Genomic DNA, 49,580 nt, shown 5'->3' on the forward strand with positions numbered 1-49,580 from the left:
ACAGCGATCTGAAAACACACAAATCTGCAGGACATCGCGCATTTATGACGTGTTCACGCCAAACCATTGCAGCACTCCACCACTGTATGGATCGGCATTGCGAGCATACATAGGGAGCAGGGCTGCCCATACGAGGTAAAGCACGCCGGCGCACGCGGCGAAGGACCATTGCGGCAGAACCTCCATGACCGTCAGGACAAAGGTGACTCCGGCAGTCACCGCCATGCACATGGTCCAGACGATCGTTTTCCGAGAGAGCAGTTCCCAACTCACGCCGAGTACGGGAATCAACGCGCCCATGCCGAATATCATTCCGGTGATAATCCCCTGGCTAGTCCAAACCACCAACTCCAGGATGGCGCCGGCGGCCGCACCGATGACGCTCGCCACTGTGACAGCGCGCACCCACTGCTGACGCGAGCCACCGAGCGTGACGAACTCCTTGAACGATGTGCGGTAGGAATCCATGAGTGCCCCGAGCGTCAATAGCGTCACCATGACATAGACGATGCTGAAGAGCTGTCCCTCAATGTTCCAAAAGACGATGGCCGCCCACATGACAAGTCCGACGGAGGCGTACCCGGCCACGACCCACATCCACGAGCGGACCAGCGGCCGGTAGATCAGCTGCGCCGTGGGAGTGATGGGGAAACGTCCAAAGTCGGAGTTGCCGTCCGAGGTTACTCGATACTGGAGTTCACGCACCTCCATGTCGGATTGGGCCGCGGACTGCGACGACTGACGCAGCGTCACAACGAGTCGGATAACCCACGCGACCAGGACGAGAGCGGCCAACCACCACCACTGGCGCGCCACCGAAACTGCAGCGCCGAGCACGACGTAGTACGTGGCGAGCCCTAGGTTGTAGCGCGTCTGCGCTTTCCGTGAGAGCCCCAGCGCCGTGGCTTTCGTCTTGTTCACCGTGGTCGATAGGACCACAACCACCGCGAGGAAGGCCAGCGAACCAGCCGTTACCGGACCCTTGACGGGCGCGAGGATGCCCCACAGCAGCAACATGATGCTGTAGACGACAAGCGTATGCGTCTCGACGACCGCAAAGAACAGTCGCATTACGCCTCCCCTAATGCCAGCACGGCTTCCTCAAGCGTCACTTCCTGCGCACGCAGTCCCAGGTCCTTGGCCTGGTCGAAGACGCACTGTGCAAACTTGGGACGCGCGTCGATAATCGCGCGGTCGGCCAGGGTTGAGGACTCTCGTGCAAGCACGGGCAGTTGAAGCCTGCCCAGCGCGCGGTCGAGCTGGGAAGCGTGCCCGGAGACGGCGACAATGGAATCGACGATCTCGTCGATGGGGCCAGAGAGCGGTTCATCGGAAAGTAAGAGAATGGTATCGAGGTAGCCCTCAATCTCCGAGAGATGATGGGTCGACACCACGATGGTGCGTGTCCCTTGCTCCTCGCGCATCACGTCGAAGAACACCTGGCGGCGCTGCACGTCGAGCCCCAGGTAGGGCTCATCGAGGAGCATGAGCTCGCAGCCAGAAGCCACGGCGAAGATGAAACCCATCGCGGATTTCTGGCCGCGCGAGAGCGAAGAGTAATTCTGCACCGGAAGCTCGAAGGCGTCGACAAGTTCATCGGCGCGGTCTTGGTTCCACGTCTTCCAACGAACCTGGCCGATCCGGAACAGCTTCTTCACGTTCCATCCATCGAAAAGTGGGTTGTCAATGCCCATGAGGATCGTCCGGTCCATGACGCGTTGGTTGTCGAAGGGTTCCTCGCCGAAGACGCGCAGGCCCATGGACGGGAACTGCCCTGCCATCATGCGCAAAAGTGTCGTCTTGCCCACGCCGTTCGCGCCCACGAGCCCGTGCGTAAGTCCCTGCGCGAGCTCAAAGTTCAACGCCGGTGTGTTCTTCATCCGCAGGTTGGTCGCAGTAATCATCGTCTAAGCTCCAATCGCTTCTGAGTATTGGCGTACTTCGGGTAAAGCCACAGCATGACCGCAGCTATCAGGAGCAAGACCCCACCCGAAAGCAGTAGATAGACAGCGCCCGGCTCAATTCCTCTAATAAACCCACCAAATGTCATGGGCACGATGACTGCAATGATGGCGCCCACAGTTGTATTCATCAGCGCGTAGGCAAACCAGAAAGTCCCGACATTGAGAGCTACGAGGGAGGGATCCAGCACTAGGGTGCATAGCGCAACGCCGAGCATGCCGATGCCCCCGTTCACCAGCGCCCGAGTGCGCCAAGCTCGGCGCGTCTTACCGAAGGCTTGCCAGGCGGCGAGGTGCGTGCCGGTCGCTAGATTAGAACCGAGTGCGCCAGCAATCACCGGCACAGTCACGACGAGAGACCCCCACAAGTCCGGAGCAATGGCTGGAAGCAGAGTCTTCCAACCCCACAGGAATACGCCGAATAGCGCGACGACCAAGAGCATCATGTGCCACTGCCCTTCCCCAGGATTCTTTTCCACTACAGGCTCGTGGTTGCGGGAACGATCCTCCTTGACCTCCTGGCGAAGAGTCAACGCCAAAGTAGCTGCGACGAGCGTAGTAAGCAGTACCGTCACAACCCACGGCAACTCGCCTACCGTAAAAGCGAAGGTCATTGCAGCGGCAATGAGCACAATAGGGACGTTGATTCGCACAAAGTCGGCCCGACGGTAGCCGAACGCTTTGAGCGTGCCGTAGGGCACGTGAAGGACAGAGCCCACCCCGATCGGCACGAGCGCAAAGAAAAGCATGGACACCCACGAGAGGTCACCAATGACAATCCTGAATCCGATCATCGAGGCACACATGCCCAGCGCTGATAGCAGCTGTCGCGTAGACCCTGTCCAGTGCCGGAAGACGACAGATACAAGTCCTTTAGACATCGCTGCCTCCCATCGCGAGTGCCACGGCGTCCTCGAGGGCGACCGGGGAGCCATCAGCGACGCCGCGGCGTACAACAACGCGGGTGCTGGAGCCGAGAGACTCGGTGGCGAGGGCTGCATCGGAAAGCTCGGGCGGAACGGGGTTGGCGACGGTGAGCGAGACGAGGGCATCATCAAGCCGCTCCGACTCGAGGGTGCGGATGACGCCGTCTCGCAGGACGAGGTAGCAGTCCACGAGCTTGGCAGAGGCCTCAAGATCGTGGGAGGCAATGACGATGGTGCGCGGGTTCGCCTCCTGCGCGGCGACGAGCTCCCGGTAGAACAGGTCGCGGTTCTGCACGTCGAGGCCGAGGTAGGGCTCGTCGAGGAGTGTAAGCGGCGCGCGAGCTGCCAGTGCGATGACGATGGCGAGCATGGAGCGCTGGCCGCGGGAGGCCTTGCTGTGGGACGTCTTCACATCGAGCGCGAAGGTCTCGAGCAGGTGGTCCGCTGTCGCCTGGTCCCAATGCGGGTAGCGCTTGGACGCGACGTCGAGGATGGCCTTGAAACTCCAGTTCGCAGGGTACGGAGTATCGACGCCGGTGAACACGATATCGTCCATGACGGCCTCGTTATCAAAGGGTTCGTGGCCGAAGACTTTGATGTCCCCGTCATAGCGCGCCTGGCCGGCGAGCAGTGAGAGCAGCGTGGACTTGCCTGTGCCGTTGCGGCCGACAAGACCGTAGATGCGGCTTTCTTCGAGCTGTAACTCGACGTCCCGGAGGACCTCCTTTTTCTTGAAGGACTTCGCGGCGTGGTGAGTAGTGACAATCATGAGTATTTAAACCTCGGATCTGCGCAGGCGTGGGGCGAAACGAACGGACGGAGCTGGGCTTTCGTCGCGCAAGGGACGGTAGAACACGACGTAGGAGGTGACGACGGCGAGGATGAGGAAGGTAATGAGCTGCCACTTCAGCGAGTCGCCGTCACGCAGGTGACCGGAGAACATGATCATGCCGAAGGTTGCGAAACCGGTGCCCAGGCCGGAGAGTGCGACCAAAAGCAGCACGCAGGTGGCGGCAAAGGGGTAGACCCAGCCGAACTGGAAGACCACGGCGATGCCCGCGAAGATGACAAGGCTCAGCGCGGCAAGAATGAGCTGGCGGCGCACCCACTCGGTGCGTGGATACCCGAACGCCTGAAGGCCGGAAGGCGTGAGCTCAGTCCACGGCATCTGCGCGATCATCCCCAAGATGAATGGGAGGAAGGCCCAGAAGGCCGGACCCCACGTGGGGCCGAGGAAGGGCTGCGCCACCGCAAGGAGCGGGATAGCAACCGCGGCGCTGGCTAGCAGGAGCCACCAGCCATGGAAATGCAGACTTCCCTTGGCGATACCGCGGGATTCACCACGGAGCCGAAAGAACAGCGACACCCAGAAGACACAGATGGCGAGTGCTTCACAAAGTAGCCATCGAGCGGGAAGGACGAAAGCCTGCGCGCCGAGCCCCAGGGCGAGGCAGACCACGAGCGGCGTGACGTTGGTGCGGATCCATTCGCCGGTTGTCATGCCGAAAGCATCGGCACTGCGGCGCGGGAGAAAGAAGTAGGCAAGTGGCAGCGCCACTGCGGTGGCGCCGAAGAAGGCGACCGGCCATACCGCGACAACGCTCCCTAAGAGCAATGCCAAGCCAAGGAACGCCACGCTAATGAGAGCCGCGACCCAGCCGCCATTGGTGAACTGATACTTGAAGATCATCGCTGGCCTCCCAGAATGCGGACCGCGTCGGCCAGCGGCAGCGGGGTGCCTTCAGCAACGCCACGAGGGACGATCATGCGCGACTGGCCGGCAATCTCCTCGGTGCGCACAGCATGTGGGGCGAGATCGGGAGAGCCGGGGGCAACCACGAAGGCATCGTCAAGCTCGGCGGCTGAGTAGTCCTGCATGCCCTCGCCCATGAGGAGGAAGCGGTCGAAGTGCTGAGCGGATTCTTCGAGAGCATGGGTCGCGACGACCATCGTGCGGTCATGCGGAAGGTTGTCGTAAAAGATCGTGCGGTTCGCATCGTCGAGACCCAAGTAGGGCTCATCGAGGAGAGTGAGCTCCGCATTGGCGGAAAGCGCCACGATGATGGCGAGCATGGAACGCTGACCGCGCGAGGCGGCGGCGTAACTCGTGTGAAGGTCGAGGTCGAACGCGTCCAGGAGGTCATCGCGCAGCGACCAGTACGGGTAGCGCTGTCCAGCAACGGTGAGGATGTCGTGAAGCCGCCAGTTGGGGTAGGCGGTGTCCACGCCAGTGAACACGATGGTGTCCATGACCGCGCGATTGTTATACGGGTTGTGCGAGAGCTCGCCTTCGTAGCGCTTCTGTCCGGCAAGGAGGGAGAGCAGCGTCGTCTTGCCGCAGCCGTTGCGGCCCACCAAGGCATGGAGCTGGCCGTCGTGGATATCGAAGTTGAGTCCTTCGAAGACCTTCTTGCTTCCGAAGGACTTGGAGAGATGGCGTGCAGTGATCATGAGTAGAGACCTCGGCTTTCAGCGACGCGGTGAACGAGTTCCTGGAGTTGGCCCCGCGTGTAGCCGAGGCGGGCAGCCTCGTCCACGAGTGGGGCGACGTATTCGGCGGCAAAGTCGCTGCGGCGGCGCTCGCGGATGCTCTCGGTCGCGCCGTCCGCGACGAACATGCCGACGCCGCGGTGCTTTTCGAGAATTCCGAGTTCGACAAGCAAGGTAATTCCTTTCCTGGCGGTCGCGGGGTTGATGTTGTGGAACGCGGCGAGCTCGTTCGTCGACGGGGCTTGCGCACCTTCCGCGAGTGCGCCATCGATGATGGAATCTTCGATGAGCGCGGCGATTTGCCGGAACAACGGTTGGGTGGAGTTGTCCATGGGCATCCTTAGTTGGTTAGTCACTTGTGTAACTAACCATATTGGCCACCTGGGAATTCGTCAAGGCCTATCGCAGTTTTTGCCTTTTTGGGGCACACTGGAGGGAAACGAGTTAGCAATAAAGATTTAGGACCGCAACAATGCTTGAGAGAACGTTAGTTTTCGTCGACACTTCTTACCTATTAGCCAGTTTTTATAATGCCTGGGAGACGGGTGCCCGCGCCCAGTTAGAGATTGACCTTCCCGAGGTCGTCAACACCATGGGCACCATGATCGAAAACCAACTGGACCAAAAAATTCAGCGTCAGTACTGGTACGACGGCATCCCGGATACCGGCCCACACCGCTACCAGCGCGCGCTGCGCACCTGTGACGGCGTGCAGCTGCGCACAGGCCAGCTCATCGAGTGGGGCGACCGCCGCACGCAGAAGGGCGTGGACACGCGTCTCGTCGCGGACATGATCGTCGCCGCCATGAAGCAACAAGTCACGGACTTCGTGCTCGTCTCCGGCGACGCGGACATGATTCCGGGCGTTGAGGAGGCCGTGCTCGCGGGCATTCGCGTGCACCTCTACGGCTTTGGCTGGGACTCCATGTCCTCCAACCTGCGCCACTCCTGCGATACGACCACGATTTTGGACCCGCGCGAGGACTTCGCGGACGCCATGGAAATCCAGGTCCTCGAAGGACCGCTGCCGCCGGTCATCCGTCACCAGCCAGACGAGGAGCAGGAGGAGAGCGCGGCTACCGCGCCGGAGGGCACCGAGGAGCCGGCAGTGCCCGGCCCCGACGTCTGTGGCGAGCCCTCCGAGGTCGAGGCCGCATTCTCCTCCACGCCGCATGGTATGGCGGCACACCAGCCGGAGCACCGCACGTCGGAGCAGGCCGCGCCCGTCGAGCCCACCACGTCTGCCGAGTCCGCCTCCGACTCCCCGAAGCCTGAGGCTCCCGCCGAAGAGACGCCTGCGAAGCCGGGCCCGTCCGGTCCGCCGAAGCCGTCCATGATGGCGCCGCGCCGCAAGCTGCGCTCCCGTTACGTGCCGCTGCCGGAGGAGGTCTGGACCTCCGCCGGCTTCCAGACGCCGTTCGACGTGGGCCAGCAGTACGCCAGCTGGTGGTTCGACAACGCCGCGACCGCCGAGCAGCGCGACCAGGCGCACCTTCTCTCCGGCGGCGGTCTGCCGCCCGAGATCGACCGCCCGCTCCTCCAATTCGCGTGCGACACGCTCCACGAGTACACGCTCACCGAGACCCAGCGCGTGAACCTGCGCGACGGCTTCCACTCCGGCATCCGCGGCGTGCTCCTCAACCGCGACAAGTAAAACAAACCCCCAGTTCACAGGGAACTGGGGGTAACGCGTACGTCACTACTTCTCGGCGTCAGCGTCCGGAGCAGCGTCGAGCTCTTTCTTCTTCGCCATGTCGGCACGGATCTCGGCGAGGCGGGAGCTGGCCTTGAGCTCGGTGTCCGCCTTGGAGAAGTCCTGGATATTGACGGTCCCGGTGCCCTGCATGAGCTCCTGGGCGCCGAGGGCGTCCGTGTAGCGCTTCTCGATCTTGGCGCGGACAGAGTCAAGCGTGGGCGTCGAATCATCCGGGGACAGCTCGTTCATGGAGTCGAGGACCTTCGCGTTGGACTCCTGCATGGCGGCCTGATCGGCCTGCGCCATGAGTTGGTCGACCTGGGCGAGCTGCTCGCGCAGACGCGCTTCTGATTCCTTCTGCTGCTGCTTCGCCTGCTCCGCAGCCTGCGTTGCCGCCTGGTACTGAGTCTTCATGCCCTCGAGCTCCTGCTCGGCGGCGACGAGCTGCGCGGCAACAACCTCTGCGGCCTGGTTATATTCGGTGGCTGCGGTGGAATCGCCCTTGGCCGAGGCGGCATCGGCAAGCTCGAGCGCACGCTGCGTCTGCTCCTGGTACTTCTGCACAGTCTCGATGAGGCGGTTCATCTGCATCTCGAGGCGCGACTGGTTGCCGATAATCTCGCTGGCGTGCTGGGTAATCTCCGCGTGCTGCTTCTTGGCCCCCTCGACCGCCTGCTGAATCTGGACCTTGGGGTCTGCGTTCTCATCGATCTTCTGATCGAAAGAAGCCATGAGGTACTTCCAGCCCTTGCTCATCGGGTTAGCCATTGTTTCGTACTCCTTATAGTTTCATTAAAAAAGGCGCTTTCCCACGATGATACGTGGGAAAGCGCCGTCGTGCGCAGGACTTAGGACTGCTGCGCCTGCTGGGCAGCCACCTGCTTGCGGACCTCGTCCATGTCGAGCCCCTCGACCTGACCGATAAGATCCTCGAGTGCGGCCGGCGGCAGGGCGCCTGCCTGACGGAAGACCATCACGCCATCGCGGAACGCCATGAGCGTGGGGATAGACTGGATCTGCAGGGCTGCGGACAGACCCTGGTTAGCCTCGGTATCGAGCTTCGCAAACGTGATGTTCTCGTGCTTCTCCGACGCTGCGTCGTAGACCGGAGCGAAGCGCTTGCACGGACCGCACCAATCGGCCCAGGCGTCAACGAGGACAATGCCCTCGGCGCTAACGGTGGACTCAAAGTCCTTTTCAGTGACGTCGACAGTCGCCATTGCGGTAACTCCTTTTATCAATCAGCTAATTTTGCTTCGTTCTTTCCTATCAACCGTACACGTTCGTGAGTTATTCCCACGGATATTTATCCTTGCCAGATACCCCCAGGGGGTATATTATCGACGGCGTAAGCACTAGATCCCCGTACGAAGGAGACACACCATGAACAACTACACCGTCAAGGGCATGACCTGCGGCCACTGCGAGATGTCCGTGAAGGAAGAGATCGGCGAGATCGCCGGCGTCACCGCTGTCACCGCTGACCACGCCACCGGTGCCGTCACCGTCGAGGGCGAGGGCTTCACCGACGAACAGGTCGCCGCCGCCGTCAAGGAAGCCGGCTACGAGCTGGCCTAGGCCTTCTCTCGCGAAAGGCCGCCCGGCGCGAGAGCGCGCATAGGTTTGTACAGGAAAGGAGTTCCACGGTGACCACTCCCACCGCGCTACACCACATTGATCTCGGGGTGACCGGCATGACGTGCACGTCGTGCTCGTCACGCGTGGAGCGCAAGCTCAACAAGGTCGACGGCGTGGAGGCCACCGTCAACTTCGCCACGGAAGAAGCCTCCGTGAGCTACGACCCCACCACCACGAGCGTCGAGGACCTCATCAAGGTCATCGAGAACGCTGGCTATGGGGCGTTTTCTATGAGCGGGGATGACGAGCCTGAGGGCGCTGAGGATGAGGACGAGTCCGCCCGCGACGCGCAGACGGACGACCTGCTCCGCCGCACGCTCATCTCCGGTGCACTCTCGCTGCCGGTCATGCTCGTGTCCATGATCCCGGCTCTCCAGTTCACCAACTGGCAGTGGGCCGCGACCATTCTTGCGACCATCGTCTACATCTTCGGCGGCGCACCCTTCCACAAGGCGACGTGGACGAACCTCAAGCACGGCTCGTTCACCATGGACACGCTTATCACCATGGGCACCACGGCCGCCTACTTCTGGTCGCTTTACGCACTCTTTTTTGGCAACGCCGGCATGCCCGGCATGAAGATGCACATGACGCTGTTGTCCAACGACGCGGAGATGGACCACATCTACCTCGAGTCCGTGGGCATGGTCATCTCCTTCTTGCTGCTCGGCCGCTGGTTCGAGTTCCGCGCCAAGGGCCGGTCTTCGGAGGCACTGCGCTCGCTGCTCACCATGGGCGCGAAGGACGCGTCGGTGCTGCGTGACGGCGTCGAGGTGCGTGTGCCCATCAAGGAACTCCAGGTCGGCGATACCTTCATCGTTCGCCCGGGCGAGAAGATCGCCACGGACGGCATCGTCTCCGCTGGCAACTCCGCCGTAGACGAGTCCATGCTCACCGGCGAATCCGTGCCGGTTGAGGTGTCCGAAGGCTCTCGCGTTACCGGCGCCACCGTCAACGCCTCGGGCCGACTCGAGGTCCGCGCCACGAAGGTCGGCTCGGACACCGTGCTTGCGCAGATGGCCACGATGGTCAAGGACGCCCAGGCCTCCAAGGCCCCCATCCAGCGCCTCGTGGACAAGATCGCACAGGTCTTCGTCCCCGTTGTCATCGGAATCGCTATCCTCACGCTCATCGTCCACCTCTTCTTTGGGGGCGTCGCCCCGGCCTTCATCGCGGCGGTCGCGGTCCTCATCATCGCCTGCCCGTGCGCCATGGGCCTGGCTACGCCGACCGCCATCCTCGTCGGTTCCGGCCGCGGCGCCCAGATGGGCATCCTCATCAAGGGCCCGGAGATTCTCGAGTCCACCCGCGAGGTCGACACCATCGTGCTCGATAAGACAGGCACCGTGACCGAGGGCACGATGGCCGTCTCCCACGTCGAGGGCGACGTCCTCGCTCTCGCCGCCGCCGTGGAGCGCGGCTCCGAGCACCCCATTGCCAAGGCCATCGTCGCCGCGGCCCCGGACGCACCGGAAGCCACTGACTTTGCCTCGGTTCCCGGCCACGGCGTCGAAGGCACCGTGAACGGCCAGTGCGTCCTCGTCGGCCGCCCGCCAGCGGGCACCGACTACGAGGGCACCGGCACGCTCGTCGCCGTCACCGTGGACGGCGCCGTCAAGGGCACCATTGAGGTCCGCGACACCGTCAAATCCAGCTCGGCCACTGCCATCGCCCACTTCAAGGAGCTGGGACTTACCCCGCACCTGCTCACGGGCGACAACGAGCACGCTGCGCAGGCGGTGGCACGCGAAGTCGGCATCGAGTCCGTCACCGCCGGCGTCATGCCAGAAGACAAGGTAGCGACCATCAAGCGCCTCCAGGAAGAGGGCAAGACCGTGGCCATGGTCGGCGACGGCGTCAACGACGCAGCCGCTCTCGCCCAGGCGGATCTCGGTATCGCCATGGGCACCGGCACGGACGTCGCCATTGAGGCCTCCGACATCACGCTCATGAACGACGACCTCCGCTCCGCCGTCGACGCCATCCGGCTGTCCCGCCGCACCCTGAAGATCATCAAGGGCAATCTCTTCTGGGCGTTCGCCTACAACGTGGTCCTCATTCCGGTCGCCGCCGTCGGCCTGCTCAACCCCCTGTTCGCGGGTATTGCCATGGCCTTCAGCTCGGTCTTCGTGGTGAGCAACTCCCTGCGACTGAAGAATTTCCGCTCTATCGATTAAGAATTTGCACAGAATCTAGCGCCCCCGATTCCGGGGGCCTAATCTTTGTGCATGCCAATCCTTCGACAGAATTCTCTTCCTTTATCTCGCAACGAACGCCTCGATCGCCTGCCGGTCACGGGCAAGCACAAGAAACTCCTCATCGGCTCCGGCATTGGCTGGGCGCTCGACGCCATGGACGTCGGCCTCATTTCCTTCATCATGGCCGCCCTCGCCGTCCACTGGGGCATCACGCCCACCGAGTCCTCGTGGCTCGCCTCCATCGGCTTCATTGGCATGGCCATCGGCGCGACCTTCGGCGGGCTGCTTGCCGATAAGTTCGGCCGCCGCCACGTCTTCGCCCTCACGCTGCTCGTCTACGGTCTCGCCACCGGCGCCTCCGCGCTGTCCACGGGCCTGGTCATGCTGCTCGTCCTCCGCTTCCTCATCGGCCTGGGCCTGGGCGCAGAGCTCCCCGTCGCCTCGACGCTCATCTCCGAGTTCTCTCCGGTCAAGGTCCGCGGCCGCATGGTCGTCCTCCTCGAGGCCTTCTGGGCCGTGGGCTGGATCCTTGCCGCCGTCATCGGCACCTTCGTGGTCGGCGCGCATGACTCCGGCTGGCGCTGGGCCCTCGCGCTGGGCATGGTGCCGGCGTTCTACGCCCTCTACGTGCGCCTCCACCTTCCGGAGTCCGTGCGCTTTCTCGAGTCCCGCGGCCGGCACGAGGAGGCCGAGGAAATCGTCGCCTCCTTCGAGGCCGCCGTCCCCACCGACGCAGAGCTTGCCGATGCCCCCTCCACTCCCACCTTCGCCGAAGACGACGTCACCTCCCGCTCCATTTGGTCACCGTCCCTGCGCGGGCGCACCGCAGCACTCTGGACGGTCTGGTTCTGCGTCAACCTCAGCTACTACGGCGCCTTCGTGTGGATTCCGTCGCTGCTCGTAGCGGACGGCTTCTCGCTCGTGAAATCCTTCTCGTTCACTCTCATCATCACGCTGGCGCAGCTGCCGGGCTACGCGATGGCCGCCTGGCTCATTGAGGTCTGGGGCCGACGCGTGACGCTCGCCGCTTTCCTCGTGGGCTCCGCCTGCGCCGCGGGTCTCTACGGATTCGCGCATACGGAATGGCTCATCCTCGTCGCCGGCTGCCTGCTCTCCTTCTTCAACCTCGGCGCGTGGGGCGCGCTCTACGCCGTGGGCCCGGAGCTCTACCCCACGCACCTGCGCGGCGCAGGCACGGGTGCCGCCGCTGGCTTTGGCCGCCTCGCCTCCATCATCGCGCCACTCCTCGTCCCGCTCATCCTCGCCGGCGCGGGCTCCGGCTGGCTCTTCGCGCTTTTCGCGGCCGCCTTCGCTCTCGCGGCGCTCGCTGCCTTCGCTCTCCCTGAGCAACGCGGCAAGGCGCTTTCCTAGATCTGCTCTACAATCGCGGGCATGCGCTCTTCCCGTCTGACCCCCACTCTGGTCCTCGCCCTCGGCGGCTACGTGGGGGTCATCGTTGCCCTCACCCTGCTCAAGGCCTTCTTCCAGATCGGCTACCTGTGGCTGCCCGAGAACCAGGTGGCCCGCGAGATTCGTCTCCGTCCCTTGGCGGAGCTCGACGGCACCTCGTGGTTCGGTCCCGTCTTCGGCTACGGCGGCAACTTCGCGCTCTTTGTCCCGCTGGGCGTCCTGCTCTTCATTCTCCTGCGCCGCATTGGGCCTGTTACCGCGTGTGGCTTCGGCCTCTCGCTCACGGTGGAGACCCTCCAATACGCCTTTGGTCTCGGCCGCAGCGACATCGACGACCTCATATTCAACACCCTCGGCGCATTCGCTGGCGCCGCCTTCGCCTCCTGGTGCGGGCCACGGTTTCACCGCCTGTGGATCTGGCTAGGCATCCTCACGACCGCGGTGTTCGTGGTCCTCGCCGCGCTCGGACCACGGCTCGGCGATCCGGACAAGGTGAAGGACGTTTCGGCGCCTTCAGTTACTTCCCAGGAATTGCCAGGTAACGCGTAGCCGCGTGTAGGGCTCCCGCCAGCCTCGTGTCCCATACTGAGTTCATGCGTTTGAGAGGCGCATACCTTTGAGAGAGATAGAGAGAGCCCCTGGTTCCGGGGTGGCGGCGTGAGACACCGCCTAAGGGACCCTTCCTAAGAGAGATAGAGTCGCCGTGAGCCCCAACCTTCGGGTTGGGGCTCACGGTGTTTTTCACTTCAAGCCAATGTGAGCCATAAACGCATCACGCGGCGACGCCACGTCAGCCTGAAAGGAAAACCGTAGCAGCGATGCGCCCCTAGCCGCGGGCCATATTGACGAACTTCGAGTAATGCAGCTGGTGCGCGACCGTCACGGTATCGATAGGGCCGCCGCGGTGCTTGGCCAGGATGATGTCGGCCTCGCCGGCACGCTCGTTATCGCGATCCTGAGAGTCCGGGCGGTAGAGCAGCATAACCATATCGGCGTCCTGCTCCAGCGAACCCGACTCACGCAGGTCAGCGAGCTGCGGCTTCTTGTCCGTACGGGCCTCAGGACCGCGGTTCAGCTGCGAGATGGCGATGAGCGGAACCTCGAGCTCCTTGGCGAGCAGCTTGAGGCTACGGGAGAACTCCGAGACCTCTTGCTGACGGGACTCGACCTTCTTGCCCGAGCTCATCAGCTGCATGTAGTCGAGGACGATCATGTCGAGGCCATGTTGCTGCTTGATCTTGCGGGCCTTGGTGCGGATCTCCATCATGGTGAGGTTCGGTGAGTCATCGATGAACATCGGCGCGTTGTCGATGCGCGTGATGGTCTCCTCGAGCTTGGACCAGTCTTCCGGCGAAATGCGGCCAGCACGCATATCCGCAAGCTTGACCTCAGACTCCGCGGAGAGCAAACGCATGAGGATTTCGTTCGCGGACATCTCGAGGGAGAAGATGACGGAGGTCTTGCCGTGGTGGAGGGAACACGAGCGCATGAAGTCCATGGCCAGCGTTGACTTACCCACACCCGGACGAGCGGCGACGATGACCATCTGGCCAGCATGGAGACCGTTGGTGAGCTTATCCAGATCGACAAAGCCGGTGGGAACGCCGAGTTCGACGCCGCCGTGTTCCTGCAGCTGCACAAGCTCATCGATGGTAGGCACGATGAGCTCGCTCAGCGGCTTGTAGTCTTCGGACTTCTTGCGCTGCGAGACGTTAAAGACGGCTTGCTGCGCGTCGTTAATGACGGATTCGAGCTCCGCGTCCTCCTGGGCCTCGTAGCCCAGCTGGACCACGCGCGTGCCGGCGTCGATGAGGCGACGGAGGACAGCCTTCTCCGCGACGATTTCTGCGTAATAGCGTGCGTTGGCTGCGGTAGGCACCGAGGCCAGCAGAGTGTGCAAATACGGGGCACCACCGGCGCGCTCGAGCTCGCCGTAGCGGTCAAGGCGGCCGCTGAGCACGACGGCATCGATTTCCTTGCCGTCAGCGAACAACGCCATGATGTGCTTGAAGATGATGGCGTGCGCCGGGTAGTAGAAGTCGTCCTCCGTGACGATCTCAGAGACCTCAGACGCCGTGGCCGGGCTAAGCAGCATGGCGCCCAGGACGCCCTGCTCCGCCTCGCGGTCAGCCGGCGGCTGGCGGAAGTTACCGTACGCGGCGTAATCGCCGTCGTTCGTGTGCTTGCCACGGCGGCCGGTGCCGCGGCCGAAGCGGCGCGGTTTCTCCTCCGGGGGCGCGGGCTCCATGGGCCCAAAATCCTCTTCCGGCGGCGCGTAATTGTCGTCATCAAAACTTGGCGTAGTCACCAGGTGTCCCCTCTTTCATCCGTCTGCGTCCCTACTCTAGTTCAGCGTCCTGACACGGCCAGAACGTCTAGTCTCGTCTACCCCCTGGGCACAAATTGCACCGTTATCCACAGCAACCTGTAGAAACCCCAGGTGGTTAACAGCGGAAGATACATTTCCCATGGTCAGGCCTGTGGATAACTTTCACCGGCTCTGACCTGCAACGATCGTTTGCGCAGGTCAGAGCTATTTATTGCGGGTGTGAAAATCCTCACCAGATCCGTGGATAAGTGCCTTTACCTGCGGGAAAGCAGCCATGGCCGGAATGTGAAGATTGGGTAAAGGACAATAAGTTATCCACAGGTTACGCGAGTTTTCCACAATTTCACCGGCGAGCGGCCACAGACAGGAAAAATGCCACAGCGCCCCGGGCGCAATGCGAGAAGCCATCACCTCACATGATGGCCAGCCCGCGGCGCGGGGCGCTGCGGCGTGCTGTTGTCTTTGGGTCTAGACGCTACACGAGCGTAGACCGTCGTGCGCCAAAATTAGGCAGCGACGACCGAGAAGTTCACCTTGCCGAGAACGTCAGCGTGCAGCTTGAGCTCGACCTGGTAGTTGCCAGTCTTCTTGACGAGGCCCTTAGGAAGCACAACAATGCGCTTATCCAGCTTGGGGCCACCGGCGGTTTCGACCGCGGCAACGATGTCCTCTGCGGACACGGAACCGAAGAGCTTGCCCTTCTCCGAGGTCTTCACCGGCACCTTGATGTCGGTGAGCTGCTCGAGCTGGGTGCGAATCTCGCGTGCGTGGTCCAGGTCGCGAATTGCGCGAGCTTCCTGGGCGCGCTTGATGCCCTCGATCTGCTTCTCAGCACCACGGGTGGCAACGATGGCCAGACCGCGCGGAAGCAGGTAGTTACGTCCGTAGCCGTCCTTAACCTCAACAATATCGCCTGCGGCGCCGAGGTTCTCAACGGCAGCGGTGAGGATCAGCTTCATGATCCCTGCCTTTCAATTGAGTCTTTAATAATTTAGATTGCGTGTAAAACAGCTTTAGAACGGGGGTTCATCAGCGGCGCCGCCAAAGCCGCCAGCCGGCGGGGCGGAGTTCCACGGATCGTTAGCGGGTGCCTGCTGCTGCGATTGCTGGCCAAAGTTCTGGTTGTTGTTACCACCAAAACCGCCCTGCGATTGCTGCTGCTGGCCGGCATTGTTATTGCCGCCGCCAAAGCCGCCACCGAAGTTGCCGCCGTCCTGGATATTGTCATTGCCGCCGCCGTAGTTGCCGTTGCCGCCCTCACGGGGGTTACGGGCAACCTGTGCGGTGGCATAACGCAGAGACGGACCGACTTCGTCAACGTCGATCTCGAAAACCGTGCGGTTTTCACCTTCGCGGGTCTGGTAAGAACGAGCCTTCAGGCGACCGGTCACGATAATGCGCATGCCTTTCGTGAGGGTCTCGGCCACGTTCTCCGCCGCTTGGCGCCACACGTTGCAGGTGAGGAACATTGCTTCGCCGTCTTCCCACTGGTTCGTCTGCGAGTTGTAGCGACGAGGGGTCGAGGCGACGCGGAAGTTAGCAACAGCTGCTCCCGCCGGGGTAAAACGCAGTTCCGGGTCAGCAACGATGTTGCCGACGACCGTGATGTTGGTGTCTCCCTGAGCCATGATGTCTCCTTACAAGCGTTGGTTACTGATGTACCCAGTATCCGCTATTTGCTGTCAGTGCGCAGAACCTTGGTACGCAGAACGTTGTCGTTCAGGTTCAGACGACGATCGAGCTCGAGCACAGATGCGGACTCGCACTCGAGGGTGACGACGGCGTAGATGCCTTCGTCCTTCTTGTTGATCGGGTAGGCCAGACGGCGCTTGCCCCAGATATCAACGTTTTCTACCTTGCCGTTCTCTTCACGCACGGTGGAGAGGAACTTGTCCAGGGACGGGGCAACGGTGCGTTCATCCTGGGTAGGATCCAGAATGATCATGACTTCGTAGTGACGCACGGACCTCATCACCTCCTATGGTCTAGTAATTGTTTTTCGGCCACATCACCTTTGCGGATGTGGCAGGAGGGTTCGTTGCGTCAAGCAACCCCACGAGAATACCCCACATGCAGGTAAAAACGGAAATCGCCGCCGGCCCCAGCGGGGCAGGCGGCGAATGACAAAAGTGTAATTCCGAAGTGTGGTTCTGGACCCAGAGTTACGGCAGCTGCTGGCCGCCGGGCGCGGCGAAGAAGACGGCCGTTCCCGCCGGAATGATGGTGAGGAACACCAAGGCGAGGAGCCCCAGCACGATGGGCACCGTGCGGTTGGAGCCCGGCTCGCCCTTCTGGAACGTGTAGTAGGCACCCATCACGCAGCAAAAGCCGATGACGATGGACACGATGCCCACGATGGTGAAGGTCATTTCGCGAAATCTCCTGCTAGTAGATCGGTGCCATTGTCCGCGAGCACCTTGTCGCGGCTCTTGCCCAGCATCTGACGGATGACGAGCACGGCAATGGCGAGGATGAAGCCGTCGCGCAGACAGATGGCGAGGTCGAGCATCTCTCCCGGCAGGCCCTTGTTCTCCACGCCATGCATGTGGAGCATGAGGATGGGCCAGACGAGGGCATCGAAGAAGCCCCACGTGAAAATGAGCCGCCAGTTGGGCAGCGCGAGGACGGCCGGCACGAGCAGCCACAGCGAATACTGCGGCGACCACACCTTGTTGAGCATGAGGAAGGCCACGAGGATGAGGAAGACGAGCTCCGCCACGCGCGGGGTGCGCTGGGTCCGCAAACCAAAGATGAGGATGCCCACGCACAGCGCGAGGAAGCCCACGAGCGAGAAGACGTTGACAAACTCGGCCGACATGGGCAAGTTGGGGACGTTGCGCGCAATCATCGCGTAGAGCGTCGTCCACTCCCAGCCACGCGTGGAGTTGAGGCGGAAGAACTCGTACCAGGCATCCGGGTAGAGCAGCGCGATCGGAATATTGACGACTGCCGCCGCGCACACGGCACCGCCAAGCAGCCTGAAGAAGGGCACGAAGCGACGGTGCCGGATGGCGAGCACGAGGAACGCGCCGAGCATGAACAGCGGCCACATCTTAAACGCGAAGCCCAGGCCGATGAGGATGCCGCCCAGCCAGTTTTTGCGCTTGCTCACGGCAAGCAGCGCGGCGACGGCCAACGTGATGGATGGGATGTCCCAGTTGGTGAAGCCATGCATGATGACGAGCGGGCTCGCGGCGACGAGCAAGCCGTCCCAGAGACGGTTGCCGAGGAGCTCGCCCACCATGCGCAGGGTCGCCACCCACATGATGGCCATCGTGAGCGCGGTAAGCGCGAAGTACCAACCAGCGTCGGCGACGGCCCACGAAACGAGCGGATACGTCGTACGCGCGAGCCAGCCCTCAAAGCCCTGGAAGAGACCAGCGAGGACCGGGTACTCCATGTAGCGAGTGAGATCGCCCTCCTGCCACGAGTACGCGTAGACGAAGCCCGGCTTGTCCAGACCGCGTCCGCCGTAGAGCGGAATGATGTCGTTATAGCAGAACGAGGTGTACTGGCGCGCGCCCGCCCAGTTGAGCGAGACCGTGCCGTCCTCATTCTTGATGCCACCCGCGCAGTTGGCCTTGGCCAGGTAAGCGAAGGCGAGGAAGACCCAGCCAACGGAGAGAACCCACCGCATGGCGTTGACGGGGCGCGAGGCATGCGTGCCGCGCGGGCCGCCGAAGAAATCGACAAGCCCGCGGGCGAGAGGCTCCCGGGAGAGAGCAGTGACGGTCATGCGCGCGGCCTACTGGTTGAGGAAGTCGTTGACGGCGTTGTTGAGGTCATTGCCCAGCTGCGTGAGCGCATCCTGATTTCCGCCGCCGGTGCCGCCGTTGCCATTCTCCGCCGGTGCAGCCGGGGCCGCGGGAGCGGCCGGCGCGGCGGGCGACTCTTGGCCGCCCGCGGGGGCATCGGCAGGATTTTCGTCATCCGGGGCATCGGAAGCAGCGGCGTCATCCGTCGAAGAATCCGACCATGTATTGGAGGAACCGGAGGACCAGGACGGGTCATAGTAGTAGCCAGAACCCGCCGTGCCCGTGCCGTAGCGGACCGGGACGGCGTCGGGGAAGTACTCGAAGTCCTGGTTCTCGAGCGAGGTGTCGAGGATGGACTTCCAAATCTGCGTCGCAGCGCCGGAGCCGTACATGATGCCGCCCCAGGCGTTGTAGATAGCAGACGTGTTGTCGGCGGTGCCGACCCACACGGCGGTAGCCAGCTGCGGGGTGGAACCAATCATCCACGTGTCGCGGTTCGCGCCAGTATCGCCCAGCTGCGAGGTACCGGTCTTCGCAGCGGACGGACGGCCGCCCGCCAGCGCGCCATTGGACCAAGCTGCGATGGGCTCCATGGCCTCGATGACGTTGCGGGCCACCTGCTTGGACACGCGACGCTCGCCAGTGTCCTCCGGGCGCTCATAGAGCACCTCGCCGGAGGAATCCGTCACGCGCTGCACGAAGTGAGTGTCGTGCCAGATGCCATCGTTGGTCAGGGTCGCGACGACGGTCGCCATGTCGATGGCGCGGGACGGGTACTGGCCCAGGATAATGCCGTCGTACGGACGCTGGCCTTCCTCGCTCAGCGTCTTATCGCCATTGGCGTAGGTCGGGGCGATGCCCAGGGCGTGGCCCATGTCCGCAGTGTCCTGCGACTTATTCGCAAGGTCCGCCTGGAGGCGCTGGAAGGACGTGTTGTAGGAGTTCTTCAGCGCTTCCTTGAGCGAACAGCTACCGCACGAGCCGCCCTCGTCGTTGTTCACAATGATGTTCGTGCCTTCAAGCTGGTACGGCGCGGAGGAGTAGTACGTGTCCGTGCTAATTCCCTGCTGGACAGCTGCGGCGAGCCCGATGATCTTGAAGATCGAGCCGGTCTGCATGGGAGCATTGGCGTAATCCCAGCCGTTGGCGTCGTGACCGCCGAAGTAGCCGCGCACAGCGCCCGTCTTCGGGTCGACGGTCACGGCTGCGGCGCGGGCATCCTCCTGGAGCGGGGCGAGGGCGGTATCGGCGGCATCGAGAGACGCGTTCTGGACGTTCATGTCGATGGTCGTCGTAATCTGCAGGCCACGGGTCTGCACGTCTTCCTCGGTGATGCCGATGGTGCCGAGCTCGGCGATGACCTGGTTCTTGATGTGGCCGTTGGCGCCGGTGGCCTCCGTGTACGCGGAGTACTCAGAGGGGTCGCGCGTCTGCGGGAACTGCATCCCGGCGCGCTCCGAGGCGTCGAGGACGCCCATCTCCACGAGTCCATCAAGCACGTAGTTCCAGCGGCCAGCGGAGGCCTCAGGGTCGACGGCCGGGTCGAGGGCAGACGGCGCCTGGATGACGCCGGCGAGCAGCGCGGACTCTTCCGTGGTGAGGTCCTCGACGTTCTTATTGAAGTAGGCGTTGGACGCCGCCTGGATACCGTAGGCGTTGCGACCGAAATAGACCGTGTTGAGGTACGCGTTGAGAATGGTCTCCTTGTCCCACTCGTTGGTCATCTTGACGGAGTAGATGAGCTCGCGAGCCTTGCGCACGTAGGACCGCTCGTTGCCCACGAGCGTGTTCTTCACGTACTGCTGGGTAATCGTCGAACCACCACCGGCGGTGGGGTTGCCGGTGAGCTGACCCACGACGGCGCGACCGAAGCCGGTGAAGGAAAAACCGGAGTTTGTCCAGAACTCGCGGTCCTCAGCGGCCAAGACCGCGTCCTGCATGTGTTGCGGAACCTGCTCGAGCTTGACCTGCGTGCGGTTGCCCTCCGGCGGGACGAGGCGGGCGAGCTGCGTCTGGCCGTCGTTCGCGTAGATGGTGGTAATCTGCTTATTCGCCAGTTCCTGGGGTTCAGGAACCTTGTACTGCGAGTACGCGAAAGCAAATAGTCCGAGCGGGATGAGGATCGCCGCGAGCAGGACGATCAGCACGATCCATGGCCAGCGGCGACGCTTCTTCTTCGTCGGCTGTGCGGCCTTGGCACGCGTCCTCGCAGCTGACGTGTTGTCGAGAGCGTGACGGCCCCGGGACTCGCCGGTGCTCTTCGGTTGTTCGGAATCGGTCACCTGTGCGCCTTTTCTTCAAGTGGTGGAGAGGTATCTCTTTAAACCTTAAAACTTAACACGCAATCCTGGGATTCCTAATAGACCGTGGCCGTTTCCAGCAGATGGTTCCAGTGACATGTAGGACACACTTCCACGGCATGGACGGTGAATTCCTCCCCGCGGGCGGCGAGCTCCGCGCCGATCTCCGCGACTTCGGCGGGCGGGCGGGCGCTCCCGGCGCGCCGTCCGAGGACGTCGCCGAAGATCCAATACGTCACGCGCATGGGACTCGCGCAGATCGGACACGGACGCGGGGAGTCCACGCCGTGATGGGTGGCGGCGGCGCGCAGCAAGAAGTCCGCGTCGCAGATCTCATCGCGCTGGAGCCTGCCGTCCCGAAAATCGCGCAGGTGCGCCGCCCGCTCCCACGCGTGGGAGACAGGGTGCTTGGTTCGAACTCCGGGAATCACGGCACCCAGCCTAACCCACGCCTCCCCGCACTGGGCTTCAACGATCCAGTCTCTCCAGGTCCCCACTTCTGGTAAATTCCCCGCTAGCTTGGCTCCCGGAAGCGCGATAGTCGCGCGGAAAGGAAATACATCAATGTCACAGAAGGTGCGCGTCGCCATTGCCGGCGTGGGCAACTGCGCCACGTCGCTCATCCAGGGCGTGGAGTTCTACCGCGACACCCCGGCGGAGCAGAAGATCCCGGGGCTCATGCACACCGTCTTCGGCGGCTACCACGTGGGCGACGTCGAATTCGTCGCTGCCTTTGATGTGGACGCGGCCAAGGTGGGCCACAACCTCGCAGACGCCACCCGCACGGAGACGTCCTGCACGATCACCATCGCGGACATCCCGGAGTTGGGCGTGACCGTCCAGCGCGGCCCGACGCTCGACGGCCTGGGCACGCACTACCGCGAGGTCATCGAGGAGTCCGAGGCCGAGCCGGTGAACGTGGCGCAGGCGCTGCGCGACGCCCAGGTGGACGTCCTCGTGTCCTACCTGCCAGTGGGCTCGGAGGAGGCGGATAAGTTCTACGCTCAGGCCGCGCTCGACGCAGGCTGCGCCTTCGTCAACGCCCTCCCCGTCTTCATCGCCTCGGATCCGGAGTGGGCCCAGAAGTTTACGGACGCGGGCGTGCCCATCGTGGGCGACGACATCAAGAGCCAGGTGGGTGCCACGATTACCCACCGCGTCCTGGCCAAGCTCTTCGAGGACCGCGGCGTGCGCCTTGACCGCACCATGCAGCTCAACGTGGGCGGCAACATGGACTTCAAGAACATGCTCGACCGCACGCGCCTGGAGTCGAAGAAGGTCTCCAAGACTCAGGCGGTGACCTCCAACCTCCACGAGTCCCCGCTCGCGGGCAAGGTCCATGACCACAACGTCCACATCGGCCCCTCGGACTACGTGCCGTGGCTGGACGACCGCAAGTGGGCCTACGTGCGCCTCGAGGGCTCGGCCTTCGGCGAGGTTCCGCTCAACCTCGAGTACAAGCTGGAGGTCTGGGACTCCCCCAACTCCGCTGGCGTCATCATCGACGCTGTGCGCGCCGCGAAGATTGCACTCGACCGCGGCCTGGGCGGCCCCATCCTGCCTGTCTCCTCCTACCTGATGAAGTCCCCGCCGGTGCAGCTGGGTGACGAGGAGGCCCGCGCACAGCTCGAGGCCTTTATTCGCGGGGAGTAGCCAGAATGCGACGGCTTCGATATATTTAGTTTCTATGAATGAACAAGATGCGGAGTCTCCCTCGAGCTTCGAGGTCGCGCTCGAGGTGAGTACGGAGCTGCAGCCGGCGCTTAACAAGCTCATGGTCATCTTCCAGCGCACGACGGAGGGCTCGCGGCTTACCACCTCGCAGGTTTCCATCATGAACCAGCTCAAGCGCCGCGGCCCGTCCCGGGTGTCCGCCATCGCGGAAGCCGAACTCATTCGCATGCCCACCGCTTCGAATGCCCTGTATCAGCTGGAGTCGCGCGGCTTCGTCGAGCGCATGCGGGATGAAAAGGATCGCCGCGGCGTCCTCGTCGCACTCACGGAATTGGGCGAGGCCGAACTCAACACCGTCTCCCGCCAACGTGCGGAAGCACTCGCGGAAATTCTTCGCTGGCTCGAGCCCGAGGATCTGGAGACGGCGAACGAGTTCACGGGTCTTATCAGCCGCCTGGCTACCGTTTATCAGCCGCCGCGATTTTCCCAAAACGGATAGGGGCCGCTAATAATAGAGGAAAGCACGCTCCTCATTGATTCGGTGACTATGGCTAAAAATTCCGCGGCATTCCCACCCGCTCTGGCAGACCCTTCGGTTCCCCTGCGTCTTCTCGTCTTGTGGAACCCGGCCACGCCTGGCGCGGAGCAGTCCACCGGCGCCATCGACGTCGCCGCGTGGCTCGGCCGCAGCACCCGCGTACGCGTGCGCGTCGCCTCCACCTTCGTGCAACCCTGGGCGTCGGCCCCACTCGCCAAGCTGGGCGGCAAGTATAAAAAGTGGCTCAAGGCAGAATCGTCCGCCTACGCAGATGCCGTACGCAAGCGGCTCGCAGACTCCACACTGGAGAAGAAGCACTGGGACAAAGAGCCCTCCGCCCTCCTCGTCGGCCCCAGCCAGCCACGTTTGCTTACCGATGCCGCCGCGGACTTCAAGGCGGACATTATCCTGCTCGGCCCCCATCAGGCCGCGCCCAAGCACCGCCTCCTCGCGGGGTCTACCGCAGATAGCCTCTTGCACTACTCCCCCGTCGCCGTAGGGCTTACTCCCGCTGACGCCAAGCTCGCCAAGGGCGGCGTGAAGCGCATCAACTTTGCGTTCAGCGAAGACCACCACGAGGGACAAGACCGCGCCCTGCGCCAGGCAGCCTCGCTCGCCGCACGCCTCGACGTCCCGCTGCGTCTCGTCGCGTTCTCACCCACCGGGCTCATCCACCCGCCGCTCAATGCGCAAGTCGACGTCACGAAGAAGCTCGCCACGGAGTGGCACGAGCACACGCTCTCCCTTCTCGATCGCGCGACGGATCTCGTCCAGGACGAGTTCCCGCAGCTCGAGGTCTCCTCCGTACTCGGCTCCGGCGCGGGCTGGCAAGGCGCCGTGGACGCGGTGAAGTGGAAGAAATCTGACCTCATGGTTTTCGGTTCCAACCCCATCTCGCCCTTTGCCCGCGTCTTCTTGGGCTCGCACGCCACGGAGCTCCTCCCCCACCTCATGGTCCCCGTCATCGTCATTCCGGCTGAGGTTTAGACTTCAACTATGACCAGGCCTGAGCATCCGGAAAACGACCTCGACTCGCTCCTTGATTCCATGAACAAGCAGCCGCCCGAGCCACATACGTTCGACGAGCTTGCCGATGCCCCCGATCCCCTCAAGCTCGCCCGCGCCTCCCGCCGCTCCACGCGGCAGGCCATCATCTTCCCGCTCCTCATCGTCGCTGTCTCGCTGCTCATCGGCCTCGGCTCGCTACCGATTATCCGCTCCTTCGGCGGGCCGCTCTGCGCAACCGGCGAGGCAGACTGGCTGTGCACCGACACCGCCCGCTGGCTCTGGATGCCGCTGGCCATGCTCACCCCCACCCTCGGCATGGTGGGCTCCGGCGTCATCATGATGCGCAAGCTCAACGGCTACGTCCGCTGGTTCGTCTGGATGGGCACCTTCTGGTTCTGCGCCCTGCACTTCATGCTCTGGGGCATCGACGTCCTCCAGGTGTTCCTCAACGCCCAGAACCTCTAAGCTCCCCAGTTCCTTGCGCAAGGAACGGACTTAGGACGCGAGCTGGGCTGCGACCTCCGCGCAGTCCGGACGGCCGCAGTGCTGCGTCTCGACATGCGAGGCGCAGTCATCGCAGATGAGCACCTGGCGGCGGCAAGTGTCCTCGTTGATGCAGTTGTGGAAGGTATTGGTCGCCGAACCGCAGTGGACGCAGTAACCGAGCTGGATAAAGCCGGGGTCTTCGAGGCCCTGGCCAAACTCGTGGTGCATGCGGCCGTCGAAGACGTAGAGCGAGCCCTCCCACAGCCCGTCATTGCCGAACTTCTCGCCGTAGCGGACGATACCGCCGTCGATTTGGTAGACCTCTTTGAAGCCGCGGTTCTTCATGAGCGAGGAAAGAATCTCGCAGCGAATGCCACCTGTGCAGTAGGACACGACCGGCTTGTCCTTCATCCAGTCGTACTTGCCGGACTCGAGTTCCTCGATAAAGTCGTGCGTCGTGGTGACATCCGGGACGACGGCGCCTTTGAACTTGCCGATCTCGGCTTCCATTGCGTTGCGGCCATCGAAGAAGACGACCTCGTCGCCGCGCTCTTCCACCAGCTTGTTGACTTCTTCTGGCTTGAGGTGGACGCCGCCGCCGATGACGCCGTTCTCGTCGACCTTAAGCTCGCCCGGCGCGCCGAAGGCCACGATCTCGTCGCGGACCTTGACGGACAAGCGCGGGAAGTCGTCTGCGCCGCCCTCGGACCACTTGAACTCCATGTTTTTGAAGCCCGGGTACTCCTTGGTCACGCGCACGTAGCGCTTACACGCCTCCATGTCGCCGCCCACGGTGCCGTTGATGCCATGCTCGGAGATGAGGATGCGCCCCTTGAGTCCCAGGGACTCGCACAGGGTGCGCTGCCACAACATGACGGCCGTGGGATCCGCGATGGGAGTAAAGGCGTAGTAGAGGAGAATTTTGCTGATGCTCACGCCTGCAATTCTAAGCGTGAGCACAGCAGATTCCAGAATTTAGCGCTTCTGGTAGAGCGCGGACTTACGCGCGAAGACCGGGTCCGAGGTGACGAGCACGCCGAGGTTGCGGAAGATGCCCTCGTCAACGGAACCCAGGATGGTCGTCGTGTGGACGTCACAGCCCTCGAGGTTCTTGAGCTGCTCGAGTGCCAGGCGCGCGTGCTCGTCCTTGGCGGCCGACACAGACAGGGCGATGAGCACCTCGTCCGTGTGCAGGCGCGGGTTGCGTGAGCCCAGGTGCTTCGTCTTCAGCGTCTGAATCGGCTCGATGGACTCCGGCGAGAGCAGGTGGATGTCATCATCGATGCCTGCAAGGTGCTTAAGCGCGTTAAGCAGCATGGACGAGGAACAGCCGAGCAGTTCGCTCGTGCGGCCGGTGATGATGGTGGCATCGGCAAGCTCGATGGTGGCAGCGGGCTCGCCGGTCTCCTCGGCCTTGGCGCGGGCCGGGGCCACGACGGGACGGTCGGTGGCCTTGATGCCAGCCTTCGCCATGACGACGGCGGCGCGATCCGACATCGTGGTGTCGAGGCCCAGGCGGGCTTCCTCGACGAGCGCCTTGAAGTAGCGGCGGATGATCTCCTGCTGCGAGGCGGCGCGGCAGACCTCGTCGTCCGTGATACAGAAGCCGGCCATATTGACGCCCATGTCCGTGGGCGACTGGTAGGGCGTGCCGCCGGTGAGCTTCTCCAGCATGGTCTTGAGCAGCGGGAAGGCCTCGACGTCGCGGTTGTAATTGACCGTGGACTCGCCATGGGCAGTGAGGTGGAAGTGGTCGATGATATTCGCGTCGTTGAGATCGACCGTTGCGGCCTCGTACGCGAGGTTGACGGGGTGCTCGAGCGGCAGGTTCCAGATGGGGAAGGTCTCAAACTTCGCGTAACCGGCCTTCACGCCGCCCCGGATCTCGTGATAGACCTGGCTCATCGCGGTAGCAAGCTTGCCGGAGCCGGGGCCCGGGGCGGTGACAACGACAAGATCGCGAGTGGTAGGCGCGAACTCGTTGCGGCCGAACCCCTCGTCCGAGACGACGAGGTCGAAGTCCGCCGGGTAGCCCGGGATGACGCGGTGGCGCGAGACCGTAAGCCCCAAGCGCTCGAGGCGATCGATGAACGCCTCCGCCATCTTGTTGCCGTCTTCGAGCTGCGTCATGACGACGTTCTGGACAAGGAAGCCGCGGCCGCGGAAGACGTCGATGAGGCGCAGAACGTCGTCCTCGTACAGGATGCCCAGATCCGCACGGACCTTCTGGCGCTGGATGTCCTTGGCGTTGATGCACACGAGGATTTCGACGTCGTCCTTGATGCGCTCCAACATCGCAATCTTGTTGTCCGGGGTGAAACCGGGCAGGACGCGGGAAGCGTGCATATCGTCGAAGAGTTTGCCACCCATCTCTAGGTAGAGCTTGCCGCCAATCTGTTCGCGGCGGGCGTTGATGTGTTCGGACTGGAGCTCGATGTATTTCTCGCGGTCAAAGCCGATAGCGTGCGTCATGTAGTGGTGCCTTCCGGGGCGCTCGAGGGGTCCATCAAACACCGCGTTGCCGCGGGTCTGGGACGTCTAACATTCCGCACGAAAAGCTTACACCCGTCCGCGTTTCCTTTTTGAAAGCCCAGTTCAACCGCATGATTTCGCCGCCAGACAAGAAAGGAGGAAGCGCCTCGGCGCTGCCAAAAAGTGTAGGGGTGGCAACGAGGGCGCTTCCTCTGGTTCTCTTACAGTGGTGAAGTTTAAAGCCATTCCCAGGCTGTCACTCAGGTGACTAATCATGATTATGCACGAGAAAAGCGAAATCTCCTCAGCATTTTGTTGATATGTCGCCATCTCATGTAAACGATAGAAACATACTCTCCGCGTGAACTGCGTTAACGGCGTCAACTTATGAACGAAACACCATATTATGAATTACATCACACCGCGTCGCGGGCGGCTTGTTGCCCGTATTTTTCACTCGCTTTGCTTCGGCCAAGAGATGGGAGCGCATGGTGATACCAGGAAAGTACGGTAAGCAAGTCTTGCTTTCCATCCCGTGACTACGATAAACATCATGCCCGAAGGTCACCTCATCCATCATCTCGCGAACCGCCTCAACGCAGAGCTGCGCACCGGCCCGCTGAGCGTCACGAGCCCGCAAGGACGCTTCGCCGCTGAGGCCGCACTTCTCGACGGCACGACCATCGACTTCGCAGAGGCCCGTGGCAAGCACCTCTTCATTCACTTCGACGCCCCCTCGCCGGAGCACACCGTCCATATCCACTTAGGCCTCATCGGCAAGCTCTACTTCGAAGCCCCCGAGGATGACTGGGGACACATCCGCCTGCATATCAGCAATGAGACGTTGGCCACGAACCTGCGCGGTCCGCAATGGTGCCGACTCATCACCGACGCTGAATACGACGCCGCGCTGAAGAAGATCGGCCAAGATCCCGTGCGCGAGGACGCCGACCCAGAGTTTCTCTGGACCAAGGTGCACCGCTCCGCACGTTCCGTAGGCTCGTTGCTCATGGACCAACACCTCTTTGCCGGGGTGGGCAATATCTACCGTGCGGAGGTCCTCTTCCGCCAGGGCATCTCACCGTTCACGCCGGGCAAGGAGCTCACGCGCGCAGAATTCGACGCCCTGTGGGACGACCTCGTGACACTCATGCGGATTGGCGTGCGCGACGCCCGTATCGACACGGTCCGTCCCGAGCACACGCCGGAGGCCATGGGCCGCCCGCCGCGCAAGGACGACCACGGCGGCGAGGTCTACGTCTACCGCCGCGAAGGCATGGCCTGCTACGTGTGCGGCTCCCCCATCCACGAACAGACCATGGAGGGGCGCAACCTTTTCTGGTGCCCCACGTGCCAGCCAAGGCAATCAGCGTAAACGACTCCACGCACGTTTGTCCGCGCCCAGCTGTTAAAAGTCGGGCCAGGCGAGGTAGGTGCTAGTCGACATGACTCCAGTCTCTCATCTTTTGGGAATAATGGGTCCCGTGTGTGGCCGTGATGTCCTTTTCAGCACGCCCGAATAGCTCGGGGCGCCATGCGACGCCGCACCGGGCAGCAGCGGGTCGCGGTGGCCGGGAAGGCGCCGCAGGAGAATTACAACATCGCGCCCACTCATACGATGCCGGTGCTGCGGCCGTTTCGTGGGGTTCCGACCCTCGGGCCGGCGGTGTGGGGCTAACCGCCGAAGACTGTCTTCAAAGCCCACGGTGAGACGGCTTTCGACAAGCCAACCTTCGCAGGGTCGGAGCCGTGTGTGTTCATCACGGAAGGTTGGTACGAGTGGACGGCCGATGATGACCCCGCGCCGGGGACCAGCGGAAGCAGCCCTGGTTCATGTACGCCGGTGGAGGCCGATTTTTATTGCTGGGCTGTGTAAGGCGGTAAATGGGGTGGTGTACGCGACGATGGTGACCACGGCGGCCGCCCCGGAAATGAAGTGGTTGCATCACCGGATGCCGCGGGTGCTGGTGTCGGGAGAAAGGGTTGGGGAGGCCGTGGTGCGGGGAGCGCTGATGGTTCGAGCCACGCGGTCGATTAGATGTGCCGCTGGCTTGAGGGTAATGAAGTGACTTTGCGGGAGATGGCAGTAGGGCCGCCCGGGCACAGGTTGGGTGGCCTGGTGAGCGAGAAGGCGGATAAGGTGGGCGGCAACGTGGCTAACAACGGTCCGCATTTGATGGGGCGGTAGTCCGATGCACTGGGGTTGAGGGTGGGGCGAAGCCGGGGTTCGTATGCCCGGAAGCCGCGGCGGGGAGCTGGGGAATAGTGCGTTTCTTGTGGGGTGGGAATGCGGAAGCGGCGGGGCGCGGGGTGGTCCCCGCGGCTCCCGCCGCTTCTATGTTGGGTCAGTGTTGAGGTCGGGTGGCCTCAGCGCTGGCCCTGGGTGCGCTGTTTAGTCCTGGCGCTTGCGCAGAGTCATCAATGCCGTTCCGACGAGGATCAGCAGTGCTGCGATCCCTACCGGAATAGCGACGTTTGCGCCGGTGCGTGCCAGTGCGGACTGGCTGCTGGACTCCGCCTGCTCCGGCTGGCTGCCCTGTTGGCCGGAGCCGCCGGAGCTGCCACCCGAGTTGCCCGGAGCGGCTGGCTGCTCGCTCGGCTTCTCGGACTCGCCTGGCTTGCCCGGCTCACCTGGCTCACCCGGCTTGCCCGGCTTGCCCGGCTCACCTGGCTTACCCGGCTTACCCGGCTCACCTGGCTTACCCGGCTTACCCGGCTCACCCGGCTTACCCGGCTTACCCGGCTCACCCGGCTTGCCCGGCTTACCTGGCTCGCTCGGCTTCTCACTCGGGGTAGACGGCTCACTCGGCTTCTCACTCGGAGTGGACGGCTCACTCGGCTTCTCACCCGGAGTAGACGGCTCACTCGGCTTCTCACCCGGAGTAGACGGCTCACTCGGCTTCTCACCCGGCGTGGACGGCTCGCTTGGGTCCGTCGGCTTGTCGCAGTTGCACTTGGTGCCCACACGGATCTTACGATCCTGCTTTCCCTGCGTGATGGTCTCGGAGGTTTCCGGATCGCCGACCGGTACGCCGTTCTCCAGCTTCCAGGTCTTGGTGATCTCCTTCGAGCCCTTCTTCCCCGCTTGATCCTCGACGACCTCGCCCGCTTCGAGGTTCGGGTCGTATTCAATCAGCGTGTCGTACGGAATTTCTTCCGTGTGCGTATCCGTCAACTCAGTCTTGCTTTCGGCAGGACCGACCTCGATGATTCGTGGCGACGGCGTGCTGATCTCGGACGTGGACTCGTCCTTCTTGACCTCGCCGTTGTTAACGGTCACCGTGACGGTGTGCTCGATCTCGCCCGGGGTGCCCTCCTGGATGACCTTTTGCTCGCCCGGCTGCAAATTCGGGTTGACGCGGATCTCGGTCTCAAATGGGGTCTTCTCAGTCCACTTGACCTCGGTAGAGGCAGGGTCGACCTTGGTGCCCACGCGGATGACCGCGTTGGTCGGCTCCTTGGTGCGCTCAGTAGTCACGGACGGCTCGCCGGACGGCTTGCCATCCACGATCTTCTGGGTGGAGGTGACAACCTCGGTACCCAACTCGCCCTGCTGGTCGACGACCTGCTCGCCGGCCTTCAGGTTCGGGTCGAAGACGATCTTCGTCTCGAACGGAACCGGCTTCTCAATCTTGGTGATGACCTCAGAATCCTCGGCGCCCGGGCCGTACTCGATGATCTCGTTGACCGGGTCCTTGGTCTGCTTCTCCTCAGGGGTCACAGTTGCCTGGTCGCCCTTAGCGGTGAAGTCCGCGGTGTAGGTCTTCTCGCCAGGCTCGCCCTTCTGGACGACCTTGATCTCACCCGGCTTGAGCTCCGGGTTCGGACGGGTTTCAACTTCAAACGGCACCTGGGCAGTCCAGGTGACCTTCTTGGAGACCTCGGATGGCTTGGTGCCGACCTTGATCACCTGATCCACCGGCTCCTCGGTGATTTCCTCAGTGATCTGCGGGTCGCCCGGCTTGGAGTTGATGATGTCACGCTTGATCGTCACCTTCTTCTTGCCTGGCTTGCCCTCGGTGACAGTCTCAGACGTGCCAGCCGGCATGTTCGGATCAAACTCGACCTTCACACCGAACGGGATTTCAGATTCCACGGTCTCGGTGGTCTCACCGGTGGTCTTCGTGCCAACACGGATAACCTGCTTGACCGGCTCCTTGGTGCGCTCATTAGTCACCTTAGGATCGCCGGACGGCTTGCCGTCCACAATCTTCTGCGTCGAAGTTTCGACCTCGGTTCCGAGCTGCCCTTCCTGATCGACGACCTGAGTACCCTTTTCCAGGGTGTTGTCGAAGACAATTTCAGTCTCAAACGGAATTGGCTTCTCGGTCTTGGTCACTAGTTCCGATGGCTCCACGCCGGGACCATACTCAACAATGCGAGTAACAGGTTCCTTCGTGGTCTTCTCCTCGGCTACCTCAGCCTTGTCACCCTTGGCGGTGAACTTAGCGGTGTAGGTCTTCTCGCCGTTTTCGCCCTCCTGGACGACCCTGGTTTCACCAGGTGCCAGGTCCGGGTTCTCGCGAACCTCGGTCGGGTACGGGATCGGAACCTTCCAGGTCACGTCCTTGGCGCTCTCCGCAGGCTTAGTGCCAACGACAACGACCTCGTTGACCGGCGCCTTAGTCCGCTCCCAGGTACCGTCCTTGTGCATCTTCTCGGAGCCCGGCTCGCCCTCGGTCTCGACCTTGTAGGTCCCTGCAGGGATGGTGTTGTCATATTTGTACTCGACCTTGAATGACACCTCACGCGTCGGAACGTCGACAACGTTGACCACAGCGTATGCGGTGTCCTCAGACCCGTCCTCGTAGGTCACGGTGACCGGAATTTTGACTTGGTCACCCGGCTTCGCATCCGCCGGTGCGGTTGCAGTGATCTCACCATTGTCGTCAATGGTGGCCGTCCAACCCGCCGGGAGTGTACCCAGCTTGTAAGGGTTTTCCTTAGCGACGCTGACATTGTCCGGCTTGTCGAGGTTCAACGGCAGCTTTGCGGTTTCACCCGGGTACACGGTCTCAACCGGGTAAGACGGCTCCGCCTCCCAATTGTTGGTCAGTTTCACGACGGTGGTGACGGGCACCTTCGGGGTCGAGCCGTCCGGAGCTGTAACAGTGACGGTGACGGTGCTCTGGTCACCCGGCTTAGCGTGTGCCGGCGGGGTGGAAGTGACTACACCGGTGTTCGGGTCGACCTTGTAATTCCAGCCGTCAACCTCCTGCTCGGTGATTGGCTCGTCATTGTCGTCAACGCCGAAGGAGAACTTCGACCCCTTCGGAGCGTCCTGGACCTGGTGATCCACAGCTTTGTTCGGGCCGGTGACCTTGACGTCGTAGGTCGGAGCAATATCGCTCTTGAGCACAACGACGGTGCCCTTGACCTGCTGCGGCTTGTCGGCGTTGTCGTAGTATGCGAGCACCGGAACGTTCAAGATGTAGCCCTCGGGTGCTGTCCGCGGGATCGCAGTGGTGATCTCGCCAGTGGTCTCGTCGATCTTGACGGTCCACGTACCGCTATCGTCAGTGTAGGTGAACTCCGTCTTGCCGTCCTCGAAGGTGTAGCGCTTCGGGGCTTCATCGGTCGTGTTGCCACTCAGGCCACGCTCGGGAAGCGTCGGCGTCAGGGTGACCTTGTGTCCGGGTCTATCAGTCACCGTGTCGTAATCGGGGATCTTGATGTCCACGATCGCCTGGAACTGGACCTCAATCTCATCCGTGGTCTGGTCCGGGTAAGTAGCCTTCACCTTCGGAGTAATGATGGTGCCCGGTGCGACGGTATCGTCTGCCTTCGCGGTGACCTTGCCGGTCTCATCGACGGTGACGGTCCAGCCTTCAGGCACAGTGGACGGGTCGACCTCGAACTTGGCTGGGTGAACTGGCTTGTGGCCCTTCATGATGGACTTGGTGCCCACCTGGGCGGTCAAATCTTGGCCAATCTTGCCCTTCGTGAGGCCGGGGCGCACCAGGTCAGTGACCTGGGTGTTGTTCGGGTCGACCACGACGAGCAACTCGAGCTCATCAGTGGAACCGTTGGAGTACTCAACAATAACCTTCGGGCGCGCGAAAGTGCCCGGCTTCGGGTTTTCTGGGGCAGTGACGGTGACGTTGTAGTCCTCGTCCATCTCGACGGTCCAGCCCTCGTAGACGTACTTCTCGTCGAGCGTGACTTTGGCCTCGAAACCGCCGTCGCCCTTCTTCTTCGCTAGGTCCTTAATCAGGTCTGGGACCTGGGTGAAAGTGACCTTCTGCGGCTCGGTAGCCAGTGGGCCGGTTGCGCTATCGACACCCGAGATGATCGAGGCATCCGTCTTGTCGTACTGCGGGTTGTGATACTCGGTGTCATCCAGAGAGAACGCTTTGGAGTCGATGACGTTCGCCTTGTTATAGCGAGTCAGCGAGTTAGAGCTGTCGAAGACTTGGGTATTGCCGAATTCATTGTTGTTTTCACCAGCAGCCTGGAGCTGATCCACGGTACGTGGCTTCGCCAGAACGGAGAAGTTCACGTTCTTGTCGGTCGCCTGGTCCGTACCACGGTACTCAGGCCAGGTGAAATAGATATCGCCGTTGTCATCAATACGCAACATCTGTGTGCCGCCCGAAGCAGCTACGTCAGAGGTGCCGATGAACTTGCCGTTGCCGTCGTAGGCCTCCACGACCATGCGGGACATCGAGTCGTCCGTACCACCGTTCTGCACAGCGGGAACGTTGATCTTACCGACCTTGGTTTCCTCACCAGGGACGATCACATGCTTCTCGAAAGTCTCCCACGACACCGTGATCGGGTTACATTCGATGTTCTCGCTCGGCCACGGGTTGATAACAGCACTGAATTGCGCGCTGCCTCCCTTGGTAACCTGAGGGCCGGAAGTTTGGTCTTTCGTGTAGTTGCCCTGCCAGGCGTAACGTACAGGGTTATCGGCAGTGGCCGAAGCGAACTGCTTGACCTTCTCATCGGTCAGCTCTGCTTCGAGGTTCACGTTTCGTTGCGGACCAGAAGCAGTAATCTTGATGTTCTCGTCGGCCTTATGGGTGACGTTCTCGCCGAGGAAGGTTTGACCGACTTCCATGGATAGCACCTCACCGCGATTCAGGGGCATGCGGCCAGAATTAGTAAAGCCCCAATCCGCGAACGTGCGATCCTTCGAGTTATCAAAGGAAATACTCAAACCCCACCGGGTCTTGTCAGGACTGTCCGCACCTGGCTCCGAGGTCTTCCAGGTGAAACCAGCCTGGCTGTGGTCAGGGGTGTCTGACTCTTCAACAACACACGAACCGGCCGGCAGGTCGGACGCCTGTTGTGCGTCCTTCTCTACCGCTCCGGACTTGTCCCGAATGCCGCCGCTCAGTGTGGCAGCGGTGGCCTCAGGGGTGAGGTCGCTGTAAGAGAAAATGCTGAGCGAACCCAGCGCGAGAGTGATGGCGGACAGTGCGGCAACGCCAGTGCGAGGGTGCCGCCGCGAAACCCTGTTCTGAGAGGAGTTCATTCCTCGATCCTTCCGTAAAACTGTGATATCCCGCTGCGTGGAAACGAACGGTCGGGGATGCCTAAGGCCAAATCCGCATCCGTAGCGTGGACTCGCTTGGGGTGCAAAATCTCCTTAGAATACCTTTAAATCATACTCCTTCCAGGGTAAATAAACAATGGGGATTGTGCGCCAAAAGCTATAAAGTCCAGCGTCGGCCGGGTTCTACGACGCAAGAAAGGGGGGCGGCCCCTGAGGTGCGGGCTTAGAAATCCTTTGAGGGGGTGTTAAGGGTTGGACCGTAGCGGAGCGCTACTCGCGCGGGGAATAGAATGGTTCCACACCACGTTGACGCTCTTGGCCCAGCAGAAGGGAACGCTGTCACGATCGCACTCGGCGAAGCGATTGGGAGGAACATACTTCGCAGCCTTTCCCCGACGAAAGCTAATAGGTTGTGGAAGTTCTCTTAAAGTATCGGTGGATGCGTCCATTTCACTCGCATAGCTAGCCGCCGACGTCGCAACCCGTGTGAACTGTAGAAGCTCGGTGAAATTTGCGCGGCCGCACGCTGTACGTTTGGATACTCCATCGCCTTTGAATGCCCCCAAAAGTACGGGACGTTGTCAACAATCGGGCGCATACGCTGCCCCTTCGCCATTGTTATGGAATCGAAATCATCTCGCGTATACAGCTCGTCCCTCTACCTTTAAGCTGTTGGAAGACAGGCGCGCACCATCTCAGTCGACGCGCCGGAGCGCATGGAAGTCGAGAGCCATGCAGCCCGCGCGTCGGCCGAGATGGGTGCGTCTTTTTGTATGCCTTCCGCTATGACGGTCAAAAGGCATACTTGATGAATTTTTGCGCTGCCAGCTGGGAAAATCCGGGCTATTCTGGGGCACATGGAGTCGTACTACTCAGTCCCCACTGTCCGTGCGGCCGAAAAGGCATTGCTCGCCGCCACCGCGCCCGAGCAACTCATGCGCCTGGCCGCGCATGCTGTCGCCCGCGCAGCCGTCCAGATGGTGAGCCCCGGCGCGCCCATCCTCGTCGTCGCCGGCCCCGGCGGCAACGGCGGGGACGGCCTGTACGCGGGCGCGTTCCTGCTGGGCGCGGGGTATTCCGTCGACGCGGTGCTCGCAGCCAATGCCGCGCACGCCCCGGCGCTCGAGGCCTTCAAGCTGGCGGGCGGCTCCGTGCGGGAGGAGCCGGACTATGAGTCGGTCGCCTCGTACGCCCTCATCATCGACGCAGTCGCGGGTCTCGGCGCCGGCCGCGCCATCAGCGCCGCGCACGATGACCTCTTCCGCCAGGCCAAGCACATCCTGTCTGTCGACGTTCCCAGCGGCATCAACGCCGAGACCGGTGTCGCGGCAAGCCCGTGCGTGCATGCCGATGCCACCATTACCTTCGGTGGTCTTCGCCCCGCTCATGCGCTCGCGCCCGAGTGCGGCGAGATCGTCATTGCCGATCTCACGCCGCGCGGCGCCCCGTATAGCTTCAGCGAGGAGCTCCTCCACCGCAGTTGGGAACTCACCACGCGCATCGCATCAGGCATACTCGCCGCCGAGCAGTCCCTGCCACCGCGTTTCACGTGGAACGAGGCCCTAGAAAACGCCCGCACCGATACCGCGGCGGGCCACATTGATACAGAAGAAGGCACGCTGCGCTTGCGGCCTGCCGCGTCCTTCCACGACATCCACGACCCGACTCCGGGGCCAGCGGATGACAAGTACTCCGGCGGGGTCGTCGCCCTGTGCGCCGGCTCCAAGTCCTATGCGGGTGCGGGAATCCTCTGCGCAAGCGGTGCACTGCGGGCCACGCCATCCATGGTGCGCATCATCGGCCGCCGCGACGTCGTCCACGCCCACCCCGAGGTTGTCTACCACGAGGATGTCGCCTCCGCGGGCCGCGCTCAAGCTTGGGTTGTGGGCCCTGGCCGTGGCCTAAAATGCGCGGCGGAGATCCTCCAGGTGCTCATGAAGGGCCAGCCCACGGTCCTCGACGCGGACGCGCTCACCGTCCTGGCCGACAATAAGGCCGTGCGGAAGGCCGTGCGCAATCACCCGCTCGTCGTGCTTACGCCGCATGCCGGTGAGTTCGAACGCATCTACTCCGCCATCTTCGGCTCCTACGAGCCCTCGCGCGGCCGCGCCGTCCTGGCACAGCAACTTGCCGAGGAACTCAGTTGCTTTGTGTTGCTCAAGGGACGCAAGACCATCCTCGCGGGCTACCCGCGCATGCTGCTCGCCGTCGACGCAGGTAATTCCTACGCGGCGACCCCGGGCAGCGGCGACGTGCTCGCGGGCATCATCGGCGCCTGGCTCGCGCACGCCAATCTCGAACACACGCGTCCCGAGGACCGCGCACTCGCAGTGATCGATGCCCTCGGCGAGGCAGTCGCCATCCATGCTCACGCCGCAGCCATTGCGGCGGCGACACCGGAAGGATTGGCGCCGACGACGGCATCGGAAATCGCGCGGTCCATCCCCACCGCCATCGCACGTCTTACCGCCACGCGGCGGTGAGTGCGGCCCACGCCGCGGCGACGCCCACGATTTCCGCACCGATGTAGCCGGGCCAGGGCCCTAGCAGATTGATGACGGACGGACTACCCGGCGCGTGATTGAGGAATCCATAGTTGCCACGGGTCAGCGCGTTCGTGGTCATAGCCGTGGCCATCCACGCAGGCGTGACGGCAACAGCGAAGCGGTAATCGCGCCACGTGGGACGATAGCCCAGTCCGAAACTCAGCGCGAGTGGCGTGGCAAGCGCCGTGATATGGAAGAACCAATACGTCGCAAAGCGCAGGGCCCGCGGTTCGTAGTAGTAGATGACGTCGGGTGTGAGGATAGCCTGCGGGTTGAGCAGGAGGCCCCAGTAGTACGTGAGCGCGAGCGCTTTATCGTTTCCTGTAATAAGTCCTAGTGCGAGCACCGGACGCAGGACGTCGCACAAATGGAGCGGCAAGGACTCGCGAATATCGAATTGCTTGGGGTCAAGGGACGCCGCCGTCCACGCCGTGCCGAGGGCCAGGTGCGTCCAGCCCCACGCCTGCCTGGCTCTCTTCTCATGGCGTGTCCCTCGAAGTCGGCGCGCACCGCTGATGAACCCAGTACACGTGGCGGCCGTCGTGCCCAGCATGGCCCAGTGCGCGCGGCCGAACTGTGGCATGCGCTCATACGTGGTCGCGGTGGGGCGATCGATAAGCCCCTCGACGAGGCGAGTTGTGAGACGGCGAAAGCGGGGTCGAGGCATAACGGGATATGAGGGTACCGAACGAGCGAGAAATTTCTAGCCAACGAAGCCTTAGCTTGTGGGATTTCACGGCATGTTTCTCGGCCACAAATGCTTTGGCCGCGGTCACGAAAGTACGTGTGCCACCTCCACGGCGGGACCACGTAGTCTGCTGTTCCCTGAGCGATGGCCGATAAAGGCCGTTCATGATCTTCACCGCCTCGCCGCGTTGCGCCATGGCTGACAGTTGGCGACTCGTCCCCTTCAACGGTTCACGCATTGGTTCCCCATTTCCCCCGAGATGTGCTTTCACCGTAACTGCACCCGCGTAGGCCGGCAACCGGAAGGATTTTCTAGCCGATTAAGCCGTCATTGTGGCCCCAAATCTTGTGCTTCGTCGGCTAAAAATGCAGGACCTACGCTGCCCGAGAAAGCAGTCCTACGTGACCGTCGCGAACCTCCCAGTGTGCGTCGGCCGCGGCGGCGACGGAAAGGTCGTGGGTGACGACCACGGTCGCGGTGTCCCACTCGGCGGTGGCGCGGCGGAGGAGGTCAACAACCTCAGACGTGAGCTGCGAGTCCAGGGCGGAGGTCGGCTCATCGCAGAGCAGGACAGCCGGATCCGCCATGAGCGCACGCGCGATGTTGACGCGCTGACGCTGGCCGCCGGAAAGACGCTCCATGCGGCGGTGGCCCAGGTCAGCGAGGCCGACGAAGGAGAGGAGCTCGTCCGCGCGGTCCTTGCGGGGGCGCACGCCGCGGAGATGGTCGACGATGAGGAGCTGCTCGCGCGCGGTGAGCGAGCCCAGGAGATTGGGCTGTTGGAAGACCATGCCAATGTTCTCGCGGCGGACGCGAGCGCGGGTCTCATCGTCGAGACCAGCGAGTTCGTGCCCGGCGACCTGGATAGAGCCGGAGGTCGGGGCGATAAGCCCGGCGGCGACGTTGAGCAACGTGGACTTGCCGGAGCCCGACTCGCCGGTAATCGCGGCGAGCTGACCGGGGTTTACGGTGAGCGAGGCGGAATCGAGGGCGGTAAGGGTGTGGTCGCCGTCGGGGAAGATGACGGAGACATCGTTAAGCGAAAGCATGTTAGGCCTTTCCTCCTAGTGCGATGAGTGGATCGGTGTGGGCGACACGGCGGGTCGCGATGAAGGCGCCGGCGATGCCGAGCAGCCAGACGCCGGCGGGAGGGACAGCGAGGGTGCGCCAGCCCAGGTCGAAAGGCAATACGCCGGCGGCCAGGGTGCCGAGGCCGATGCCGAGCAGGCCGCCCACGAGGACGCCGCCAGCAAGCAACATCGCGGCCTGGCCGAGGGAGTCGCGGAGCACGTAACGGGAGCTGGCGCCGAGGGCGCGGAGGACGGCGAGGTCGCGCGTGCGCTGGATGGTCCACACGCTCAAGAAGGCGATGGTGACCAGGGCGGAGATGGCGTAGAGGAAGCCTTGCATGGTGAGCAGCGAGCCGTTCTCCGAGGAGTAGGACGGCAGGCCGGAGTAAGCGTCGCGGATGGACACGCCCTCGGCGCCGTCGGTGGACAGCCCGACGGTGCCGTCAGCATCCGTGTGGGCTGCAGCCTGCCACAATTCGGTGGGCGCCCAAACCACAGGCTGGTGGGAGTAGTCGAGCTCGTCCACGACGCCGGCAACGGTGGTGGCCACGCCGCCGAGCGTCACGGTATCGCCCGCAGCAAGGCCGAGGGATTCAGGGACCAGAAGGCCGTCGGAGGGGATCGAACCGACAGGCGAGGAGAAGTCCGCAGGCAGACCAAAGACGGCGACACCGGTGGAGTCGAGCTTGGTCTGCGCCACGCCGAGGGCGGGCAGTGGGCCGGAGTACGTGGACTCCATGAAGGAGGGTTCCTCGGTGGAGAACACGAGGTGAGCCGGGTCGAGGGAGTCGAGGGCGGAGGTATTTTCTTTGGACAGGCCGCCGGTTAAGCCGGTGAGCATGATGAGCAGCAGCGTAATGAGGGCCACGGTGCCACCCATGAGCGTCACGCGGCCACGGGCGGCGCGTAATTCACGAAGTGCAAGGAACATACTTTTATCCTCCTGCGCAGCGGCAACGGATACATCGGGAGCGGCGTTGATTTCGGAATCAACCGGTCGGTTGATTCCGCGTCCGCCGCGGGCACGCTAGCGTTGAGGGACGTGAGATCTATCAACTTGAGCACAGTGCTGGGCAGCTTGCGCGTGGGGCTGCACACCATGTTCGCGCTGCTGCTCGCCTTCGGCGTCGTGCGCGCTGCCGGGGACGGTGACCTGGATGCGCGGGTCTGCGGCCTCGCCATCGCGCTGGGACTCGTCTACGTATGGGGCACCGTCAAGCGCCCACCCACCCGGCGCGCCGCATACTGGTGGCTCGCGCTCATCACGATCCTGTGGATTGGGCTCATGGTCCACGCCCGGGACTTCATGTGGCTCGAGTTTCCGCTGCTCTTCTTGTTCCTCCACGAACTGCCACGCGCGCCGGGGATCGTCTCCACAGTCTGTCTCTGGGCCGGCGCGGCGCTCATCCCGGCGTGGCGCTACCCAGACCAGTGGACCATCGCGGCGGCGGTGGGTCCGGCCATCGGCACCGTCTTCGCCATCGCGTTTTACTACGCGTACGTGGCGCTGCGCGACGAGGCGCTGCGCTACCGCGCACTCGCGGAGGAGCTGCGAGCGACCCAGGAGGAGCTCGCACGCAGCGAAAACCTCGCCGGACGGCTCGCAGAACGCGCCCGGCTTTCGCGTGAAATCCACGACACGGTGGCCCAAGGTCTGGGCTCCATCGTGCTCATGGCCCGCGCCGGGAAGAACGCGGCGGATCCTTCGGGGCACCTCAAAACCATCGCGACGGTCGCCCAGGACTCGCTCCAGGAGACGCGGAAGCTGGTGCAGGACTTGGCTGCGCCGCCGCAACTCACCACGGCGCTCGAGGCCCTCGTCGAGGCACAGAACGAGCGGGCGCGCACGCTCGAGGAAGACACCCACTTCGAGCTCGTCGAAACCGGTGACACCACCAGAGAGCTGCCGGACAAGGTGAGCGCCTGTCTCGAGCGCGCCGCCCGGGAGGGGCTGAGCAACGTCGCCAAGCACGCCCACGCCCGGCGCGCGGTGGTCACCCTCGGAGTCTTCGAAGATGCGGCGACGCTCGACGTCGTCGATGACGGTCGTGGCTTCGCCACGACGAACAACAAGGGATTTGGGTTACCAGGACTGCGCGCCCGCGTCGCCGAACTAGGCGGCCGCCTAGAAATTAGCCCTGGCCCAGGCACCGGGACCGCCCTCACCGTACGACTACCGCTCAAGGAGAACCAATGACCATCCGCGTCATGCTCATCGATGACCACCCGGTGGTCCGCGCGGGCCTGCGCGCCATCGTGGATTCCTTCGAGGACCTCGAGGTCGTCGCGGAGGGCACGGACGGCACCGCGGACGTCGACGCCAACGCCGTCGACGTCGTCGTCTGCGATATCCAAATGCCCAACGCGGACGGCATCGAGCTCACCAAGAAGGTCGCGGGAGACGTCCCCGTCCTCATCCTCACCACGTATGACACGGAGGGCGACGTCATCGCCGCCGTGGAGGCCGGGGCCCTAGGCTACCTGCTCAAGGACGCACCGGAGGACAAGCTGCACGACGCCATCGTGGCGACAGCCAAGGGCCAACGCACGCTCGCGCCGGAGGTGGCGGGGCTGCTGGCGGCGCGCATCGGAAAGCCGCGCGAGGCCCTGAGCCGAAGGGAGCGGGAGATTCTGGAAGGCCTGACCACGGGCGCGAGCAACCGCGAGCTCGCGCAGCAATTCTTCGTCTCCGAGGCGACGATTAAGACGCACCTCATCCACATTTATGACAAGTTGGGGGTGGATAATCGCACGGCCGCCGTAACGGTGGCGAGGCAGCGCCGCCTGCTTTAGGCTCGCATTATGGATCAGGACCTGTACCCCGCGCAGTGCGTGCTCATCTCGCTCGATTCGCAGTACCTTGAAGTCTCCCGCCTCGTGGGCGTGGACCCAGACGTGACGGTGGGCGAGCTCGCGCTCATCGCGCATGCCGCGCTGGGCCTAGAGCCTTCCCCTCCGGGGCATGTCCACGTGGGCGAACGTCTCATTGAGATCCTCGACGTCCTCGATGAGCCCGCGTTCCACACGCTCATGAACCGCAGCACTGGCGTGGACTACCACCCCTCCGTCGGCGATTGGGATATCCACCTCATGTTCCTCTCGGAGACCCGCCTGCAGCAAGCCACGCCCACGCTCATCGACGCCACGGGCCCGGATCTTGTCACCGCCGTGGGCGACGGCAACCGCATGCGCTCCATGCTCGAGGACGTCCGCCAGCTGCTCGCGGGCATTCCCATCCCGCAGACGCAGTGGGAAGCCATCCAGTCCATCTTCCCCAATTACTCGCTCGACCAGCTGCGCCAGCGGCTCACGGAGTGCTTCCACCCCACCATCGCGGATCGTCTCCGGGAGCTCAGCTCGGTTGAAGACGTCATGCCCGAGGGCTTCGACTTTGACACTCCCTTTACCCCGCGCATGCCCGCGCGGCTCGAGGATCCCATCGGCCTGCGCGAGTTTCTCCTCGACTCCTTCCCCGAGCTCCAGCTCGACTTTCCTCTGCCCCAGCTTTCCGATGCCGCCGCGCGCACCCTCGGTACCCGCCTTACCGGCATCCTGCGCACGCTCACCTCGGAGCTGCGCCTCACCTCCACCGGCGCGTTCCGTCCCGCGCTGGTCAAGCGGTTGATCGAAGAGCTCGACGTTGCGGCCTTCTGGCCCGGCGCGGCTACCGCCTCCCGCGAATCCTCCGTGCCGCCCATTGGAATTCTCCACGACTTCCTCGTGTTCATGGACTACATCGAGGAGACCTCCTCACGCATGAACCTCGCGGAGAAGACCAACCGGCTGTTGAGCGACCCGGGTCTGGTGGGCGAGGACTACTTCACCATGCTCCCCTTCTGCGATGACGACAGTGACTTAGTGAGCACCGCTCTCCTGTTCTGCCTGCTCATCCGCGGCGAGCCGCTGCCGCTGAGCGGCGTGCCCACCAAGGTCGGCCCCGAGGGCCCCGATAACGTGCACCGCACCATTCGTCTCTATCAGATGCTCGGCATCCTCGCCCCGGACGATCCGCTCCGGCTCACCGAGGCCGGCCGCGGCATGGTGGGCTGGCAGCTGCACAACCTGCGCGGCATCATCGAATACAAGGGCCTGCTCAACGAGGAAGCCGGCATCACGCACCTGCTCGACACGCGCCCTACCCCTCTCACCGAGCCCACTCATCACGACCTCGACATGGATACGCTGCACGATTTCTTCACTCTCGACGAAGAGAACTACGGCTTGCCCGACGACTTCGACGACGATCAAACTCGCCCCTTTTAGCTCCCCGAAAGGTCTCCCCCGGCCTCTCCTTCTCCATCTTTTCCCCCTCGGCACCGCTCCAGCTCGCTCAACCCCGCGTCCTCATCATCCTGGTCCTCACCGTCGTCGCCGTAACCGGCCTCGTGGCCTCCTACTTCCTCAGCGCGGACTCCCCAGAAAACACTTCAGGGCCCGCGCCTGAAACCACCGCAGAAACCGCCGAAGCGGCGCCCAAACCCCACCCAGAATTCGGAATTGTGTACGGGATTCCAGAGTTTTGGTGGGGTTTGGGCGCGACGTTGAGGGGCTAGGCTTCAACGAGCTCGCGGACGTCTCGCCCGTACGAATCGAGGGCACGCCGTGGCAGGCCTTCGAGCCCGCATTGCGCAGCCTCGAGGTCATCACGTAACTATCCGATTATTCCGGTCACCAGCCCACAGACCACGATGACGAGCAGCGCCGCAGCGAGGAAGCCCAGGCGCCACAGCAGCTTGGTTTGGCGCTCGTGGTCAAGGCGCAGCATCGCGCACGCGCCCATTGCCGCGCCCGCGGTATTGAAGAGCACGTCGTCCACATCGCTGTAGCCCAGCGCAAAGATATACTGCGTCCCTCGATGCCCACCGAGAGCCCCGCCGCGATAACCACGGCGCGCAGCCACAGGCTCAGGCGGCTCGCGCGACCGCGCACCGCCGTCGCCGCGAGCGCCACGAGCACGAGCCCCACCGGAATAAACAGCGCGATATTGCCAAAGGTATTGGTGTACTTGCCGTACCAAATGGTGGTCCCAGCGACCCACTCGTGGAAGAGGTCGAGATTCACCGACCGCACCCGGTGGGCCGAGGCGTTGATAATGCCGGGGATCTCGATGAAGGGCTTGCCCACCGTCGCCACTGCGGTCACAGCGAGCACAAGCAGACTTACCGGGCGCGCGTCGCGGCGCACCGTGAGGTGGTCGCTCACGGAACGGTGTCGCGCGGGGGCCGGGCTCTTCGTCGCTGTCACTGTCATAAAGGACAACCTAAGCCTCCCGCCTGTCAGCTCTCCGGGGTACGAGCTGAATGTCACCTGCCCATCCCTGCCAATTCCCCACGAGCCGCACGCCACAGACGCGTAGGCTTGTGCCCATGAGCACACTCAAAGTCACCCGCACCGATTCCGGAGTTTCCCACGAGTTCCTTGACGGGCCCCTGCTCGGCGAGGGCGACATACTCGTGGATGTCGCCTATTCCTCCCTCAACTACAAGGACGCCATGGCTCTCGACGGCAATAAGGGCGTGATGCGCGTCGACCCGCTTGTGCCGGGCATCGACGTCATCGGCACCGTGGCCGAGTCCTCTGACGCGCGACTGCCGGAAGGTACCCTCGTCGCCGCCTTCGGCGATGGCCTGGGCGAGTTCCGCCACGGCGGCTACACCACCCAGCAGAAGGTCAAGGCCGCGGCCACCGTCCCGGTCCCCTCGCGCTTCTCGGCTTCCGATGCCGCCGCTATCGGCACCGCCGGTTACACCGCCGCCCTCTGCGTCAACGCCCTGCTCCGTCATGGGCTCACCGAGGGCCACGTCCTCGTCACCGGTGCGACCGGCGGCGTGGGCTCCATCGCGGTGCAGCTGCTCAAGTCGCTCGGCTTCGAGGTCACCGCACTCACCGGCCGCGTCGACGCAGAATCCGAGTACCTGCACACGCTGGGCGCTGACCACATCCTCGACCGCGCAGAAATTTCCGTGCCCGGCCGCCCGCTGCAGAAAGCCCGCTTTGACGGTGCCGTCGATACCGCCGGTTCCGCCGTGCTCGCCAACGTTCTGGCCCAGATCACTTGGGGCGGCGTCGTCGCCGCGACCGGTATGGCCGCAGGCCCCGACCTGCCCGCCTCCGTCCTGCCTTTCATTCTCCGCGACGTCACGCTCGCCGGCGTGAACTCCGTCGACGCGCCGCTGCCCCGCCGCGAGGAGGCCTGGAAGCTGCTCGACGAACACCTAGACCTCGAGCTGCTGCGCTCCATCACGACGACCGTCGCGCTCGCCGATGTCGCGGAAACCGCCAAGGAGATCCTCGCGGGCAACCACCACGGCCGCACGGTGGTTACCATCGCCGAGTAACCGCGACCTGGGGATTGTTAGAATAGACCCCTCTATTCTGACAAAGATCCGCCGGGGTGGCGGATCCGTGGTCGAATAGCCGCGCGGATTCGGACGTGCGTGCTAGCTTTGTGCCATGAGTCACAAGCAAGAATCTGCCATCATCGTCGGCGCGGGGCTGGCGGGTCTCGTCGCGGCCTATGAGGCCATCAAAGGCGGCAAGCACGTCATCATCCTAGAACAGGAAAACCGCGCCAACCTGGGCGGTCAGGCGTTCTGGTCGCTGGGCGGGCTCTTCTATGTGGACTCCCCGGAGCAGAAGCTCATGCGTGTCCACGACTCGGAAGAGCTTGCCTGGCGCGACTGGCAGAATTCCGCGGACTACGACGACGCGGAGCACGATACGTGGCCACGCGCGTGGGGCCGCGAGTACGTGCGCTTCGCCGCGAATGAGAAGCGCGACTACTTGAAGGCACTGGGACTTAACGTGCTGCCCACCATCGGCTGGGCGGAGCGCGGCTCCGGCGATGCGTCGGGACACGGCAACTCGGCCCCGCGTTTTCACCTCACGTGGGGCACTGGCCCGGAGGTCGTGCGCGTCTTCCGCGAGCCACTCCTCGAGGCCGAAAAGCAGGGCCGCGTACGTTTCTGCTTCCGCCACCGCGTGGACGAGCTCATCGTGGAAAACGGTCGCGTCACCGGCGTGCGTGGCAGCGTGCTCGCGCCCTCGGACGCGGATCGTGGCGTCGCCTCCTCGCGCGAGGTGGTCGACACCTTTGAAGTCCGCGGGATCGCCACCGTGGTGGCGACTGGGGGCATCGGCGGCAACTTGGCCAAGGTCCGCGAAATGTGGCCGGAGGATCGCTGGGGACCGTGTCCGGAAGACATGGTCACCGGCGTGCCGGCGCACGTGGATGGCCGGGGCATCGACATCGCGGCTGCGGCCGGTGCCCACCTGGTCAACACGGACCGCATGTGGCACTACCCGGAAGGCATGACCAACTGGGATCCCATCTGGCCCGGCCACGGCATCCGCATTATCCCGGGACCGTCCAGCCTGTGGCTCGACGCGGAGGGCAAGCGCCTGCCCACCAACCTATTCCCTGGCTCCGACAACCTGGCCGCGCTCGCGCATATCGGCCGCACCGGCCACGGCTATTCCTGGTTCGTGCTCAACCAGGCCATCGCGGATAAAGAGTTCATCTTCTCCGGCTCAGAGCAAAACCCGGATCTCACGGACAAGGAATTCAGGAAGCTCGCCGGCAAGCTGGGTCCCGGCACGCACGTGGCGATTCAGGCGTTCATGGATCATGGCATCGACTGGGTCGTCGCTGACAGCTTGGACAAGCTCGTCGACGGCATGAACAAGGTCGCTGGCAACGAGCGCATTGAACTCGACTCCCTGCGCACCCTCATCGAAGACCGCGACTCGCAGCTGGACAACCCGTTTAGCAAAGACGCGCAGGTCAACTACATCCGCATCGCGCGCGCATTCTTGGGCGATAAGATTGTGCGCACCGCCCCACCGCACCGGCTGCTCGACGAATCCAAGGGCCCACTTATCGCCGTGCGCCTCAAGGTGCTCACCCGCAAGACGCTGGGCGGCATCGAAACCGACCTTTCCGGCCGCTGCCTCCACGCTGACGGCACCGTGCTCGAGGGGCTCTACGCCTGCGGTGAGGCCGCCGGCTTCGGCGGTGGTGGCATGCACGGCAAGAACGCGCTGGAAGGCACGTTCCTGGGCGGCTGCATCCACTCCGGCAAGCGCGTGGGCGAGGCGTTGGCGGCGCTGTAGGCGGAGCACCATTATCGCCGCGCATGTGGGAAGTTCCCAAGGTTTCTTTTCATAAGGCGGTTGGCAAGGGGCTCATCCCCGCTCACGCGGGGAGCACGCGGTCCCGGAGTGGAAGCAGCCGGTGGGCGCAGGCTCATCCCCGCTCACGCGGGGAGCACAGTGAGCGTTCCGCTGAGGGCGATCCGGCTACGGGCTCATCCCCGCTCACGCGGGGAGCACGCGCTGATTTTGAGACGCCGATAAGTTGAGCGGGGCTCATCCCCGCTCACGCGGGGAGCACCACAACTACCTCACGTTCGAGCAGCTAACAGTGGGCTCATCCCCGCTCACGCGGGGAGCACGCCGCAGCTCACGGGCGACCGTCCGGGGCATGGGGCTCATCCCCGCTCACGCGGGGAGCACGGTTATAGCCTCGCGCGGTACTTTCCTGGCCACGGCTCATCCCCGCTCACGCGGGGAGCACTAAGCTCACTTACCCCTAGCACCGTATAACGCCGGCTCATCCCCGCTCACGCGGGGAGCACTTCGTCCTCATGCTCGCTATCGTCCTCGCCACGGGCTCATCCCCGCTCACGCGGGGAGCACAGCTCACGGATTTGGTCAAGGGTGAGAGTGGGGGGCTCATCCCCGCTCACGCGGGGAGCACTTGGCGCATGATCGCTCGAAGCGGCGGTATCCCGGCTCATCCCCGCTCACGCGGGGAGCACCTCGTGAAACTCAATGAGCTTGTAGCGGAGATCGGCTCATCCCCGCTCACGCGGGGAGCACCGACACCTGCGAAGTCGTAGGTGCCCGCGACGGGGCTCATCCCCGCTCACGCGGGGAGCACGGTGGATATATGCGTATAGATACGGGTGGCGACGGCTCATCCCCGCTCACGCGGGGAGCACAACCCCACCCCCTGCGTCATGTGCTCACCCGGAGGCTCATCCCCGCTCACGCGGGGAGCACTACTGGGCCTTGCTGGCGGTTCAACCCGGTACGGGCTCATCCCCGCTCACGCGGGGAGCACCGTCGCGACCGCCGGGTCGGTATCCATCGTCACGGCTCATCCCCGCTCACGCGGGGAGCACGTGTGCGCTCAAGGTAATCCGCGTCCTTAGCCGGGCTCATCCCCGCTCACGCGGGGAGCACTGCCGACTTGACGGGAAAAACAAGGGCACGACGGGCTCATCCCCGCTCACGCGGGGAGCACCGGTTAGACAACTCGCCTAGCCGTCGCTCCCAGGGCTCATCCCCGCTCACGCGGGGAGCACAACATCGCCGACCACGTAACAAGCGCCATGTAGGGCTCATCCCCGCTCACGCGGGGAGCACCCGTCCTTGAAGAAGCTGAACACAAACAATTGGGGCTCATCCCCGCTCACGCGGGGAGCACGCTATCGAGGGCGTTCCCGATCTCAATGGCAAGGGCTCATCCCCGCTCACGCGGGGAGCACACGGTTCAAAGTAACCCATGATTAAACCTCCAGGGCTCATCCCCGCTCACGCGGGGAGCACGTGCACTTACTGAAGTCTCACGTCTCACTGAGAGGCTCATCCCCGCTCACGCGGGGAGCACTAGTCATGTTTGGTGCTGTTCTCACGATGGGAAGGCTCATCCCCGCTCACGCGGGGAGCACTCGAGACCGTACTCGACTTCTCCCAGCTCGACCGGCTCATCCCCGCTCACGCGGGGAGCACTTCGCTAATGAGTTCGCGGCGTCGGCGGCTTTCGGCTCATCCCCGCTCACGCGGGGAGCACTTCTACATCAACGACGTGACGTGGCAGCGCATCGGCTCATCCCCGCTCACGCGGGGAGCACACCCAGTCTGCGGTGTTCTCGCGAAGCAGCTTCGGCTCATCCCCGCTCACGCGGGGAGCACCGCGCGGCGGTATGGCCTAGGCATGAAATCGCCGGCTCATCCCCGCTCACGCGGGGAGCACTCGATCTGGCTCATTGCCACCCCGCACGGTGTAGGCTCATCCCCGCTCACGCGGGGAGCACCGATCCGCGCGGGGGAGCCCGTGCCGCCCGTGGGGCTCATCCCCGCTCACGCGGGGAGCACCGTGCATGTCGCGGGCCTGATCGAGCACCGATGGGCTCATCCCCGCTCACGCGGGGAGCACGGCGTTAGCCGCGTCCTCGCGATCCATCCACTCGGGCTCATCCCCGCTCACGCGGGGAGCACATCTGAACCTGTACCGTGTCAACGCTTACGCCGGGCTCATCCCCGCTCACGCGGGGAGCACTGGGGCGTAATGGTCGTAAGCAACCCGCCCAGGGGCTCATCCCCGCTCACGCGGGGAGCACGGAGCTCGACGGTGCCAGCGAAGCGGTGCAGTCGGCTCATCCCCGCTCACGCGGGGAGCACTCGCCGCGCTGGAGGAGATCAAGCGTCAACTAGGGCTCATCCCCGCTCACGCGGGGAGCACACGAAGCCGCTGCAGCTACCAAGGCCACAGTCGGGCTCATCCCCGCTCACGCGGGGAGCACCGTCGCGGCTTTCTCCACATCATCGGTGGTGACGGCTCATCCCCGCTCACGCGGGGAGCACGCACGCATGACAACTATGCCAGTCCCCAAGGGGGGCTCATCCCCGCTCACGCGGGGAGCACTACACCCCGGGGCGTGCAGGCCAAAAAATCGAGGGCTCATCCCCGCTCACGCGGGGAGCACCTATTCGTCAGGAAACTCAAGCCCCACAAAATGGGCTCATCCCCGCTCACGCGGGGAGCACGAACTCGGAGACGTTTCAACCGGCATCGCAGACGGCTCATCCCCGCTCACGCGGGGAGCAC

The 49,580-nt window shown here is 63.5% G+C and carries 43 protein-coding genes and 1 CRISPR repeat array; of the genes, 18 read left to right on the forward strand and 25 right to left on the reverse strand.

Annotated elements, in window-relative coordinates:
- Positions 1-42 precede the first annotated feature (42 nt).
- The 7 genes from HMPREF0307_RS10015 to HMPREF0307_RS10045 are packed head-to-tail and all read right to left on the reverse strand — an operon-like array spanning position 43 to position 5,709.
- Entirely contained in the window at positions 43-1,071 is a 1,029-nt protein-coding gene (locus HMPREF0307_RS10015) for a hypothetical protein (RefSeq protein ID WP_066492534.1), read from the reverse strand.
- A complete protein-coding gene (locus tag HMPREF0307_RS10020; RefSeq protein ID WP_181734584.1) occupies positions 1,071-1,904 on the reverse strand; it encodes an AAA family ATPase in 834 nt (277 codons plus the stop codon). Before HMPREF0307_RS10020 ends, HMPREF0307_RS10015 begins: the two co-directional genes overlap by 1 nt.
- Positions 1,901-2,842 (reverse strand): hypothetical protein, encoded by a 942-nt coding sequence (locus HMPREF0307_RS10025; protein ID WP_068801456.1) that lies wholly within the window; start codon positions 2,840-2,842, stop codon positions 1,901-1,903. The genes HMPREF0307_RS10020 and HMPREF0307_RS10025 overlap by 4 nt, the downstream gene beginning before the upstream one ends.
- Positions 2,835-3,656 carry an ATP-binding cassette domain-containing protein gene (locus HMPREF0307_RS10030; RefSeq protein WP_066492541.1) on the reverse strand — a complete coding sequence of 274 codons (822 nt, stop codon included), beginning with the start codon at positions 3,654-3,656 and terminating at the stop codon, positions 2,835-2,837. The genes HMPREF0307_RS10025 and HMPREF0307_RS10030 overlap by 8 nt, the downstream gene beginning before the upstream one ends.
- A gap of 6 nt (positions 3,657-3,662) precedes the next feature.
- The gene (locus HMPREF0307_RS10035) at positions 3,663-4,577 is read right to left on the reverse strand and encodes a hypothetical protein (RefSeq protein ID WP_066492542.1); all 915 of its coding nucleotides are present in this window, start codon (positions 4,575-4,577) and stop codon (positions 3,663-3,665) included.
- Positions 4,574-5,338, reverse strand: a complete 765-nt coding sequence (locus HMPREF0307_RS10040; protein WP_066492544.1) for an ATP-binding cassette domain-containing protein — start codon at positions 5,336-5,338, stop codon at positions 4,574-4,576. The genes HMPREF0307_RS10035 and HMPREF0307_RS10040 overlap by 4 nt, the downstream gene beginning before the upstream one ends.
- Complete coding sequence (locus tag HMPREF0307_RS10045) at positions 5,335-5,709, reverse strand: GntR family transcriptional regulator (RefSeq protein ID WP_066492546.1); 375 nt, start codon at positions 5,707-5,709, stop codon at positions 5,335-5,337. The genes HMPREF0307_RS10040 and HMPREF0307_RS10045 overlap by 4 nt, the downstream gene beginning before the upstream one ends.
- A 140-nt stretch (positions 5,710-5,849) precedes the next feature.
- Between HMPREF0307_RS10045 and HMPREF0307_RS10050 the strand changes: the two genes are divergently transcribed.
- On the forward strand, positions 5,850-7,031 hold the full coding sequence (locus tag HMPREF0307_RS10050; protein ID WP_066492552.1) for an NYN domain-containing protein: 1,182 nt from the start codon (positions 5,850-5,852) through the stop codon (positions 7,029-7,031).
- Positions 7,032-7,076: 45 nt separating this feature from the next.
- On the opposite strand, the gene HMPREF0307_RS10055 is transcribed toward HMPREF0307_RS10050, so the two are convergent.
- Together HMPREF0307_RS10055 and trxA are read right to left on the reverse strand one after the other, a co-directional pair.
- Positions 7,077-7,841, reverse strand: coding sequence for a PspA/IM30 family protein (locus HMPREF0307_RS10055; protein ID WP_066492555.1), 765 nt, complete (start codon positions 7,839-7,841; stop codon positions 7,077-7,079).
- 80 nt (positions 7,842-7,921) lie between these two features.
- Entirely contained in the window at positions 7,922-8,293 is a 372-nt protein-coding gene (gene trxA / locus HMPREF0307_RS10060) for a thioredoxin (RefSeq protein WP_066492558.1), read from the reverse strand.
- 163 nt (positions 8,294-8,456) lie between these two features.
- Here trxA and HMPREF0307_RS10065 point away from each other — a divergent pair, with 163 nt between their 5' ends.
- The 4 genes from HMPREF0307_RS10065 to HMPREF0307_RS10080 all read left to right on the forward strand — a co-directional run bounded on the left by HMPREF0307_RS10065 (position 8,457) and on the right by HMPREF0307_RS10080 (position 12,868).
- Complete coding sequence (locus HMPREF0307_RS10065; protein WP_066492559.1) at positions 8,457-8,651, forward strand: heavy-metal-associated domain-containing protein; 195 nt, start codon at positions 8,457-8,459, stop codon at positions 8,649-8,651.
- Between the two features lie 116 nt (positions 8,652-8,767).
- Positions 8,768-10,888, forward strand: coding sequence for a heavy metal translocating P-type ATPase (locus HMPREF0307_RS10070; RefSeq protein WP_066492853.1), 2,121 nt, complete (start codon positions 8,768-8,770; stop codon positions 10,886-10,888).
- A 51-nt stretch (positions 10,889-10,939) separates the two neighbouring features.
- Positions 10,940-12,280: an MFS transporter gene (locus tag HMPREF0307_RS10075; protein WP_066492854.1), complete on the forward strand. Its 1,341-nt coding sequence runs from the start codon at positions 10,940-10,942 to the stop codon at positions 12,278-12,280.
- Positions 12,281-12,301: 21 nt separating this feature from the next.
- Positions 12,302-12,868 (forward strand): VanZ family protein, encoded by a 567-nt coding sequence (locus tag HMPREF0307_RS10080; RefSeq protein ID WP_066492560.1) that lies wholly within the window; start codon positions 12,302-12,304, stop codon positions 12,866-12,868.
- A gap of 277 nt (positions 12,869-13,145) precedes the next feature.
- Here HMPREF0307_RS10080 and dnaB read toward each other — a convergent pair whose 3' ends face one another.
- The 9 genes from dnaB to HMPREF0307_RS10120 form a co-directional block, all read right to left on the reverse strand.
- Positions 13,146-14,627, reverse strand: a complete 1,482-nt coding sequence (gene dnaB, locus HMPREF0307_RS10085; RefSeq protein WP_066492561.1) for a replicative DNA helicase — start codon at positions 14,625-14,627, stop codon at positions 13,146-13,148.
- 225 nt (positions 14,628-14,852) lie between these two features.
- Positions 14,853-15,056, reverse strand: a complete 204-nt coding sequence (locus HMPREF0307_RS13020; RefSeq protein WP_141628763.1) for a hypothetical protein — start codon at positions 15,054-15,056, stop codon at positions 14,853-14,855.
- A 98-nt stretch (positions 15,057-15,154) separates the two neighbouring features.
- Positions 15,155-15,607, reverse strand: coding sequence for a 50S ribosomal protein L9 (rplI, locus tag HMPREF0307_RS10090; RefSeq protein ID WP_066492566.1), 453 nt, complete (start codon positions 15,605-15,607; stop codon positions 15,155-15,157).
- Positions 15,608-15,661: 54 nt separating this feature from the next.
- Entirely contained in the window at positions 15,662-16,276 is a 615-nt protein-coding gene (locus tag HMPREF0307_RS10095; RefSeq protein WP_066492568.1) for a single-stranded DNA-binding protein, read from the reverse strand.
- Positions 16,277-16,320: 44 nt separating this feature from the next.
- Entirely contained in the window at positions 16,321-16,611 is a 291-nt protein-coding gene (rpsF, locus tag HMPREF0307_RS10100) for a 30S ribosomal protein S6 (protein WP_070594249.1), read from the reverse strand.
- Between the two features lie 199 nt (positions 16,612-16,810).
- Positions 16,811-17,017: a hypothetical protein gene (locus tag HMPREF0307_RS10105; RefSeq protein ID WP_066492574.1), complete on the reverse strand. Its 207-nt coding sequence runs from the start codon at positions 17,015-17,017 to the stop codon at positions 16,811-16,813.
- A complete protein-coding gene (locus tag HMPREF0307_RS10110; RefSeq protein WP_066492576.1) occupies positions 17,014-18,384 on the reverse strand; it encodes a glycosyltransferase family 87 protein in 1,371 nt (456 codons plus the stop codon). The genes HMPREF0307_RS10105 and HMPREF0307_RS10110 overlap by 4 nt, the downstream gene beginning before the upstream one ends.
- A gap of 9 nt (positions 18,385-18,393) precedes the next feature.
- Positions 18,394-20,685, reverse strand: a complete 2,292-nt coding sequence (locus tag HMPREF0307_RS10115; RefSeq protein ID WP_082723323.1) for a transglycosylase domain-containing protein — start codon at positions 20,683-20,685, stop codon at positions 18,394-18,396.
- A gap of 74 nt (positions 20,686-20,759) precedes the next feature.
- Entirely contained in the window at positions 20,760-21,131 is a 372-nt protein-coding gene (locus HMPREF0307_RS10120; protein ID WP_066492855.1) for a DUF5318 family protein, read from the reverse strand.
- A 136-nt stretch (positions 21,132-21,267) separates the two neighbouring features.
- Between HMPREF0307_RS10120 and HMPREF0307_RS10125 the strand changes: the two genes are divergently transcribed.
- The 4 genes from HMPREF0307_RS10125 to HMPREF0307_RS10140 are packed head-to-tail and all read left to right on the forward strand — an operon-like array spanning position 21,268 to position 24,388.
- Positions 21,268-22,356: an inositol-3-phosphate synthase gene (locus HMPREF0307_RS10125; RefSeq protein WP_066492577.1), complete on the forward strand. Its 1,089-nt coding sequence runs from the start codon at positions 21,268-21,270 to the stop codon at positions 22,354-22,356.
- A 34-nt stretch (positions 22,357-22,390) separates the two neighbouring features.
- Complete coding sequence (locus HMPREF0307_RS10130) at positions 22,391-22,876, forward strand: MarR family winged helix-turn-helix transcriptional regulator (protein ID WP_066492580.1); 486 nt, start codon at positions 22,391-22,393, stop codon at positions 22,874-22,876.
- A gap of 48 nt (positions 22,877-22,924) precedes the next feature.
- The gene (locus tag HMPREF0307_RS10135; RefSeq protein WP_066492582.1) at positions 22,925-23,902 is read left to right on the forward strand and encodes a universal stress protein; all 978 of its coding nucleotides are present in this window, start codon (positions 22,925-22,927) and stop codon (positions 23,900-23,902) included.
- 9 nt (positions 23,903-23,911) lie between these two features.
- The gene (locus HMPREF0307_RS10140) at positions 23,912-24,388 is read left to right on the forward strand and encodes a hypothetical protein (RefSeq protein ID WP_066492586.1); all 477 of its coding nucleotides are present in this window, start codon (positions 23,912-23,914) and stop codon (positions 24,386-24,388) included.
- A gap of 30 nt (positions 24,389-24,418) precedes the next feature.
- Here the strand turns inward: HMPREF0307_RS10140 and HMPREF0307_RS10145 are convergent, their stop codons facing one another.
- Both HMPREF0307_RS10145 and HMPREF0307_RS10150 read right to left on the reverse strand, forming a co-directional pair.
- Entirely contained in the window at positions 24,419-25,345 is a 927-nt protein-coding gene (locus HMPREF0307_RS10145) for an oxygen-dependent tRNA uridine(34) hydroxylase TrhO (protein WP_066492587.1), read from the reverse strand.
- A gap of 39 nt (positions 25,346-25,384) precedes the next feature.
- The gene (locus tag HMPREF0307_RS10150) at positions 25,385-26,881 is read right to left on the reverse strand and encodes a DUF1846 domain-containing protein (protein WP_066492588.1); all 1,497 of its coding nucleotides are present in this window, start codon (positions 26,879-26,881) and stop codon (positions 25,385-25,387) included.
- 553 nt (positions 26,882-27,434) lie between these two features.
- Here HMPREF0307_RS10150 and HMPREF0307_RS10155 point away from each other — a divergent pair.
- Together HMPREF0307_RS10155 and HMPREF0307_RS13365 are read left to right on the forward strand one after the other, a co-directional pair.
- Positions 27,435-28,256 (forward strand): Fpg/Nei family DNA glycosylase, encoded by an 822-nt coding sequence (locus HMPREF0307_RS10155; protein ID WP_066492592.1) that lies wholly within the window; start codon positions 27,435-27,437, stop codon positions 28,254-28,256.
- A 418-nt stretch (positions 28,257-28,674) separates the two neighbouring features.
- The gene (locus tag HMPREF0307_RS13365; RefSeq protein ID WP_231725163.1) at positions 28,675-28,950 is read left to right on the forward strand and encodes an SOS response-associated peptidase family protein; all 276 of its coding nucleotides are present in this window, start codon (positions 28,675-28,677) and stop codon (positions 28,948-28,950) included.
- Positions 28,951-29,273: 323 nt separating this feature from the next.
- Here HMPREF0307_RS13365 and HMPREF0307_RS10165 read toward each other — a convergent pair whose 3' ends face one another.
- Positions 29,274-34,361, reverse strand: coding sequence for a G5 domain-containing protein (locus HMPREF0307_RS10165; protein WP_066492596.1), 5,088 nt, complete (start codon positions 34,359-34,361; stop codon positions 29,274-29,276).
- A gap of 878 nt (positions 34,362-35,239) precedes the next feature.
- On the opposite strand from HMPREF0307_RS10165, the gene HMPREF0307_RS10170 reads away from it, so the two are divergent.
- Positions 35,240-36,865, forward strand: a complete 1,626-nt coding sequence (locus HMPREF0307_RS10170; protein ID WP_066492597.1) for a bifunctional ADP-dependent NAD(P)H-hydrate dehydratase/NAD(P)H-hydrate epimerase — start codon at positions 35,240-35,242, stop codon at positions 36,863-36,865.
- On the opposite strand, the gene HMPREF0307_RS10175 is transcribed toward HMPREF0307_RS10170, so the two are convergent.
- The 3 genes from HMPREF0307_RS10175 to HMPREF0307_RS10185 form a co-directional block, all read right to left on the reverse strand.
- A complete protein-coding gene (locus tag HMPREF0307_RS10175; protein WP_231725157.1) occupies positions 36,846-37,595 on the reverse strand; it encodes a YwaF family protein in 750 nt (249 codons plus the stop codon). The genes HMPREF0307_RS10170 and HMPREF0307_RS10175 overlap by 20 nt on opposite strands.
- A 395-nt stretch (positions 37,596-37,990) precedes the next feature.
- Entirely contained in the window at positions 37,991-38,665 is a 675-nt protein-coding gene (locus HMPREF0307_RS10180; protein WP_066492599.1) for an ABC transporter ATP-binding protein, read from the reverse strand.
- Position 38,666: 1 nt separating this feature from the next.
- Positions 38,667-39,617, reverse strand: a complete 951-nt coding sequence (locus HMPREF0307_RS10185; RefSeq protein WP_066492601.1) for an ABC transporter permease — start codon at positions 39,615-39,617, stop codon at positions 38,667-38,669.
- A gap of 111 nt (positions 39,618-39,728) precedes the next feature.
- Between HMPREF0307_RS10185 and HMPREF0307_RS10190 the strand changes: the two genes are divergently transcribed.
- From HMPREF0307_RS10190 to HMPREF0307_RS13465, 4 genes are all read left to right on the forward strand, one after another.
- Positions 39,729-40,883, forward strand: coding sequence for a sensor histidine kinase (locus tag HMPREF0307_RS10190; protein WP_231725158.1), 1,155 nt, complete (start codon positions 39,729-39,731; stop codon positions 40,881-40,883).
- Complete coding sequence (locus HMPREF0307_RS10195) at positions 40,880-41,479, forward strand: response regulator (protein WP_066492603.1); 600 nt, start codon at positions 40,880-40,882, stop codon at positions 41,477-41,479. The genes HMPREF0307_RS10190 and HMPREF0307_RS10195 overlap by 4 nt, the downstream gene beginning before the upstream one ends.
- Positions 41,480-41,488: 9 nt before the next feature.
- Positions 41,489-42,949 (forward strand): hypothetical protein, encoded by a 1,461-nt coding sequence (locus HMPREF0307_RS10200; RefSeq protein ID WP_066492606.1) that lies wholly within the window; start codon positions 41,489-41,491, stop codon positions 42,947-42,949.
- Positions 42,950-43,208: 259 nt separating this feature from the next.
- Complete coding sequence (locus HMPREF0307_RS13465) at positions 43,209-43,337, forward strand: hypothetical protein (RefSeq protein ID WP_255356881.1); 129 nt, start codon at positions 43,209-43,211, stop codon at positions 43,335-43,337.
- Positions 43,338-43,354: 17 nt separating this feature from the next.
- On the opposite strand, the gene HMPREF0307_RS13025 is transcribed toward HMPREF0307_RS13465, so the two are convergent.
- Positions 43,355-43,936 carry a VanZ family protein gene (locus tag HMPREF0307_RS13025; protein WP_156435933.1) on the reverse strand — a complete coding sequence of 194 codons (582 nt, stop codon included), beginning with the start codon at positions 43,934-43,936 and terminating at the stop codon, positions 43,355-43,357.
- Positions 43,937-44,052: 116 nt separating this feature from the next.
- Here HMPREF0307_RS13025 and HMPREF0307_RS10210 point away from each other — a divergent pair, with 116 nt between their 5' ends.
- The gene (locus HMPREF0307_RS10210; protein ID WP_066492609.1) at positions 44,053-45,024 is read left to right on the forward strand and encodes an MDR family oxidoreductase; all 972 of its coding nucleotides are present in this window, start codon (positions 44,053-44,055) and stop codon (positions 45,022-45,024) included.
- 115 nt (positions 45,025-45,139) lie between these two features.
- Positions 45,140-46,798 (forward strand): FAD-binding dehydrogenase, encoded by a 1,659-nt coding sequence (locus HMPREF0307_RS10215; RefSeq protein ID WP_066492610.1) that lies wholly within the window; start codon positions 45,140-45,142, stop codon positions 46,796-46,798.
- 69 nt (positions 46,799-46,867) lie between these two features.
- A CRISPR array of direct repeats spans positions 46,868-49,579; the repeat unit is 27 nt; unit sequence GGCTCATCCCCGCTCACGCGGGGAGCA.
- Position 49,580 lies beyond the last annotated feature (1 nt).

Origin of the sequence: Corynebacterium sp. DNF00584 (assembly GCF_001552965.1) — a bacterium.
In the GTDB taxonomy this organism is placed as follows: domain Bacteria; phylum Actinomycetota; class Actinomycetes; order Mycobacteriales; family Mycobacteriaceae; genus Corynebacterium; species Corynebacterium phoceense.

Coding starts and splice junctions, on each gene's coding strand:
- HMPREF0307_RS10015 (WP_066492534.1), bottom strand. CDS start 1,071: ATGCGACTGTTCTTTGCGGTCGTCGAGACGCATACGCTTGTCGTCTAC.
- HMPREF0307_RS10020 (WP_181734584.1), bottom strand. CDS start 1,904: ATGATTACTGCGACCAACCTGCGGATGAAGAACACACCGGCGTTGAAC.
- HMPREF0307_RS10025 (WP_068801456.1), bottom strand. CDS start 2,842: ATGTCTAAAGGACTTGTATCTGTCGTCTTCCGGCACTGGACAGGGTCT.
- HMPREF0307_RS10030 (WP_066492541.1), bottom strand. CDS start 3,656: ATGATTGTCACTACTCACCACGCCGCGAAGTCCTTCAAGAAAAAGGAG.
- HMPREF0307_RS10035 (WP_066492542.1), bottom strand. CDS start 4,577: ATGATCTTCAAGTATCAGTTCACCAATGGCGGCTGGGTCGCGGCTCTC.
- HMPREF0307_RS10040 (WP_066492544.1), bottom strand. CDS start 5,338: ATGATCACTGCACGCCATCTCTCCAAGTCCTTCGGAAGCAAGAAGGTC.
- HMPREF0307_RS10045 (WP_066492546.1), bottom strand. CDS start 5,709: ATGGACAACTCCACCCAACCGTTGTTCCGGCAAATCGCCGCGCTCATC.
- HMPREF0307_RS10050 (WP_066492552.1), top strand. CDS start 5,850: ATGCTTGAGAGAACGTTAGTTTTCGTCGACACTTCTTACCTATTAGCC.
- HMPREF0307_RS10055 (WP_066492555.1), bottom strand. CDS start 7,841: ATGGCTAACCCGATGAGCAAGGGCTGGAAGTACCTCATGGCTTCTTTC.
- trxA (WP_066492558.1), bottom strand. CDS start 8,293: ATGGCGACTGTCGACGTCACTGAAAAGGACTTTGAGTCCACCGTTAGC.
- HMPREF0307_RS10065 (WP_066492559.1), top strand. CDS start 8,457: ATGAACAACTACACCGTCAAGGGCATGACCTGCGGCCACTGCGAGATG.
- HMPREF0307_RS10070 (WP_066492853.1), top strand. CDS start 8,768: ATGACGTGCACGTCGTGCTCGTCACGCGTGGAGCGCAAGCTCAACAAG.
- HMPREF0307_RS10075 (WP_066492854.1), top strand. CDS start 10,940: ATGCCAATCCTTCGACAGAATTCTCTTCCTTTATCTCGCAACGAACGC.
- HMPREF0307_RS10080 (WP_066492560.1), top strand. CDS start 12,302: ATGCGCTCTTCCCGTCTGACCCCCACTCTGGTCCTCGCCCTCGGCGGC.
- HMPREF0307_RS13020 (WP_141628763.1), bottom strand. CDS start 15,056: ATGGCTTCTCGCATTGCGCCCGGGGCGCTGTGGCATTTTTCCTGTCTG.
- rplI (WP_066492566.1), bottom strand. CDS start 15,607: ATGAAGCTGATCCTCACCGCTGCCGTTGAGAACCTCGGCGCCGCAGGC.
- HMPREF0307_RS10095 (WP_066492568.1), bottom strand. CDS start 16,276: ATGGCTCAGGGAGACACCAACATCACGGTCGTCGGCAACATCGTTGCT.
- HMPREF0307_RS10105 (WP_066492574.1), bottom strand. CDS start 17,017: ATGACCTTCACCATCGTGGGCATCGTGTCCATCGTCATCGGCTTTTGC.
- HMPREF0307_RS10110 (WP_066492576.1), bottom strand. CDS start 18,384: ATGACCGTCACTGCTCTCTCCCGGGAGCCTCTCGCCCGCGGGCTTGTC.
- HMPREF0307_RS10125 (WP_066492577.1), top strand. CDS start 21,268: ATGTCACAGAAGGTGCGCGTCGCCATTGCCGGCGTGGGCAACTGCGCC.
- HMPREF0307_RS10130 (WP_066492580.1), top strand. CDS start 22,391: ATGAATGAACAAGATGCGGAGTCTCCCTCGAGCTTCGAGGTCGCGCTC.
- HMPREF0307_RS10135 (WP_066492582.1), top strand. CDS start 22,925: ATGGCTAAAAATTCCGCGGCATTCCCACCCGCTCTGGCAGACCCTTCG.
- HMPREF0307_RS10140 (WP_066492586.1), top strand. CDS start 23,912: ATGACCAGGCCTGAGCATCCGGAAAACGACCTCGACTCGCTCCTTGAT.
- HMPREF0307_RS10150 (WP_066492588.1), bottom strand. CDS start 26,881: ATGACGCACGCTATCGGCTTTGACCGCGAGAAATACATCGAGCTCCAG.
- HMPREF0307_RS10155 (WP_066492592.1), top strand. CDS start 27,435: ATGCCCGAAGGTCACCTCATCCATCATCTCGCGAACCGCCTCAACGCA.
- HMPREF0307_RS13365 (WP_231725163.1), top strand. CDS start 28,675: ATGACCCCGCGCCGGGGACCAGCGGAAGCAGCCCTGGTTCATGTACGC.
- HMPREF0307_RS10165 (WP_066492596.1), bottom strand. CDS start 34,361: ATGAACTCCTCTCAGAACAGGGTTTCGCGGCGGCACCCTCGCACTGGC.
- HMPREF0307_RS10170 (WP_066492597.1), top strand. CDS start 35,240: ATGGAGTCGTACTACTCAGTCCCCACTGTCCGTGCGGCCGAAAAGGCA.
- HMPREF0307_RS10175 (WP_231725157.1), bottom strand. CDS start 37,595: ATGCCTCGACCCCGCTTTCGCCGTCTCACAACTCGCCTCGTCGAGGGG.
- HMPREF0307_RS10180 (WP_066492599.1), bottom strand. CDS start 38,665: ATGCTTTCGCTTAACGATGTCTCCGTCATCTTCCCCGACGGCGACCAC.
- HMPREF0307_RS10185 (WP_066492601.1), bottom strand. CDS start 39,617: ATGTTCCTTGCACTTCGTGAATTACGCGCCGCCCGTGGCCGCGTGACG.
- HMPREF0307_RS10195 (WP_066492603.1), top strand. CDS start 40,880: ATGACCATCCGCGTCATGCTCATCGATGACCACCCGGTGGTCCGCGCG.
- HMPREF0307_RS10200 (WP_066492606.1), top strand. CDS start 41,489: ATGGATCAGGACCTGTACCCCGCGCAGTGCGTGCTCATCTCGCTCGAT.
- HMPREF0307_RS13025 (WP_156435933.1), bottom strand. CDS start 43,936: ATGACAGTGACAGCGACGAAGAGCCCGGCCCCCGCGCGACACCGTTCC.
- HMPREF0307_RS10210 (WP_066492609.1), top strand. CDS start 44,053: ATGAGCACACTCAAAGTCACCCGCACCGATTCCGGAGTTTCCCACGAG.
- HMPREF0307_RS10215 (WP_066492610.1), top strand. CDS start 45,140: ATGAGTCACAAGCAAGAATCTGCCATCATCGTCGGCGCGGGGCTGGCG.